Origin of the sequence: Paenibacillus alginolyticus DSM 5050 = NBRC 15375 (assembly GCF_000422905.1) — a bacterium.
Taxonomy (GTDB): Bacteria; Bacillota; Bacilli; order Paenibacillales; family NBRC-103111; genus Paenibacillus_E; species Paenibacillus_E alginolyticus.
The window spans coordinates 57,672-115,342 of sequence record NZ_AUGY01000014.1 but is presented as its reverse complement, the minus strand read 5'-3'; the positions used below and the strand labels follow the sequence as shown (position 1 = coordinate 115,342).

At 43.5% G+C, this 57,671-nt stretch carries 60 protein-coding genes (2 of these 60 cut by a window edge); 44 read left to right on the top strand and 16 right to left on the bottom strand.

Annotated features, from left to right (window positions below):
* Window positions 1-500 carry the 3' portion of a GDSL-type esterase/lipase family protein gene (locus G519_RS0108135; protein WP_029194252.1) on the top strand. Its footprint begins 154 nt before the window's first position, so only the last 500 of its 654 coding nucleotides appear in the window; its start codon lies off the left edge, out of view; it ends in the stop codon at window positions 498-500.
* A gap of 1 nt (window position 501) precedes the next feature.
* Here the strand turns inward: G519_RS0108135 and trhA are convergent, their stop codons facing one another.
* Window positions 502-1,134 (bottom strand): PAQR family membrane homeostasis protein TrhA, encoded by a 633-nt coding sequence (trhA, locus tag G519_RS0108130; RefSeq protein WP_029194251.1) that lies wholly within the window; start codon window positions 1,132-1,134, stop codon window positions 502-504.
* A 59-nt stretch (window positions 1,135-1,193) separates the two neighbouring features.
* Between trhA and G519_RS0108125 the strand changes: the two genes are divergently transcribed.
* The 3 genes from G519_RS0108125 to G519_RS0108115 all read left to right on the top strand — a co-directional run bounded on the left by G519_RS0108125 (window position 1,194) and on the right by G519_RS0108115 (window position 3,738).
* Window positions 1,194-1,964: an SDR family NAD(P)-dependent oxidoreductase gene (locus G519_RS0108125; RefSeq protein WP_029194250.1), complete on the top strand. Its 771-nt coding sequence runs from the start codon at window positions 1,194-1,196 to the stop codon at window positions 1,962-1,964.
* Between the two features lie 66 nt (window positions 1,965-2,030).
* Window positions 2,031-2,879, top strand: coding sequence for a DegV family protein (locus tag G519_RS0108120; protein ID WP_029194249.1), 849 nt, complete (start codon window positions 2,031-2,033; stop codon window positions 2,877-2,879).
* Between the two features lie 16 nt (window positions 2,880-2,895).
* On the top strand, window positions 2,896-3,738 hold the full coding sequence (locus G519_RS0108115) for a DegV family protein (protein WP_036632347.1): 843 nt from the start codon (window positions 2,896-2,898) through the stop codon (window positions 3,736-3,738).
* A 250-nt stretch (window positions 3,739-3,988) separates the two neighbouring features.
* Here G519_RS0108115 and G519_RS0108105 read toward each other — a convergent pair whose 3' ends face one another.
* Window positions 3,989-6,151: a HelD family protein gene (locus G519_RS0108105; protein ID WP_029194247.1), complete on the bottom strand. Its 2,163-nt coding sequence runs from the start codon at window positions 6,149-6,151 to the stop codon at window positions 3,989-3,991.
* 176 nt (window positions 6,152-6,327) lie between these two features.
* Here G519_RS0108105 and G519_RS0108100 point away from each other — a divergent pair, with 176 nt between their 5' ends.
* The 4 genes from G519_RS0108100 to G519_RS0108085 all read left to right on the top strand — a co-directional run bounded on the left by G519_RS0108100 (window position 6,328) and on the right by G519_RS0108085 (window position 8,722).
* Window positions 6,328-6,807 carry a glutathione peroxidase gene (locus G519_RS0108100; protein WP_029194246.1) on the top strand — a complete coding sequence of 160 codons (480 nt, stop codon included), beginning with the start codon at window positions 6,328-6,330 and terminating at the stop codon, window positions 6,805-6,807.
* Window positions 6,808-7,065: 258 nt separating this feature from the next.
* Complete coding sequence (locus tag G519_RS0108095; protein WP_029194245.1) at window positions 7,066-7,431, top strand: His/Gly/Thr/Pro-type tRNA ligase C-terminal domain-containing protein; 366 nt, start codon at window positions 7,066-7,068, stop codon at window positions 7,429-7,431.
* A 19-nt stretch (window positions 7,432-7,450) separates the two neighbouring features.
* Window positions 7,451-8,140 (top strand): PIG-L deacetylase family protein, encoded by a 690-nt coding sequence (locus tag G519_RS0108090; protein ID WP_029194244.1) that lies wholly within the window; start codon window positions 7,451-7,453, stop codon window positions 8,138-8,140.
* Between the two features lie 45 nt (window positions 8,141-8,185).
* Entirely contained in the window at window positions 8,186-8,722 is a 537-nt protein-coding gene (locus G519_RS0108085; protein ID WP_029194243.1) for an MOSC domain-containing protein, read from the top strand.
* Window positions 8,723-9,687: 965 nt separating this feature from the next.
* Here G519_RS0108085 and G519_RS0108080 read toward each other — a convergent pair.
* On the bottom strand, window positions 9,688-11,397 hold the full coding sequence (locus G519_RS0108080) for a vWA domain-containing protein (RefSeq protein ID WP_029194242.1): 1,710 nt from the start codon (window positions 11,395-11,397) through the stop codon (window positions 9,688-9,690).
* 12 nt (window positions 11,398-11,409) lie between these two features.
* Entirely contained in the window at window positions 11,410-12,711 is a 1,302-nt protein-coding gene (locus G519_RS0108075) for an AAA family ATPase (RefSeq protein WP_029194241.1), read from the bottom strand.
* A gap of 162 nt (window positions 12,712-12,873) precedes the next feature.
* On the opposite strand from G519_RS0108075, the gene G519_RS0108070 reads away from it, so the two are divergent.
* Complete coding sequence (locus G519_RS0108070; protein WP_029194240.1) at window positions 12,874-13,200, top strand: DUF1904 family protein; 327 nt, start codon at window positions 12,874-12,876, stop codon at window positions 13,198-13,200.
* 42 nt (window positions 13,201-13,242) lie between these two features.
* The gene (locus tag G519_RS0108065; RefSeq protein WP_029194239.1) at window positions 13,243-13,740 is read left to right on the top strand and encodes a metallophosphoesterase family protein; all 498 of its coding nucleotides are present in this window, start codon (window positions 13,243-13,245) and stop codon (window positions 13,738-13,740) included.
* A gap of 23 nt (window positions 13,741-13,763) precedes the next feature.
* On the opposite strand, the gene G519_RS0108060 is transcribed toward G519_RS0108065, so the two are convergent.
* A complete protein-coding gene (locus tag G519_RS0108060; protein WP_051253244.1) occupies window positions 13,764-14,039 on the bottom strand; it encodes a MoaD/ThiS family protein in 276 nt (91 codons plus the stop codon).
* Window position 14,040: 1 nt separating this feature from the next.
* On the bottom strand, window positions 14,041-15,141 hold the full coding sequence (locus G519_RS0108055; RefSeq protein ID WP_029194237.1) for a WD40/YVTN/BNR-like repeat-containing protein: 1,101 nt from the start codon (window positions 15,139-15,141) through the stop codon (window positions 14,041-14,043).
* 196 nt (window positions 15,142-15,337) lie between these two features.
* On the opposite strand from G519_RS0108055, the gene G519_RS0108050 reads away from it, so the two are divergent.
* The 12 genes from G519_RS0108050 to G519_RS50045 all read left to right on the top strand — a co-directional run bounded on the left by G519_RS0108050 (window position 15,338) and on the right by G519_RS50045 (window position 26,421).
* Window positions 15,338-16,363, top strand: coding sequence for a YheC/YheD family endospore coat-associated protein (locus tag G519_RS0108050; protein WP_161632910.1), 1,026 nt, complete (start codon window positions 15,338-15,340; stop codon window positions 16,361-16,363).
* 155 nt (window positions 16,364-16,518) lie between these two features.
* On the top strand, window positions 16,519-17,193 hold the full coding sequence (locus tag G519_RS0108045; protein ID WP_029194235.1) for a response regulator transcription factor: 675 nt from the start codon (window positions 16,519-16,521) through the stop codon (window positions 17,191-17,193).
* Entirely contained in the window at window positions 17,190-18,608 is a 1,419-nt protein-coding gene (locus G519_RS0108040) for a HAMP domain-containing sensor histidine kinase (protein ID WP_029194234.1), read from the top strand. Before G519_RS0108045 ends, G519_RS0108040 begins: the two co-directional genes overlap by 4 nt.
* Before the next feature lie 90 nt (window positions 18,609-18,698).
* Window positions 18,699-19,217 (top strand): hypothetical protein, encoded by a 519-nt coding sequence (locus G519_RS0108035; RefSeq protein ID WP_029194233.1) that lies wholly within the window; start codon window positions 18,699-18,701, stop codon window positions 19,215-19,217.
* A 28-nt stretch (window positions 19,218-19,245) separates the two neighbouring features.
* Window positions 19,246-20,205 (top strand): alkaline phosphatase family protein, encoded by a 960-nt coding sequence (locus tag G519_RS0108030; RefSeq protein ID WP_244280057.1) that lies wholly within the window; start codon window positions 19,246-19,248, stop codon window positions 20,203-20,205.
* Between the two features lie 202 nt (window positions 20,206-20,407).
* On the top strand, window positions 20,408-21,328 hold the full coding sequence (locus G519_RS0108025) for a hypothetical protein (protein WP_029194231.1): 921 nt from the start codon (window positions 20,408-20,410) through the stop codon (window positions 21,326-21,328).
* Window positions 21,329-21,419: 91 nt separating this feature from the next.
* Complete coding sequence (locus tag G519_RS0108020) at window positions 21,420-22,157, top strand: ABC transporter ATP-binding protein (protein WP_029194230.1); 738 nt, start codon at window positions 21,420-21,422, stop codon at window positions 22,155-22,157.
* Complete coding sequence (locus tag G519_RS0108015; RefSeq protein ID WP_029194229.1) at window positions 22,150-22,896, top strand: ABC transporter permease subunit; 747 nt, start codon at window positions 22,150-22,152, stop codon at window positions 22,894-22,896. The genes G519_RS0108020 and G519_RS0108015 overlap by 8 nt, the downstream gene beginning before the upstream one ends.
* Window positions 22,897-22,913: 17 nt before the next feature.
* Window positions 22,914-24,392 carry a sensor histidine kinase gene (locus tag G519_RS0108010; protein ID WP_029194228.1) on the top strand — a complete coding sequence of 493 codons (1,479 nt, stop codon included), beginning with the start codon at window positions 22,914-22,916 and terminating at the stop codon, window positions 24,390-24,392.
* Window positions 24,389-25,075 carry a response regulator transcription factor gene (locus G519_RS0108005; protein ID WP_029194227.1) on the top strand — a complete coding sequence of 229 codons (687 nt, stop codon included), beginning with the start codon at window positions 24,389-24,391 and terminating at the stop codon, window positions 25,073-25,075. The genes G519_RS0108010 and G519_RS0108005 overlap by 4 nt, the downstream gene beginning before the upstream one ends.
* Window positions 25,076-25,109: 34 nt before the next feature.
* Complete coding sequence (locus tag G519_RS0108000; protein ID WP_244280059.1) at window positions 25,110-26,231, top strand: MGDG synthase family glycosyltransferase; 1,122 nt, start codon at window positions 25,110-25,112, stop codon at window positions 26,229-26,231.
* A gap of 19 nt (window positions 26,232-26,250) precedes the next feature.
* The gene (locus G519_RS50045) at window positions 26,251-26,421 is read left to right on the top strand and encodes a hypothetical protein (RefSeq protein ID WP_154669554.1); all 171 of its coding nucleotides are present in this window, start codon (window positions 26,251-26,253) and stop codon (window positions 26,419-26,421) included.
* A 75-nt stretch (window positions 26,422-26,496) separates the two neighbouring features.
* On the opposite strand, the gene G519_RS0107990 is transcribed toward G519_RS50045, so the two are convergent.
* Window positions 26,497-27,015, bottom strand: coding sequence for a C40 family peptidase (locus G519_RS0107990; RefSeq protein WP_051253243.1), 519 nt, complete (start codon window positions 27,013-27,015; stop codon window positions 26,497-26,499).
* 260 nt (window positions 27,016-27,275) lie between these two features.
* On the opposite strand from G519_RS0107990, the gene G519_RS0107985 reads away from it, so the two are divergent.
* Entirely contained in the window at window positions 27,276-27,878 is a 603-nt protein-coding gene (locus tag G519_RS0107985; protein ID WP_029194224.1) for a DedA family protein, read from the top strand.
* Between the two features lie 63 nt (window positions 27,879-27,941).
* Here the strand turns inward: G519_RS0107985 and G519_RS0107980 are convergent, their stop codons facing one another.
* Both G519_RS0107980 and G519_RS0107975 read right to left on the bottom strand, forming a co-directional pair.
* A complete protein-coding gene (locus G519_RS0107980; protein ID WP_127527918.1) occupies window positions 27,942-28,709 on the bottom strand; it encodes a YheC/YheD family protein in 768 nt (255 codons plus the stop codon).
* Between the two features lie 10 nt (window positions 28,710-28,719).
* Window positions 28,720-29,829, bottom strand: coding sequence for a glycosyltransferase family 4 protein (locus G519_RS0107975; RefSeq protein ID WP_029194222.1), 1,110 nt, complete (start codon window positions 29,827-29,829; stop codon window positions 28,720-28,722).
* 200 nt (window positions 29,830-30,029) lie between these two features.
* Here G519_RS0107975 and G519_RS0107965 point away from each other — a divergent pair, with 200 nt between their 5' ends.
* From G519_RS0107965 to G519_RS0107950, 4 genes are read left to right on the top strand one after another with little or no spacing between them, the layout of a single operon-like run.
* Complete coding sequence (locus tag G519_RS0107965) at window positions 30,030-32,285, top strand: type IA DNA topoisomerase (protein ID WP_029194220.1); 2,256 nt, start codon at window positions 30,030-30,032, stop codon at window positions 32,283-32,285.
* A gap of 14 nt (window positions 32,286-32,299) precedes the next feature.
* On the top strand, window positions 32,300-32,992 hold the full coding sequence (locus G519_RS0107960) for a uracil-DNA glycosylase (RefSeq protein WP_029194219.1): 693 nt from the start codon (window positions 32,300-32,302) through the stop codon (window positions 32,990-32,992).
* Window positions 32,992-33,297, top strand: coding sequence for a YciI family protein (locus G519_RS0107955; protein WP_029194218.1), 306 nt, complete (start codon window positions 32,992-32,994; stop codon window positions 33,295-33,297). Before G519_RS0107960 ends, G519_RS0107955 begins: the two co-directional genes overlap by 1 nt.
* Before the next feature lie 53 nt (window positions 33,298-33,350).
* Window positions 33,351-35,045, top strand: coding sequence for a M3 family oligoendopeptidase (locus tag G519_RS0107950; protein WP_029194217.1), 1,695 nt, complete (start codon window positions 33,351-33,353; stop codon window positions 35,043-35,045).
* On the opposite strand, the gene G519_RS0107945 is transcribed toward G519_RS0107950, so the two are convergent.
* Window positions 35,042-35,974, bottom strand: coding sequence for a zinc dependent phospholipase C family protein (locus tag G519_RS0107945; RefSeq protein ID WP_029194216.1), 933 nt, complete (start codon window positions 35,972-35,974; stop codon window positions 35,042-35,044). The two genes, G519_RS0107950 and G519_RS0107945, sit on opposite strands and share 4 nt — an antisense overlap.
* A gap of 205 nt (window positions 35,975-36,179) precedes the next feature.
* Between G519_RS0107945 and G519_RS47310 the strand changes: the two genes are divergently transcribed.
* Window positions 36,180-38,369, top strand: coding sequence for a PAS domain S-box protein (locus G519_RS47310; protein WP_051253242.1), 2,190 nt, complete (start codon window positions 36,180-36,182; stop codon window positions 38,367-38,369).
* 58 nt (window positions 38,370-38,427) lie between these two features.
* Here the strand turns inward: G519_RS47310 and G519_RS0107935 are convergent, their stop codons facing one another.
* Window positions 38,428-38,658 (bottom strand): hypothetical protein, encoded by a 231-nt coding sequence (locus tag G519_RS0107935; RefSeq protein WP_036632344.1) that lies wholly within the window; start codon window positions 38,656-38,658, stop codon window positions 38,428-38,430.
* Between the two features lie 167 nt (window positions 38,659-38,825).
* On the opposite strand from G519_RS0107935, the gene G519_RS0107930 reads away from it, so the two are divergent.
* From G519_RS0107930 to G519_RS0107910, 5 genes are all read left to right on the top strand, one after another.
* Window positions 38,826-39,899, top strand: coding sequence for a DUF3900 domain-containing protein (locus G519_RS0107930; protein ID WP_029194214.1), 1,074 nt, complete (start codon window positions 38,826-38,828; stop codon window positions 39,897-39,899).
* Window positions 39,900-40,007: 108 nt separating this feature from the next.
* Window positions 40,008-40,664: a deoxynucleoside kinase gene (locus tag G519_RS0107925; protein ID WP_029194213.1), complete on the top strand. Its 657-nt coding sequence runs from the start codon at window positions 40,008-40,010 to the stop codon at window positions 40,662-40,664.
* 255 nt (window positions 40,665-40,919) lie between these two features.
* Window positions 40,920-41,069, top strand: coding sequence for a hypothetical protein (locus G519_RS50040; RefSeq protein WP_154669553.1), 150 nt, complete (start codon window positions 40,920-40,922; stop codon window positions 41,067-41,069).
* Between the two features lie 123 nt (window positions 41,070-41,192).
* On the top strand, window positions 41,193-42,377 hold the full coding sequence (locus tag G519_RS0107915; protein ID WP_064743402.1) for an FAD-dependent oxidoreductase: 1,185 nt from the start codon (window positions 41,193-41,195) through the stop codon (window positions 42,375-42,377).
* A gap of 123 nt (window positions 42,378-42,500) precedes the next feature.
* Window positions 42,501-42,809, top strand: coding sequence for a DUF4870 domain-containing protein (locus tag G519_RS0107910; RefSeq protein WP_036632342.1), 309 nt, complete (start codon window positions 42,501-42,503; stop codon window positions 42,807-42,809).
* 437 nt (window positions 42,810-43,246) lie between these two features.
* Here the strand turns inward: G519_RS0107910 and G519_RS0107905 are convergent, their stop codons facing one another.
* A complete protein-coding gene (locus G519_RS0107905) occupies window positions 43,247-43,999 on the bottom strand; it encodes an MBL fold metallo-hydrolase (protein WP_029194210.1) in 753 nt (250 codons plus the stop codon).
* A 248-nt stretch (window positions 44,000-44,247) separates the two neighbouring features.
* On the opposite strand from G519_RS0107905, the gene G519_RS0107900 reads away from it, so the two are divergent.
* The 5 genes from G519_RS0107900 to cyoD all read left to right on the top strand — a co-directional run bounded on the left by G519_RS0107900 (window position 44,248) and on the right by cyoD (window position 48,677).
* Complete coding sequence (locus G519_RS0107900) at window positions 44,248-44,508, top strand: hypothetical protein (protein WP_029194209.1); 261 nt, start codon at window positions 44,248-44,250, stop codon at window positions 44,506-44,508.
* A gap of 238 nt (window positions 44,509-44,746) precedes the next feature.
* Complete coding sequence (cyoA, locus tag G519_RS42220; protein WP_051253241.1) at window positions 44,747-45,721, top strand: ubiquinol oxidase subunit II; 975 nt, start codon at window positions 44,747-44,749, stop codon at window positions 45,719-45,721.
* Between the two features lie 34 nt (window positions 45,722-45,755).
* Window positions 45,756-47,729, top strand: coding sequence for a cbb3-type cytochrome c oxidase subunit I (locus tag G519_RS0107890; RefSeq protein WP_029194208.1), 1,974 nt, complete (start codon window positions 45,756-45,758; stop codon window positions 47,727-47,729).
* A complete protein-coding gene (gene cyoC / locus G519_RS0107885; RefSeq protein WP_029194207.1) occupies window positions 47,729-48,346 on the top strand; it encodes a cytochrome o ubiquinol oxidase subunit III in 618 nt (205 codons plus the stop codon). Before G519_RS0107890 ends, cyoC begins: the two co-directional genes overlap by 1 nt.
* Before the next feature lies 1 nt (window position 48,347).
* On the top strand, window positions 48,348-48,677 hold the full coding sequence (gene cyoD / locus G519_RS0107880; protein ID WP_029194206.1) for a cytochrome o ubiquinol oxidase subunit IV: 330 nt from the start codon (window positions 48,348-48,350) through the stop codon (window positions 48,675-48,677).
* Between the two features lie 164 nt (window positions 48,678-48,841).
* Here cyoD and G519_RS52935 read toward each other — a convergent pair whose 3' ends face one another.
* A complete protein-coding gene (locus tag G519_RS52935; protein WP_268618802.1) occupies window positions 48,842-48,973 on the bottom strand; it encodes a hypothetical protein in 132 nt (43 codons plus the stop codon).
* Between the two features lie 177 nt (window positions 48,974-49,150).
* Here G519_RS52935 and G519_RS42215 point away from each other — a divergent pair, with 177 nt between their 5' ends.
* Complete coding sequence (locus G519_RS42215; protein WP_051253240.1) at window positions 49,151-50,629, top strand: L,D-transpeptidase; 1,479 nt, start codon at window positions 49,151-49,153, stop codon at window positions 50,627-50,629.
* Window positions 50,630-50,734: 105 nt separating this feature from the next.
* On the opposite strand, the gene G519_RS0107865 is transcribed toward G519_RS42215, so the two are convergent.
* Entirely contained in the window at window positions 50,735-51,850 is a 1,116-nt protein-coding gene (locus tag G519_RS0107865; protein WP_029194205.1) for an aminopeptidase, read from the bottom strand.
* A 161-nt stretch (window positions 51,851-52,011) separates the two neighbouring features.
* Between G519_RS0107865 and G519_RS0107860 the strand changes: the two genes are divergently transcribed.
* The 3 genes from G519_RS0107860 (at window position 52,012) to G519_RS50035 (ending at window position 54,191) form a co-directional block, all read left to right on the top strand.
* A complete protein-coding gene (locus G519_RS0107860; protein ID WP_029194204.1) occupies window positions 52,012-52,554 on the top strand; it encodes a hypothetical protein in 543 nt (180 codons plus the stop codon).
* A complete protein-coding gene (locus G519_RS0107855; RefSeq protein WP_051253247.1) occupies window positions 52,544-53,710 on the top strand; it encodes an MFS transporter in 1,167 nt (388 codons plus the stop codon). The genes G519_RS0107860 and G519_RS0107855 overlap by 11 nt, the downstream gene beginning before the upstream one ends.
* Window positions 53,711-54,050: 340 nt before the next feature.
* Window positions 54,051-54,191 carry a hypothetical protein gene (locus tag G519_RS50035; protein WP_154669552.1) on the top strand — a complete coding sequence of 47 codons (141 nt, stop codon included), beginning with the start codon at window positions 54,051-54,053 and terminating at the stop codon, window positions 54,189-54,191.
* Between the two features lie 441 nt (window positions 54,192-54,632).
* Here G519_RS50035 and udk read toward each other — a convergent pair whose 3' ends face one another.
* On the bottom strand, window positions 54,633-55,268 hold the full coding sequence (gene udk / locus G519_RS0107845; protein ID WP_029194202.1) for a uridine kinase: 636 nt from the start codon (window positions 55,266-55,268) through the stop codon (window positions 54,633-54,635).
* A gap of 111 nt (window positions 55,269-55,379) precedes the next feature.
* Entirely contained in the window at window positions 55,380-55,697 is a 318-nt protein-coding gene (locus G519_RS0107840) for a hypothetical protein (protein WP_029194201.1), read from the bottom strand.
* Window positions 55,698-56,007: 310 nt separating this feature from the next.
* Here G519_RS0107840 and G519_RS0107830 point away from each other — a divergent pair, with 310 nt between their 5' ends.
* Together G519_RS0107830 and G519_RS42210 are read left to right on the top strand one after the other, a co-directional pair.
* The gene (locus G519_RS0107830) at window positions 56,008-56,388 is read left to right on the top strand and encodes a hypothetical protein (protein WP_029194199.1); all 381 of its coding nucleotides are present in this window, start codon (window positions 56,008-56,010) and stop codon (window positions 56,386-56,388) included.
* A gap of 9 nt (window positions 56,389-56,397) precedes the next feature.
* Window positions 56,398-57,671, top strand: the 5' portion of a protein-coding gene (locus G519_RS42210) for a sensor histidine kinase (RefSeq protein WP_051253239.1). It continues 262 nt past the right edge of the window; only the first 1,274 of its 1,536 coding nucleotides appear in the window; its start codon is at window positions 56,398-56,400; its stop codon lies beyond the right edge, outside the window.

The window sequence follows — 57,671 nt, the reverse complement described above, 5'->3', positions numbered from 1 at the left end:
CTACAACTAGTCAATTGCTTCAAGCAATTGAGTTAGATCCAGAGCTCCAAAAGGATATAAGAGAAGCGAATCTTATCACGATCACAGCTGGCGGCAATGACTTAATCCAGGCGGCAATTCCTTTCTTTTATCAGGGAGATCCGGCTTACTTAAAATCTGCTCTTCAAACGTATGAATCCAACTATAAGAAATTGATAGGAGAGATTGAGGCGCTGCGGCAAGGGGTTGGGGAGCCTTTCTTGATCGTTTTAGTCGGGCTCTACAATCCTCTGCCGCAGGTGCCGGATGCCGCTTATTGGGTACAGCGTTTTAATTTATTTCTTCGCAAATTAGAGCAGCCGCACATTCTTGTAGTTCAAGTGTATGATGCTTTCGTAGGGCAAGACAGCCGTTATTTGTCAGAGGATGCCATCCACCCCAATGAAATTGGTTATGAAGAACTGGCTCGACAAGTTGAGAATGCGGTTTCTCTCCAACAGCTCCAGCAATTGATCCAATAGTTTAAGCCGGGATCACATACCCGAATATAGAGAAGAAATGACAGGCGCTACCAGCGAGCACGAAAACGTGCCATATGGCATGGTGATAAGGGATGCGCCGCCATACATAAAAGATGGAACCGAACGTATAAAATAGTCCGCCTACGACGAGCCACACGATTCCGCCTAACGGAAGGTTCAAGTACAATGGTTTAAAGGCGAAAATAATTAGCCAACCCATGAGTATGTAACAAAGAGTTGAAACCAAGACGAATCGTTTCACGTAGAATATTTTCAAGACGATTCCGACAAGCGCTAAGCCCCAAATCACGGCAAAGTAGGTCCAACCTAAAGGTCCTCGCAAGGTGACGAGTAAATATGGGGTATAACTGCCTGCAATTAACAAGTAAATGGCTGAATGATCGAGAAGCTCGAATACATCCTTCAAACGCGGATGGCTCACTTTGTGAAGCAGCGTGGAACAGGTATAAAGTATGACTAATGCTGCGCCAAAAATGCTGAAGCTGACAATGTGCCAAATAGTACCATGTAAGGAAGCCTGCACAATAAGCAGGACAAGCGCTGCGATGCTTAACAACACGCCTACGCCGTGGCTGATGGCGTTAGCTTTCTCTTCCCGAATGGAATAGTCCATAGATAACCCTTCTTTCATTCTTAAATATTCTACTACCTAATAGATTGGACGATGATCAGATGTTTTTACCTTCATTTCAATTACAAAATAAAATTGCCTTAGTCACCGGAGCAGGAAGAGGCATTGGCAGAGCGTTGGCTATAGGCCTTGCTGAGGCGGGGGCTGACGTAGCTCTTTTCGCGCGTACAGCAAGTGATATTGAGGAAGTAGCCCATGAAATTCGTGCCTTAGGGCGTAAGGCATATCCATTTTCGGTGGATGTTACGAATAGAGAGCAGATCGAGGAAGCTGTCCAACAAATCATTGAACAGACGGGTCGACTAGATATTTTAGTGAACAATGCAGGCATGAATATTCGCAGTCAAGCGCTGGCTGTTACGGATGAAGAGTGGGACACCATCATGCAGACGAATCTTAAATCTGCGTTCTTGTGCTCGCAAATCGTAGCTCGTCATATGCAGCAAAAGGAATATGGAAGAATTATCAATATCGCTTCTGTTGCTGGACAGGTTGCCCTTCGAACAGGCGTTGTATACGCAGCTACCAAAGCTGCAATGATTCAAATGACGAAAGTGCTGGCACTTGAATGGGGTAAATATGGGATCAATGTGAATAGTATCGGACCGTGGTATTTCAAAACGCCTTTGACAGAGAAAATCCTTGCGAATCCAGATTACCTGGCCGAAATTATTGCGAGAACACCTCTAAGACGCGTGGGTGAGCTAGAGGAGTTGGTAGGTCCCGCTGTATTTTTCGCTTCGGATGCGGCGAATTATGTGACAGGACAGACCCTTTTCGTTGATGGTGGAATGACTATTTACGGATTCTAATTAGTGTTGTTGCGAGTTCAAGTTAGATAGAAAGATAGACAGCATAGATAAGGTGGTATGACCGCAATGTCCCGGGTTCGTATTTTTACAGATAGCACAAGTGACTTAAGCGAAGAGCTTTATCGAAGCTTTCAAATCGAGGTTGTCCCGCTTTATGTTATTTTTGAGGACAATTCCTATAAGGATGGCATTACAATAAAACCGGATCGACTCTATGAATTAGTAGAGCACACCGGTAAGCTGCCTAAGACAGCGGCTCCATCTCTACTTGATTTCGAACGAGCGTTTGAACCCATTATTCAAAATGGAGAAGACATTGTCTTTATTGGTCTTTCCTCAGAGCTCTCATCTACGATTCAGAATGCAACTATTGCTGCTGCGAGTTTTCCTGATGGTAGGGTTACTGTTATCGATTCTAGAAATCTATCAACTGGGATAGGACTACTAGTTTTAAAAGCTGCGCAAGCGGCAATGGATGGTCGGAGCAGCGCGGAAATAAAATCATTAATTGAGCCTTTAATCCCCCGGATAAAAGTTGAATTCATCATTGACACTTTGGAATATTTGCATAAAGGCGGTAGATGTTCAAGTGTTCAACATTTTATAGGGAGTCTGTTGAAAATTAGACCGATCGTTAAAGTCATTAACGGGGCTATGACATCGACGGATAAAGTGAGAGGTAAACGGGAAAAAGCGCTCCATCAGCTTCTGGATAATGCTTTAGCGCAAAAGGATGATATGGACACGGAATTTCTGTTTATCACTCACTCTTCGGCAGCAGAAGAAGCCGTTTACATCAAACAACAAATCGAGCAACAAACGAATGTGAAACATGTTTATATCACTGAAACGGGCTGCGTTGTTGCCAGTCACTGCGGACCGCATACCCTAGGTATTGTTTTCGCCAAAAAATAAGAAATGAGTGGACACCATGACGACAATCAAGATTATCACAGATAGCAGTTGCGACCTTCCCGAAATGATCATAGATGAGATAGGGATTGCTATTGTTCCATTATCCGTACATTTTGGAGAGGAATGCATGCCGCCTGACATGGTGCTTGCTGATTTTTATGCGAGAATGAAAAAGGAGAGCGTCCTGCCAAAGACGTCAAGTCCGGCTCCGCAGCTATTCCTTGCTGAATATCAGAAGACCCAGGTTGATCAAGATATTCTTGTTATCAGTCTTTCATCGGCACTAAGCAGTACCTACCATCATGCAGTCATGGCTAAAGAGATGCTTCTAGAAGAAGGTTTTGCAGGTCGTATCGAGATCATTGATTCGAAAACAACCTCACTAGGACTTGGCGTTCTCGTCTATAAGGCAGCCAAAATGGCGGAAGCGAATGTTCCATTTGAAAAAATCGTTGAAGTGATAAAGCAGGCTGTAAAGACTTCCGGTACTTTCTTCTTTTTAGACACTCTTGAAAATGTAATCAAAGGTGGAAGGCTCGACCGCGTGCGGGGAGCTGTTGCCTCTGTGCTGAATATTAAGCTGCTAATGAAAGGCAGTGAAGAAGGTACCATAGAGGTAATTGAGAAAATCCGCGGCACCCAGCAAGCCTTGAAACGGTTAATCGCCAAAATAGGCGAAACTCAACATGATTTCGATAAAGATGTGATTGCCGTCGCGCATTGCAATTGTGAGGATAGAGCGCGTGAAGTCTTGAACCAACTACTGGATAAATATCCATTCCGTAAGGTGCTGTTCTCTAACATGGGCACGGTTATTGGTACCTATGCTGGTGAAGGCGGCGTGCTGATCGCTTACTAACATATGAGCAGAGATATGACAAAAGACGTGACAAAAGACGTGACAAAAGACGTGACAAAAGACGTGACAAAAGACGTGACAAAAGACGTGACAAAAGACACCTATTTACTCGATCCTTATGATCGGTGAACAGGTGTCTTTATATGTTTTTGGAAGCTATGGATTTACTTCACTTTTAGCCGACCATGCCCCTCACGGGGCACTATGGCATTAGTTTCATAAGTTGTACAAACTACAACTCAACTTGAAGCTATCCGGGAAAATGGGTTTCCACAATCTCTGTATCTTCCGTTGAGACCAGTGGAGACAGCTCACCTGGAGCCATCAGCCATAATTCATGAAGCGCGCGCGTGCAGCCTACATACAGCAGCTTGGCATCCATAAAAGTGGCTTCATAATGTCCGGCAGTAACATCCATGAGCAGCACAGCATCAAATTCAAGTCCCTTGGTCAAAAAGACTGGCAGGACTGAGATGCCACCGCGATACACTCGCTGCTTGGAGGTTATGAGATTCGTTTCGATGCCAGCATCTGTCAACGCATCATGCAGCTCCTGTGCTTGCTTCTCCGTACGGGTAACAACAGCGATTGTGCTCGAACTCCCTTGCTTCAAGGTTACGATGGCACGCTGCAATAGCGGCAATCGGCCTTTGATGTCCGTCTGTAGAACGCGGACTTTGTTGCCGCTGCGGAACACAGGAACAGCAAGGAGCGGGTTCTCGACGCCTCGTTTCAGAACCTGATTGGCAAACTGGATGATTTCCATCGTAGAACGATAACTTCTTTCCAGTTCGAAATATCCGGTTTCATCTGTCTGAAACAAGCTGGAAAATTCCTTCCAGTCAGTGATGCCTTGATAAGCATGAATTCCCTGTGATAAATCGCCTAGTATCGTGAATGAGCTATTTCTTGTGTAAGAATCAAGGACAGCCACTTGGAAAGGTGAAAAGTCCTGTGCTTCATCGATCACGACATGGTCGAATAACCGATCAGAAGGTATGCCAAAAAGGCGTGTATGAATATAAAGGAGTGGAGCGAGATCCTCGAGCTGCACTTCTTTTTTCTTGAAAAGCTTCAGCGAAGCGGTGACAATAGGTTCTGGAATTTGGTTGAGTAGGTCAATGGGCAAGCTGTCCGGACGACCTTTGTCTGAGAAGAGCATTTTGTAGAAGCTGAATGCCGAGTGATCAGGCCATCCTGTCAGATACGTGCGCAGGCGCTGAGCAGCTTTCTTTTTCAACTCTTTCTTCCGACTTTGCTCCCAAATCTTGTCGAGCTGAATTTCCATCCAGCGTTTGATCCGAGCAATGACACGCTCGCGCCGTTTGACAAGCGGATAATGCTTATTCTCTACGAAGAACCATTCGCGAATGGAAGCAATCGGGAGCTTGACGCCCTCCCACGGGATGAAATCTGAGGTTGGTACATAAGACTCCTCGAACCTTGTGAGACAGTCATCCAGGTATTGTTTAAAAGCAATGGACCCTTTAAAACGTCCTGGCGCTTGATCATCGACCGGCGGTCTTTTGCTGCCAAGCGAGAACCAAGTTTGAAGAACGAGTGCCTGATCCGCTAGCTTCACTTCTTGGTCGAGAACATCAAGTGCCCAATCTGTGAAAGTGCTTTGCTGGATATTTCCGACACCAAGTTCAGGCAGCACACCGGAGATGTAGTCGAGGAACATAGAGTTCGGTGCAAAAATGATCATCCGTTCTGCACGAACCTGTTCACGGTATTGATAGAGTAAGAAAGCAAGTCGATGCAGGGCGACAGTCGTTTTACCGCTTCCTGCGACCCCTTGGATAATCAGAGCTGTATTCTTCGCTGCGCGGATAATGCGATCTTGCTCGGCTTGGATGGTAGATACAATGTCGCGCAGCTTATTGTCCTTATTTTCGCCAAGTCGGTAAAGTAAGAACTCATCGCCAACGCCCAGTGAGTCTTCATTGCGGTCGTAAGTATCAACGACACGCTGAAGAATTTGTTTACGAACGACAAGGTTGCGCTTGAGATAAACGAGGCCATCGATAAGGCCATCTGGGGAGTCATAAGAAGCAGCGTCCAGTCCACCCGTGAAGGAATAGAAAAGGCTAGCGACGGGTGCCCGCCAGTCAATGACAAGCAATTGGCCTGTTCGCTCGTCCTCGACGCCTGATTTGCCAATATAAAGGGGAAGGGCGGAAGCCGATCCAGTCTCTTGGAAGTCTAGGCGGCCGAAATACGGCTCATCAACGGCTTTAGCTAAATTGTGCCTGCCATTCTCGCGTGCAGCCTCCAACGCTTGCTCCGTTAAATCCGGACCGTAATAAACAGGAGTCGACCTAAGCCGCTCAAGCTGTTTGTCAATTTCCGCATTCGTTCGTTCAAGTTGTTGTAATTCTTCTTGATAGGCACTTTGAGTCTTTGTGTCCAAGATCAGTTACCTCCTAAGATCAGATGTTGTCTATTGAATGAAATAAACAGGTAAACAATATATCACACCTGTCAGTATATGGGAAGCTAAACTGTCAAGCTTGTGATTTGGGCTCACCTAAGAAAGAATGTTATAATGGACGAGAACTTATTATAATTTAAAAGGAGTGCGGGGCTATGTCCATCTATAATATTGACGTTCAAACGATCTCAGGCGAAACGAAGTCACTTTCCGAATATAAAGGAAAAGTACTGCTCATTGTCAATACAGCAAGTGCATGTGGGCTTACACCGCATTATAAAGGACTCCAAAGCTTATATGAGCAGTATCAAGATCAAGGCTTGGTTGTTCTAGGATTCCCTTGTAATCAGTTTGGCGGTCAAGAACCTGGCACGAATGAAGAAATTCAAAGCTTCTGCGAGATCAATTACAAAGTAACATTCCCGCTATTTGATAAAATTGATGTGAAGGGTGAACATGCTCATCCGCTATATACTTATTTGTTAAACCATACACCTGAACCGTATCGTACAGGAGAAATCGAATGGAATTTCGTTAAATTCCTGGTTGATGCAAGCGGTATTGTTGTTAAACAGTACAGCGCTAGTACGGATCCAGAGACGATCGCTCCAGATATCGAAGCCATTTTAGCATAGAACAATAAAAAAGCTGTTGCAACTACGACAGCGGCTCGCTATAATCATAATAATCATGAAGTTGAAGGAGACGAATCATATGAAAAATACAGCTTGGTTCGTACAAATTCATTATTTTTATAGGCGTTAGCACACACCTGTACATATCAGGGTGGGCTAACGCATTTCGCGTTGGCCTCCCTGCGGGATAGCAATTCGCGCAGGACCATAGGTCCGGCGCGTTTTTTTATCTCGTAAAGAATGGGAAGGGTGGATGGTATGCGAAACGTGGAAGGAACAAATGTAGGTTGGAGTTCAGAAGATTCGTATGGAAAGCAGCTAGAAGAACAAGCTATGGTCATCCTTCTTGACCCTAAAGCTTCTGAAGCTGCATGTCGAATGACAAATGAGCTGAAACTAGCTGGTATAGGCTTAAAGATGGTTGATGAGAAGTTGGATGTGGGTGAGCAGCTAATGACTGCGAAAAAGCTTGGAATTCGTTTTATCATCTGTATTAGCTCGGATAATAGTTCGACAGACCAAGTGAAGTTAATGGATATGCTAGATCTGCATGAGAAAGTGATGCCGATGGATCAAGCCATTTATTGCATCGAAAAGATATATCCGCCACCAGCTTTTACATAATAAAGGATGGAGTGAAGAGATGAAGCACCAATATGGATTTATTTATGCACATCCGGATGATGAGACTTTTCTTAGCGCGTGCATCATACGCAAACTTGCCGATCAAGGGGAAAATCCAGTTTTGTTGTTGGCAACACGAGGTGATGCGGGAAGGCAAGGTTTAGAGCGGGCAACTGATCGATCAGAACTGGCTAAACTGCGAGAGAAAGAGATGGATGAAGCCGCCAAAGTGCTGGGCTTATCTCATGTGGAGCATTTGGGTTGGCCGGATGGTCAGCTCGCGGAGATTGACTTCAATGCTCTAGTTGAAGGTGTTATCGCTTTTATTCAGCAGTATGAGGTTGAGGTTCTATTCACATTTCCGGAGGATGGGGGCAATGGTCACCCCGATCATATCACCATCTCCAAGGCGACAACGGCGGCAGTATTGAGCGGGAAGTGTCCGAGTGTACGTAAGTTATATTATGCAGCAGCGGTTTCATTACGAGCTAAAGGACACAAGCCTTCGATAGAACTAGATACAGAGGCTGGTTGGCCGATAAAGGCAGCAGCCTTGCGGGCTCATGCAACTCAGCATGTGGCTATTGCCAAATACTTCGGTGACCTTGATGTTTTTCCGGAAGATCGTCGATGGGAAGCTTTTGTGCTAGGCTGGCAGGATGGTACGATGTGGCCAGAGCAGGACCTGACGAACGTACTGGAAGATTAAGGTCGTAAAGTGTTATAATAGGGGACAAGGCAGGTGAACGGCTACATGGCAATTATAGCTAAAATTGAAGCAGTGCTTATCGCGGATGACGCTTCAACATTTGTAACGAGAGAAATTGACGGTGTTGAACTAAGTTTTGGGGGCATTGAAGGCGATCGTCACTACGGGTTATTCGCCAAGGCGGACTCGCGGCAGCCGATGTATAAGAAAGGCCAAGAGATTATGAATCGTCGTCAACTCAGTATTGTATCCGTTGAGGAACTGCAAGGTATTGCGCAAAGACTGGGTGTGGAAACTATTAAACCTGAGTGGTTGGGTGCAAATATTGTAGTTAGCGGTGCACCTGAATTAACCAAGCTACCTATGGGAATCCGAATGATCCTGCCAAGTGGCGGCGGACTTGTGTGCGAGGGTGAGAACGAGCCTTGTGCAGGTCCTGGTAAACAGATCGCTAATTATTATGGAGACAGAAGTCTAACGCAACAATTTATCAAACATGCACAGCAAAGCAGAGGGATTGTCGCTTACGTGGAACGCCCAGGCGAGATAAAACCAGGTGACTTGGTCCAGATTCAAATTTAGCAAAAATTTTTTTAAGGTACCCCCAGAAGTGTGCGTCTCTTCTCGAAATCTATATTAGAGAGCTTTATCATAGATTGATCAGGAAGGTGTGGAGAGATGTCACTTTGCAACTGTGAAACATGTGGACAAGTTTATATTTCGAAATTTGGGAAGCATTGTAAATCTTGCTCCCAGCTTCATTTGAACGATTCACACAAAGTGAAGGATTTCGTTCGGGCCCATCCACGTGCCACACTTATTGAGGTTTATCACCAAACGGGTGTATCTTTAAAAACGATAAAAGAACTTATTAGAGTTTGAATACATAGGAAATGAAAAGAGGCTGACTCAAAAGGTTAATAACCTAGCGAGCAGCCTCTATTTTGTTTCGATACGGAGCGAAAACTAACAGCATCCCTCCCGTTAATTTGGCGTTAATTGCTCTAAACGGTCAGCTAACTGGAAAACCTCCCTCTAAATTAGGGAGGGAATCGCTATTCAGAGAGAAACCTCTCAGAAATAACGGGGGATTTTCCATGTAAACTAGTTTTTATGAAAAAATACCCAAATTAACGGTAGGTTTTGCATGTAGTGCAACAGTGAAATCAGAGGCAGCCTAAAGATGAACGCCTTATGGGACAGACCCTTTTTATGTGGGATTATTTGGCTGCTTAGAAAAAGTAGCGATAGGTGGCTTCCGAAGGGAAATAAGTGATTGACGTTCCGTCTCGTTAGCCAAATAGTGACTTTCGAGCAAAATAAGGCATTGGCGTTCCGGGTTATAAGCCAAATAGTGACTTTTAAGCAAAATAAGGCATTGACGTTTCGCTCATGAAGCTTCAGGGTTGAGGAATTGAAAATCCGTACCCAGATCCTCCCTCCGGGCTTCTTTTACTGGTTCGAGACGAAGTGACGGAGACAAATAAGAAAAAGCCTTCAGTTCCCAAGTGGGATTGAAGGCTTTTTACGCTATTTTGAATTGGTCACTACCGCTTAGCAAACACATCCAGCAGAAGTTCATCCTTCACAGGATCTTGAACATCCCAGGCTGTAGCGAATCTAACTTGATGAGAAACGCCGACAATTTCGTACTTCTGTACGAGATGTTGGCGGGCTGAGCCGATTATGAGCGAATGCAGCCGCAACTGTTTCTTCTGACCAAAAGCGCTAAGCTTCTGAAGGGTTGCTTTGGAGATTTGGCCGACACCATCGGTCACCATCACGAAGTCGGCATCGTGAAACTGCCGCTCGTGCTGTACGATGTCCATGCCTCTGCTTAGCGGCGCGTCGAAGTTCGTGCCGCCGCCGAAAGCAAGCTGAGCCAGCCCATAGAAGCGGTCCCAATCCGGCCGCTTATACGATAACACATGCTCGATGAGCTCGCCCTTCGCCCCGAACAGGAGTAGGACGAAGTCCCGCCGCTCTAAGAGTGAGAAGGAGGCGAAGGTTGCCGTAAACAGCTGCGCAAGCTGCAGCTTGCTGCCTCGCATGGAGTGGGAGGTATCGAGCATGCAGATAACAGGACCTTTCTGCGGCTCTTCAATCGAGCCGGTGTAGTTGTAGGTCATAAGCTTATTTTCCATCCATTTGACGAGAAAATAAGGCTCGAAATCTTCATCAGCGAGCAAGCTGGCCTCGCTCGGAAGCAGATGCGCGATGTCGCCTGACTGGCGTAAATCATCGTAGGCTTCCGGGACATAAGGCGAGCGCAGCTTTTTACGCTGCACACGAAGGTGATGGATGTTCCGTCCCACCTCCTGCAGGAAAGAAACCAGATCCTTGCTGCGCTTCAGCTTCTCAATCCACTGCACGTAGTGCTCGAACGTTTGCCGCCGCAATTTCCCCAGCTCGCTGCCCCAGCGCCGGTTGGCGAGCCTCTGACTCGCTTGCACGAGCTCGTGCACATTGAAGCTGTCCGCCTCTTCGAGGGACAGCGTCTCCTTCAAAGCTTGACCGAGCCAATCGCCAAGCTCGGCCTCGATCTCCCGTATGGCCGCGAGGTCGCGCGTGCTCATGCGGTCCAGCTGCCGCTCGCGGCGCTCGAGTTCCTCTTCCGCCTTGCGCAGCTTTGCCTTGAGCTTGTCGCGCTTCATGAACTCGGTTCGCATCTCGCTTTGCAGCTCTGCGATGCGACGCTTCAGCGCACGTATCTCCTCCGCGACGAGCGGCCGCGAATCGACAGCTTCCTGCTTGTCTTCGACGGCGCGCTTCCCTTGCTGCAGCGTATAGCCGACGAGCCGCAGCTTCTCGATCTGCTTCTCGGAGAGTCGTTCACTGACGCTCTTTTCCTCTTGTCCGCTCATCTGCTGCTTCTTCTCGAAGCCGAAGCCGCTTATTTGTTGTTCCTTTTGTCTGCGTTTGACTTCCTTTTCATAAGATTCGGTAAGCCACATCAGCGCTTTAAGCGCTGTTTTGAAAGAGGCATTCACTTGCCCGATAGTTCGAGGATGAATGGACACATAGAAGTACTGCTTACGCAACGTTAAGACCATCCAGCGGTAAAAGGGAGTTTCCTCAATGGTACCATCCACTTCAGGCTTCGTTAAATAGAAGCACATAAAGAAATCAGCAAAAAGCTCAAGCGTAAACCATGGGGCTTGCCTTACGGCCTCGCGCATCCATTCTTGGGCGACGCGTGATGAGTGTACGTAGCCCTCGAACACATACCTGTCAACCCGAGTGCAGCGTATGATCATGTAAGTATCCTCTTATAAGGTATAGTCGTATACGATTCCTGGGATTTCCCGATCAAACAATGTGCGATATAAGCCTTGGATGGATTGTAAAATACGTTCGCCCTGAATGCGTAAGTGCGTGAATTTAACGGCATACTGCTCAGGGTGCTGCAGTAAGATGGATTGAGAAGCAATCCATTCCGGCAGTTTCTTTTCTTTCTCCTGCCAGGAGACAAGTCTGCCGCGCAAGCTTCTTGCTGTTTCTTCCAGCTCCGTACGACAATCTTCCAAGGTAACTTTCATTCGCTCAGCTGAATCCTTATTTAAAGCGCCGCCGATTTCTTTTTTAAATTGAAAAGCATGCAGATCATCTTCTTTCTCCAACCATTTCTTAACCGTCAAGTTATATTGAAGCAGAGGGAGTTCTTGTTCCATTTCTCGTTTGAGCATGTCCTGAAATAAGGTGTCGAAGATGGCTTTAAGCTCTACCAAATCTTCAGGGAAATCCCACAGCATATGCGGGGTTAATACGGTATCCCACACATTGACAGTGCTGCGCCCATGGATAGCTGCTGAAATCTTCCACGAATGACCAATCTTGTGGTAGCGTCGATCCGAAAGTACATATTCTTTCTCTTCAAGAGCTGTCTTCAATTGAAAAAGCATGTAAACCAGCGCATCGGGCAATTGAACTTCGGCCGCTTGTGATTTCAACTGTTTCACCAATTCCGTTGACAAAAGGGTAGGCAGAGGTGTGTTTGGTGCCTGGAACATGAGTTCAAAGCTGGAAATTTGCTTGACATATTCGACTTCAAATCGGAACAAGAAACGGTCGTACAGCGCAGCTAATTGTTCATTATCTTCGGGTAATTCATTCGATGCTGCCATTAGGAATAAAAGTGGAGACTGCTGCTTCTGCCGTCCATTGAAGAAAACACGTTCATTCAAGACAGATAGAAGGGCATTCAGTATGGCGCTGTTCGCTTTGAATATTTCATCTAGGAAGGCGAAGCGAGCGCTTGGTAAGTAGCCGTCTGTGAGCCTTACATACTCATCATTTTTTAGCTTTTGTAAGGAGACAGGCCCAAATAATTCATCCGGTGTTGTGAAGCGGGTTAGTAGATAATCATAATAAGGCTCGTTACCGAATAATTCGGCAGCAGCGCGTGCTAATTGAGATTTCGCTGAACCGGGAGGTCCGACCAGTAAGACATGTTCCCCGCTCATGATAGCGAGCAGCAAGACACGGATGAGCTCTTCCCGTTCCATGAACCGTTTTTCGAGATGACCCATAGCTTCTCTTAATTTGTTCTGTATGACGATGGGTTCTTTCACATTGTTGTCCCCCTTGGCGTAATCAAAGCTCGTATGTTTACATTGTATCAAACTGCCCGTCAAACATCGAATATGCTACAATATAAGCTGTAGTGTCTACGTGACATAAACGCTGCGCAGGCAGCTTTCAGTCTTTCATGAAAATAAAAAGGAGCGCTTCCTATGCCCCATATGATCGTTAGAGGAATTAGTGTTCCTCAAATTCAATCCATTAGTACAGCGTTAATTGAAGAACTAGCTCAAGTATGCTCGTGTGGAACTGACAACTTTATGCTGGAATGTCTTCCTACAGTTTCCATATTTGAAGGGAAGGAAGTCAATACTTATCCTTTTATAGAAGTAGGATGGTTCGAGAGAGGGCAAGAAACACGTGATGAATATGCTAGAGTCCTGACCAAACACGTTCTTTCGCTTGGCATTCCTGAGGTGGAGATCGCCTTTCGCGTATACCGGGAGGACAGTTATTATTGGAATGGGAAGTTAATTTGAACGAAACCTATGGCTAACTGATTTAATGAAGGAGTGGTCCCTATGCGGATTGGTGTGATATCGGATACTCATTTATCGCCTCGGGTGCAGAAACTGCCTGATGCGTTAATTGCAGGTTTACAAGGTGTTGATCTGATTATTCATGCGGGAGATTGGGTGAGCGAGCACGTTGTTGAATTCGTGGAACAAATCGCACCCTGTGAAGCAGTGGCAGGCAATAATGACGGTTCAGAGATCGTTGAACGATTCGGCCTGAAGAAAATACTCACAGTCGGCGGCTACCGAATTGGTCTTATCCACGGAGATGGCTTTCGCAAAACGACAGAGGAAAGAGCCCGAGAGGCGTTCCAGACTGAGCGGCCGGATATCGTCATCTTCGGACATTCCCATGTGCCTTACCAGCAAATGATTAACGGTATTCTCATGTTTAACCCAGGCTCGCCTACGGATAAAAGAAGGCAGCCGCAGTATTCCTACGGCATTATCGAGCTCGGTGATAGCATTCATGCGAAGCATTTCTATTATGACAGTAAGGCTTAACCACTGATATTGCATAATCCTGCTTAACCGCCGGACACGGCTTGGAAAACGATAAGCTGATCACCTGGCTGCAGCGTGATTTCTAAGTCTTCCAGCCAAGCGATATTCGTGTCATTGTAATAAAGCAGGACATGCTTGCGGACTTGCCCGGTTTCGGTCCAAAGATGAACGCGCAGCAGGGGATAGCTCGATATAAGTTGATTGAGTGCTTCCTGCAGCGTAAGCGCATCCAATTGAAATTTGACGTTTCCTCCTGTGCAATCACGCAGCAAAGAAGGGACGCTGACGGTAATAAGCATGCTAGTCCTCCAAAATCATTGGCTTCACAGTGAGAATTCGTGATAATTGTCCAGGCAGACGTTCCCAGCTTTCTCCACGATCCAGTGAACAGTAAATTTCACCTGAGGTTGTTCCAAAATAAATCCCATAAGGCTCGAGTGCGTCCACTGCCATCGCATCTCGCAGTACGCTGACATGGCGTTCTTCATCTGGGAGCACATCCCCAATGGGCTTCCAGGTGTTTTCGCCGCGTGCCATTCTGTAGACAATTAACTTGCCGTCACGCATTGAGCGTTGTTCACTGCTTTCCAGCGGGATAAGAAATAAATCGCCTGTTGCTGAAATCGCAATCGGGAAACCAAACGGGGCATCCCCGTCACGAAGTGTAAGGCCCTCCTCGATAGGAAGCCAGCTGTCACCGCCATCCATGGATTTGAACACCCCGCTATGCTCCTGCATATAGAGAATATCGGAGTTTTCCGGGTCGAGCACCATCTTGTGCACACAGAATCCGACACGCTCGTCCGGTTGACCTGTTGGTATTCGGTTCAATCCGTTGTTACAAGGCTTCCAGCTAATCCCCCCGTCAAGTGTACGGAAAACACCAACCGCGGATATTCCGATCCACATGCGCTGCGAATTTCTTGGATCAATGAGGATGGTGTGCAAGCACATACCGCCTGCTCCTGGAAACCATTCCGGACGTGTGGGGTGCTTCGTTAAACCATCTAACTCTTGCCACGATTGACCGCTGTCTCGGCTAACGAATAATCCCGCTTCTTCGACACCCGCAAAAAGAGTTTCGGGCTGAGACGCTAAACCAGGCACCAGCTGCCAAATACGGTTTAGTGAGAAGCCGCTTTCCTCGGAGTACCTAGGACTATCCGCAATTTGTTCCCACGTTTCTCCGCCATTGCTAGATACACGTATGGTCGCCCCATAAGCAGCATGCGAGGTTCCTGCATACAACTTATTAGCTGATCGTGTATCTCCAAGAACACTATAAGCCTCCCATCCAGGTAAAAAAGGTCCTTGGATGGACCAGTTCCGTCTCTCAGTCGTTGAGGAATAAATGAAAATGCCTTTATTGGTGCCTACGAGCAGTTGAACGCGCTTTGACATACGTGCCCTCCTTTAATCGAACTACTAGGATAAATTCGACAGATGGCAAATAATTCCTTCTCCAAAATGGTGCCATTTCCTACGTTTGCTTAGGTGTACACCGTGTTTGCAAGAGTAAGAGGGACATACATTATCATAGGTCTATTATTCGAATGGCGGTGATTCGATGCGTGCTACGGTAGGTGTCCTTTTGGACTTGGAAACTTATTTGGGTATTGCAAGAGGAAAAACAGGTAATGAATGCTTAGCCCTGTATAATAAGGCAGGAAAGATGCATGGATTAAGGCCTTTTTATATGTGTTTACAGCGTATAAAAGGTAAATCTGCTGTGGGCTATTACTATGAAAATAATGCGTACAGGCTGGTTAGGCGTTCTATTCCACGTGTGACACATAACCGAGCCATTAGCTTAACTCCTTACTTAAGAAAAAAATTAAAAGAGCTTGCCCAATCGAGCTTTGTTTTCAACAGGCGAAATCGCTATGACAAACAACGCATACATCAACTTTTATACACGAATCAATCGCTGCGTAAGTATCTTCCTGATTCTATTAAATATTCGCGTGAAAAATTAGAAGGCTTCATGAAGAAGTACGATTCACTTTTCATAAAGCCAACAAACAGCAGTGTGGGTGACGGGATTATTAAAGTAACCAAGCAGAATAGTGGGGATTGGCATCTGTACTGGATGAAAGGCAAACCCAGGCTAGTTTCCAAGAAGCAAGTGATTTCATTCATTGCGAAGAAAGTGGGTAAACAAAACTACATGATTCAGGAAGCAATTCAATTAGCAACTTTCAATGAAAGGCCTTATGATTTACGTATATCGGTGCAGCGCGGAGGCAGCGGGCAATGGCAAGTTACCGGAATGATTGGGAAGGTTGCTGCTTCAGGCCGTCATGTGACTAATGTGGCAAAGGGAGGGAAAGTTAAACGTTGTGAACAGCTTTTTGAATCCAGCAGTTTTGATTCTGTCCAAATGAAGCAAGAGTTACAACAAGTATCTCTGGCCATTTCCCAATATATTGGTTTAAAATTGCCTAATATGGCTGACATTGGATTAGATGTAGGCGTTGATGAGGATGGTGAGATTAAATTGATCGAAGTAAACGGCAGGGATCAGCGCTACACCTTTAAAAAAGCAGGCTTAGACACGACTTTTTATCGTACTTATGAAACACCTATGCGATATGCAAAGTTTCTATTGAATCAATTAATGTAATGGTATGATTAATTTGCCCCAGTCTTCTGGGGCTTTTGAATAAGAATACATCCTGTTTTTCAAACTAAGTAGAGACTGAATACAGGGGAATTTCTCACTATTTTCTAATCTACTTAGATTATACTTAGCGTAATTATGAGGCAAGGGAGTTAGCGATGAAACGGATATTACTCATAGAAGACGAAAAAAACCTGGTTCGATTTATTCAACTTGAACTGGAACATGAAGCATTCGAAGTACAGACTGCTTACGATGGAAAAACCGGATTAGAATTAGCCCTACAGGATCATTGGGACTTGATATTGCTAGATATTATGCTGCCAGTGCTGAATGGAATTGAGGTTTGTCGCCGAATTCGTGCAGCAAAGAAGACGCCAATCCTCATGTTGACAGCCAGAGACAGCGTTGTTGATCGTGTATCAGGCTTAGATAGCGGCGCCGATGATTATATGCCCAAACCCTTTGCCATTGAAGAATTATTGGCTAGGATAAGGGCTATTTTCCGTCGTATCGAACTTGATGGAAATGACCCGCATGCGATGCTTTCTTTTCAAAATATTCAAATTGATATGGATGCCCGTATGGTTTATAAAGACAAGCAAATCGTTGAGCTTACGAAGCGCGAGTTCGATTTATTAGTGATGTTCATGAAAAACCGTAATCTCGTGCTGACTCGTGATATGCTTTTGGATCATGTATGGGGGTATGATTCGTTAGTGGAAACGAATGTTGTCGATGTTTATGTCAGGTACTTGAGGAACAAGTTAGATCAAGCTGGTGAAAATAGCTGCATTCAAACGGTTCGTGGAATCGGATACGTGATGCGATGATGGGACGATTCACTTGTTTCATTCGACAACTCCCCATCAAATGGAAGCTCATGTTAGGGGCAACAACACTGATCTTCCTTTTATTTGCAACCTATAATTTCTCGCAATATCTAGTTCTCAAACAATGGATGATGAATCAAGAGAAAGACAAAATTCAAGTAAGCATGTCGCAGCTTCAAGACTATTTAAATGAAAAATCAAATACGCTGGATGCCGTGCTGATAGCAGAAGTTCGACCCTACATAGAAAAACTGATCGGAAAAAACCAATTAGTACGTATTATTGGGCAGAATGGGGAGCCACTCCTGACTGTATCGAATCATTTTGATGAAAATTGGGTTGCACCTAGAGCAGTGTCAGAACCGGAACTGTATGATATCACCCCCCAAGAAGATCATATTCTTATTTATAGGAGTCCTTTCAAAACTGAAAAGTTTGTTGGAACTTTAGAGTTCGCAAGTAATCTAGAGACGTTCGATCATTTTAGTCAGACGTTATTCTGGGTTATGCTGATCGGTGGGGTGTTGGCTGTTTTCATTAGTGCAATTAGCGGCTTAGCTATTGCGAGGCAATTGATGCGTCCTATTCGGGCATTGGCAGCTACCATTCGAAGTGTGAAGGAGAAAGGGCTGACAGAGCGTGTTAACAACATAGAAAATGGGGATGAATTGTCCAGCTTAGCGCAGTTGTTTAATGAATTGATGAATCAACTGGAAGTCTCCTTTCGCCAACAAAAGCAATTTGTAGAGGATGCCTCTCATGAGCTGCGGACACCCATAACAATATTGGAAGGCCACTTGTCCCTCTTAAATCGCTGGGGTAAATCAGATCCTGAAGTCTTAAATGAATCCTTGCAAGCTTCTCTCCAAGAGACTAGGCGCTTGAAAGGGATCGTCGAAGAACTTCTGACTCTAACAAGAGTAGAAACTCACCTCGTTACAGAAATTAGTGAGCCCATTCCAATAGAACCCGTTATTCTAGAGACACTCAAAAGATTTGAGGCCCTCAATCCCGATTTTGAATTTCAAGTCAATACGGTAAAAATAAGTAATGTCCTGATAGCGATAAGCGCGCTGCACATGGAGCAGATTCTCCTGATTGTTCTAGATAATGCGGTTAAATACACCTTGCAAGATAAAAGGATTAGTATAGAGGGACTACGTTTGACAAATGAAGTGCAAATTACAATAGAAGATCATGGAATAGGGATTCCACAAGTTGAATTGCCTTATGTGTTTGACCGGTTCTATCGTGTTGATAAAGCAAGAAATCGCGAGATAGCGGGTACAGGGCTGGGGTTGTCCATTGCCAAGCAATTTGTACACAAATATCAAGGGGAAATAACCATACGAAGCAAGGAAAACGAAGGGACCAAAGTGATAATTAATTTACCTATTAACCAGATTATTAACTAATACCTTTCTCATTTTGTTTTCAGCTTCATCATGTAAAATCATTTCAAATGGTTTCGTTCGAGCATTCAAATTAATTAAAGGATGATGACAATGAGTAGATTTCGGGGGAAAGACCGTATATGGGTGATTCTTAGTCTGGGAATTACACTGATAATCGTACTTTTTGGTTTATGGACGATGTTCCATACACCATCTGTTCAGTGGCATGATCGCTCTTTCAAAGGTTTATTTAAAAATTATGGCTCTCAAGCCAGAATTCTGTTATTTGCTGTTTTGGCATACTATGTGCTTAAAACAATTATACAGAGACGATGGGTAGATCAATTGCTTATACTGAAAAAGAGTGCTATTGCCCTTTTGAAAGTAACTCGGAAATTCCATACGCCTATCGCTATTCTTGCAATCGGCGTCATTTTTTTGCATATCGTTGGTGCTTTCATATACGGTATCAAGCTTGATTTTGCCAACATAAGTGGACTTCTCGCAGGACTAGCCTTGTTGCCTGTTCCAATTGCAGGGGTATTTCGAGCCCGAGGACTTGATCGGAAATGGCATTTGCGATTAGGGTTAATCTTTGCTGTTTTATTTTTAATTCATGCATTCCTTTGATAAGCTGGGGATAAAGGGAGGACATCAATTGAAAAAAACATTCATGGCGGTATCGTTACTCATGCTAATGATGACGGGTTGTTCCAGTCCGGATCAAAGTCATGTAGCGACATCAACACAAGCACCAACTCAAACAGCGACTCCCGTAGCATCGCCAAGTCCGACCTTATCACCTTCACCAAGTCCGTTGAACACGTCTTCAAGTCCACCGAAAGTGCCTAACCCGGCAGTTTCCGAAGGGGCTAAACCCGACCATGTTGTGATTGTGGTAGAAGAGAATCATTCCTATGAGAAATTGATTGGCAATGCGTCAGCCACTTATATCAATGCCTTGGCTGGGCAAGGGGCATTCTTCACGCATTCCTATGCGGCAGCACATCCCAGTCAGCCTAATTACTTCGTCCTATTTTCAGGCTCCGATCAAGGTGTTAAAGATGATTCTTGCGGTCATCAATTTAAGACGGCTAATTTGGCTAGCGAACTGGTTAAGGCAGGTTATACGTTTGCAGGCTACTCGGAGGATTTACCTGCGGCTGGTTCAACCGTTTGTACGAATCACCAATATGGCCGAAAACACAGTCCATGGGTGAGTTTCTCCAATGTTGCCAAAGAGAGCAATCAACCTTTTGACCAATTTCCAAAAGACTTCAGCAAACTGCCAACGGTATCTTTCGTCATCCCTAATCAGGATAATGACATGCATGACGGGACCATTCAAGCTGCAGATGATTGGCTGAAAAAACACATTGGTCCTTATGTAACCTGGGCTCAAAGCCATAACAGCATGCTCATTCTAACGTGGGATGAAGATGACTTTTCCAAAGACAATCATATCCCTACAATCTTTGTAGGACCTATGGTCAAACCAGCAAAATATGATCAGCATATTACGCATTTGAATGTATTACGTACGTTAGAAGAGATGTATAAACTGCCTTATTTGGGTGGTACATCTGAAGTTCCTGCTATTCAAGGCGTTTGGAAATAAGAATAAAATCAAATAACTCACCGCTTATTGGTGAACTGTATTGAAGCTCGTTTAGCTGCTAAACGAGCTTTTATTTTGTGGACAGAGAGTTAAGAAAGATTTAAGAATTGCTTCACAAGCACTTCACTTTTGTTGACTATGATGTAGATGTAAGCCCATATCAAAGGGAGAGAGTTTGAGATCCCTATATTAGGAGGAAAAAATGAAAAAGAAATGGTTAGTGTTAGGTAGTGCTGTTGGAATCAGCAGCATCGTCATGGTGACGACCGGGTTTAGTGCATTGGCGAGTACATCTGGGTATGATGCCTATAAATCTGCTCTGAAAAACACCAAAACGGTTCAGAATGTAGCAGTACAAGCGTCAGCAGCCTTACAAGATAACGGTAATGTGCTTGCAAGCGCAAATGGAAACTTCAAAGTGAGTCTGGATACGAAAACGGCAAGCGGAAGCGCAGATGTGTCAGCGAATGGTACCCAACAATCGCTCAGCTTCTATAAGCAAAATAATCAAACCGTACTTAAATCAAACGCTAGCGATGTTTATTTTGTGAATCAAGAAAATGAAAAGAAGCACAAAACCGAGAAGAAGCTGAATGAAACTGACATTCCTCAGCAAGTTGAGACTGTTATTGACGCTTTGGTTGGTAATTTGAAGGACTACGTGGCCGTTGATACGAAAGCTGACGGGTCGAAAGAGATCGCCATTCAACTTGATAACGCTCAGATTCCTACTGTAGTCAATGCTCTGGCGCCGATTGCCATTAAAGAAGCAACCAAAGCAGAGAAAGACGGAGAGACAAATGACGACGCAGTAAAAGCAAATGAGCTGCCGTTCAAAGAAGATTTCTTGAAAAACGCTGCTCCACAGCTGACGCAAGATATCAAAATCGAGAAAGTATCCGTTAAGGCAACCGTCAATGCTAATAATTATATCTCTCATCAAGAAGCAGATTTAACGGTCTCTGGTAAAGACGATAGTGGAACGGTGCACCAAGTTACCCTTCACCTTCAAGCGGATCTGTCCGGTTATAACAGCACAACACCTGAAACCATAGATCTTACAGGTAAAACCGTACAAACGTTGAAACATGATCACCAAGGTAAACATGGCGATAACGAATAAGAATTAGCATTAGTAAAACTATTTGATAATAGCAGATAGGCTTCCCTGTCCAAGCCTATCTGCTTTATCTCATAAGAAAAGGGGAATCTTAGTGAACACCATATTAGAGACGGCGCATTTGAGTAAAGTATATGGCAATGACCGGGGAATTCGAGATATAAGTATCCAGCTGCATGAAGGAGATGTATATGGATTGCTTGGGCCAAATGGCGCAGGAAAAACAACGTTTTTAAAGCTAATAACGGGTTTAATCCGCCCAGATAAAGGGACGATTTCATTATTTAATGCCAATCTTATTGAACAATTCGAACAAGGTATGCAGCACGTAGGCAGCATGATTGAATCGGCAGATTTTCATGATTTTCTTACTGCATGGCAGTATTTAGAACTTGTCGCCCGCTTCTATCCGAGTGTCACGCCAAAGCGAATCGAAGAAGTCTTGGATCTTGTAGGCTTATTCAAAGTTCGTAAGGAGAAAATCAAAGGCTATTCAACAGGTATGAAACAAAAACTCGCACTTGCTGCGGCCATTCTACCGGAACCTAAGTTTGTCATCTTGGATGAGCCTACGAATGGGCTGGATATCGAAGGCACGGTTATGTTTCGAAAGTTGATAAAGCAGTTGTCCGAAGAGAAGGGGACGTCGTTCTTGATCTCGAGCCATATGATTCATGAGCTAGAGCAGCTGTGTAATCGGGTGGGGATTGTTGTTGAAGGACAATTAAAAAAAGAAGGGTATGTATCCGAACTGCTGCAAAGTAATCAATCCTTAGAGCAATTCTATATTGACGAACTTCAGCTTTCAAAGGAGGACCAAGATTGTGCATAGATGGCGCGCCGGTTACTTAAATGAACTTTACTTGCTATTGTATCGAAAGAAAGTTGTTATGTTCGCTATCTTTTCAGCGATTCTTCCTGTCCTGCTTGCCATTTCGCTGGGTGCTTTACAACCAATTCTCGGTCTTATTGCCGTTAGCCAGTCCTTTCCGATTGAGATGTTAACGATTTACACAAGTATCTGGATCCCACTGTTCATCTTCACGGTTACAGGCGATTTATTTCCCAATGAAGTGGCGTCTAGAACGTTGAAGCTTGCTTTGCTTCGTCCGAATTCACGCTTTCAGGTTTTTGGAACAAAAGTCGCTGCTCTTGGTACGGGTATTGCAGGAATACTGATTGTACTCGGCATCGTAACCTTTATCTGCAACCTATTTGCTGGGACGTCAGCTAATTTCACGGATTCATTCCATATGTTTAAAGCTTACATCGCTGCATTTGTCTCCATGTTTGCTTTATCAGCCTTGTTTATATTCGTTTCTCAGTTTTTCAAAAGTGCCAGCAGCTTCATGGTCTTTTCACTCGTGTTGTATGCGGCTGCCAAAATTGCTCCATTCTTGATGAGCCCCATTGCTGCGTTTTCACCAGCCTCCTATACGGATTGGCATATGCTCTGGCTCAGTCAAACTGTTTCCGCGGGCAAGCTTTTAACTACGACTCTGTTCCTAATTTCCAGCTGCATGTTGTTTTTGGCTCTTGGATACTATAAATTTGATAGAAAAGAAGTATAAAAACGGGGAATCTACTCATGTCCATTCGTCTTAAATTATTGATCTCCTATGCGGCGATGCTGCTAATTCCACTAGTGATGATGATTATTACAGCTGTTCTACTAGTCGTTGTTTTTAAAGGCGATTTCCAAAGTATCCGAGATCAATATGGATCAGGTATTGGACTATTTGAGAATCAGAATGTGGAACATACGTTTAAAGATTTGAAACGTTCCTCGGAGAAAAATCCGTCCATCCTAGCCGATTCAGCCTACTTAGCGGATATTGATCAAGAGCTTCAGTTAAGTAATTCAAAGCTGGTTGTACGTAAGGATAATACGCTAGTCTATGTTTCTCCAACCTTACAAGGATCTGATGTGCTCCTGCAGTTGCCTGCGTTCAAACATCCTGGACATCCAGAACGGGGAGATGCCACGAAGTATGGGAAAGAGCTGCTGGAAGTAAACTCATTTGATTTTTATTACAATGGACAACAACCAGGTAGTGTTTTCATTGTTACGTCGGTTAATCCGATCGTCAATTTCACGCAGAAATTTTTCCCAACTCTCTTTATCACTCTGCTTATTATTTTGATTCTCACGCATACTTTGTTAACTTATTTTGTCTCAAAAAGTATCATTACCCCTCTTCGGAAGTTAAAGAATGCTATGAAAAGGATTCAATCAGGTGATCTTGATTTTCAAGTACAGATCACAAGTAAGGATGAAATTGGGCAACTCAGCATAGCCTTTGAACAAATGAGAAAACAATTGCGGGAATCCATTCATACGCAAATTCAATATGAAGAAAATCGTAAAGAGCTTATCTCTAACATTTCACACGATATTCGTACTCCTCTTACAGCGATTAGAGGCTATGTAGATGGTTTAGGAGACGGAATAGCCGATACCCCTGACAAAAAACAAAAATACATCGAAATCATTTCGTCCAAAGCCGAAGAGATGGATCATTTAATAGATGAATTATTTCTCTATTCCAAATTGGATTTGAAGCGGGTGCCCTTCAATTTTGAAGTTGTTGATTTCGCCTCTTTTTTGGAGGATTGGTCTGATGAACTTGAATTTGAACTTGGCAAACAAGGCGTTCATTATAAGTCTGATATCGCGTTAAAAGAGCAGATTCAGGTCTCGATCGATCGGGACAAAATGAAACGCGTTTTCTCCAACATCATGGACAATAGCTTAAAATATATGAATAAACCGGAAAAACATATTGGACTGCATGCAAAGATTGCCGGTGAACATGTTATTATAGAAATTACAGATAATGGAGTAGGCATGGATGCTGAGGCGCTTCCGCATATTTTTGATCGCTTTTACCGAGCAGATCCATCCAGAAACAGTAATAACGGGGGGAGTGGCCTAGGGTTAGCGATTTCGAAGCAAATGATCGAAGGTCATGGCGGAACCATTGAGGCGCGCAGTATGAAAGGTGAAGGGACTTGTATGACGATCAAATTGCCGCGTAGAAGGCACAAAGACGGTGATAACGAATGAAACGATTATTAATTGTAGAAGATGAAAAGCTTATTGCTGAACTCGAACGTGATTATTTGGAAGTGAGTGGCTTTAAAGTTGATATCGCGATGGATGGCGAGCAGGGTCTGAAGCTGGGACTTAGCGGAGAATATGATTTAATCATTCTTGATGTCATGCTCCCTCTGTTGAACGGATTCGAAGTATGCAAGCAAATTCGCGAGAAACATCAAATTCCAATCCTGATGGTTACTGCCAAAAAAGAGGACATCGATGTGATAAGAGGCCTTGGTCTTGGAGCAGATGACTATATTACCAAGCCGTTTAAACCAGGAGAACTGGTTGCAAGAGTCAAAGCCCATTTGGCTCGCTATGAGCGATTAATTGGCACCAAAGAAAATAGTGAAGAAATTCGCATTCACGGTCTTTTAATCGATTACGGTTCCCGCCGCGTTTTCGTTCATGAGCAAGAAATTAGCCTTACGACGAAGGAATTTGATTTACTCTATTTTCTGGCAATGAATCCGAATCGTGTTTATAGCAAAGATCACCTTTTTGAACGCATATGGGGAATGGATGCGATGGGAGATTCACAGACCGTTACAGTCCATATCCGTAAATTACGAGAGAAAATTGAATTAGATGCATCCAGCGCTCAATATATTGAAACGGTATGGGGTGCAGGTTATCGTTTTCGACTATAGATATATGCGATGAAAGGTGGGTTTTTCCTTGAGCATGAATGTCAATCCACGTGTATTGATACTTACAGCTAGCTATGGTAACGGACATCTACAAGCTTCAAAAGCTCTGCAGCAGCAGTTCTTGAGGCAAGGCGTAGATCAAGTGAAAATCGTTAATTTGATGCAAGAAGGCCATCCTTTTATTAATTTGATTACTACCTCGTTAGTTAACAAAAGCACAAAAAGTTCTCGGATCGGGCTCGATTATTATGGCTGGAGCTATTATTTAACCCGTGAGACCAAACGGACCGCCTTATTCCAGAGATCCATGACCTATCTTGGCAAAAAAAAGCTGAGAGAACTTATTCATCAAGAGCGTCCTGATTTTGTTGTCAACACTTTTCCATTTGGCGCATCGCCGGAAGTGTGCAGTTCGATGGGCATAACCAATTTTACTGTACTTACGGATTATGCTTTACATGCCACATGGTTACATCCGAATGTTAATAAATATTATGTGGCTACGGAAGAATTAAAGCAGCAGATCATTTTCAAAGGATTCAGCAAGGATCGAATTGAGGTTAGCGGAATTCCATTGAGACAAGAGTTCGTAAATCTGAGAAATACCGATGCTCCAAATCAAAAAAAGAAGATCATTCTTATCATGGCCTCTGACAGCGGTGTTTCCAGTTATATAGAGGAAATGTTGAATCATTTAGCCTTGCTGGACAATTGTCAATTGGTCGTTATTTGCGGTCGAAATGAAAGGTTAAAAGGTAAACTTGAAGATCAATTTGCTGGTTTTTCGGGAATAACGATTCTTGGATTTGTTGACAATGTGCATGAATGGATGTCTCAAGCAACTTGTATTGTCACGAAAGCAGGGGGATTAACCTTGACAGAGGCCATTGTTCTACGACTGCCTATCTTTATTTACAGACCCTATGCCGGTCAAGAAAAAGAAAATGCCTTGTATCTGTCCAGCCGCGGGATGGCATCCGTATCTACGAATATGAAGGAATTTACCAGTAAAATCACTCAATTAATCCATCATCCAAGCTTGCATGAAGAAATAAAAGAACGCATGATAGCTCTGCAACGGAGTCAAGCAGCTGCTCACATCGTGAATGATATGATACTAAGCATGAATCATCAACCCGTTTCGCTATCCATATAAGATGAGAGGACTGATCCGGATGAAGGAAAGTCTAGATGATTTTTTACAAACGATCTATGAACTTGAAGAAAAAGTAGTCCATCTGATTCACCAATCGAATTTATCTGCTGTAGAGAAGAAATTTATCTTAGACCATATTCTTATCATTCCCGGAAAAAGTGGAGATCATGAAGAAAGTAAAGTCATTTAATGCATAAAAAACTCCTTCAGATGGATATCTGGAAGGAGTTTTTTGCAGGTATAAGTGAACAAAATGAAATTCGGCTTAATGAATCACGCGGCGAGCCGTTTTATAATTTTTGCTCCACCAACCGGAATTCATATCTGAAATCGTTACGCCAGGCTTGCCATACGTATGAAGAACCTTACCATTACCCAAATAAATACCGACGTGGTGAATCGGTGAATAGAAGAAGACAAGGTCTCCGGGTTGCAGCTGATTTCTAGGCACAAATGTACCTACCTGTGATTGCTGCTTGGATGAACGGGGCAAATTAATGCCATTCTTCCCATATACATATTGCGTAAAAGACGAGCAGTCAAATGAACTTGTATTGCCTTTCTGTGCTCCGAACTTGTACCTCACGCCAAGGTACTGTTTACCGGTAGAAATAACGCTATTTGCTTTCCCAGCCATCGATGTTGATGCTGCTGTTATAGAAGCTGCGCTCGCAGCATGTGCGGATTGCGGCGCCGCTATTAGATTAACGGATGCAAATAAGGATACACTAAGTGTAATTCCTAATAGCGATTTAGTAAGGCGGTTCTTTTTCATGTTATTCATGATTGGATGTCCTCCTTCAGGATCGTGTTTTGGGCTTCCACCTGGAATAACCTTAACACATCCAGAATGACCTATAGATTACCAATGATGGGGGAATACTAGGTCAAATCAGGCTTAAAGAAGGTTTATTAGAAAACCATGAGAATTCAATGAGCACAAAAACCTTGACAAGTTAGATAAAGGTATGTCTACTTCTCATTTTACTCTCATGCTCTTCTCACATTCCTATGGTACGATCATTTCAAGGAAGGTGAACAAAAATGAATCATCATGCTATGATCAATTTAATCACCCATTATGGCTATCCGGGTATATTTTTGTTACTTTTCATCGGCATTGTTGGCATACCGCTTCCGATTGAGATTATTCTGCTTGGAGCAGGCTACATAGCCTTAAAAGCTAATCTTCATATAGGCGGCATCATCGGCTTTGCTTGGCTTGGTGCTTGCGCAGGCATGACACTAAATTACCTGCTTGGACAAAGTATTGGGTTGAAGCGTATCAGCAAGGTAACAAAGTGGATTAAGCTTTCTGAGACCAAATTAGAGAAGTGGGCCGAACATTTTAAAAAGCATGGTGCCATTTTACTTTTAGTTGGCTATTATGTAGCCGGGCTAAGACATGCTGCTCCTTTCATTGCAGGGGCAACGAGAATGCGATTCGCCAAATTCTTGAGCATCTCGTACATTGGCGCATTGGCTTGGATTTTGGTCATTGTTCTTCTTGGTCAAAAGCTTGGAAAAGCGTGGCACCACATTTATGCGCAATTCCATCATCCATTATGGATTGTTGTCGCGGCTATTATTATTGGTCTCGGCTTGTTAACTAAGATGATGGTTCGCCAACGGCGACTAACCTCATAAAGAGTAAAAACCTCCAGTCCCAAAGTGGGATTGGAGGTTTTTATTGACTTCAGGAATATCGAATTATTTACGTTTTACGGGTAAGAATCGGCCGTTTGCTCTTGAATAACGCAGAACTTTAAAGAACATTTTTTTATCTTTTAATTGGTTGAATATAAAGGGGTCAGGCGCTGTGTTTACTTCTAGGACCCATGGTTTTAGATTTTTATCGATACCAATATCAACACCAATTTCTTTAAATTTCGGGTAAACCTTCTGGTATTGCATAGCGATTCGATATCCTAAATGTCGCAGGCTTTTGATATAAGCATCTTTTTTCTGATTCTTTAAGTAGGGATCAAATAATAATTCTAATGGCAGCGGCTTGCCGCTATTATGAAAGTTCGTTACAATTTTTGCTGGATGAGCAACTCGGCCAATGTAACCGGTAGCTTCCCAAATTTTATTAGGGCTTTTTTGAACCATTATGCGTGTATCGAAAATTCTCTTTTGATGAGTTAAGAGATGAATGCCTTGCTGAACCAAATAGGATCTATTTAACTTGGCTTTGTTTAGCGCACTGAATAACCCTAAAAAAGTTCGGTAGGTTCTAACTACTTTTCCGGACTGAAATCGATAATGCTCATTTTTCTCTACACGAATAACGCCCTGTCCGAAAGAGCCGTTGATTGGTTTGACATAAACCATTTTATGTTTATTTAGCATGGCAAGCAGGTTCTCTTGACTGTAGATTCTTGTTTCGGGAACAAATTTGCTAAGTTCTTTGTTTAATAAAAGAACTTTCGTCTTGACCCATTTGCTGCCTAATGTAGTAGCTCGACTCATTGACATAACAGCACCTCTATATGGTAGTTTTCGTCGAATAAATCTTTTCTAACTTGCTTGCTGTGGCCCGCCAACTAAATTTTCTCGCTACATCTAGTCGAGCTTGATTGGCCAGTCTTTTAGCCTTAGAAGGGTCTTTGGCTAGTTTAATAATTTCTCTGGCAAAAGCTTCTGGGCTTCGATAATTCGTCACTAATAGTCCATTATGTTCATGCCGAATAATTTCAGGAATCCCGCCATTTCTGGAGGCGATCGCTGGAATGCCGGATGCCATCGCTTCTACATTCACTAAGCCAAACGCTTCATGACCTTGAGACGGGCAGACGAAACAGTCCCCGGATTGATAGAAACGCGGCATTTGACTGCGTGAAACGTAACCTTTGAATTTCACTGGAATTCGAAGCGAGGAAGCTAATTGTTTCAAGTATTGCTTGTAGTGTGGTTTACCAGTTCCACCGGCAATGTGAAGCGTCGCGGAAGGGATGGATTTTCTAACGATTTGAGTAGCTTTCATTAAGACGGGAATTCCTTTCCTCGGAATCAACCTACCTGCAAATAGAATGACAAATGGACGGCGCCCGCCAGTTGAATACTTTTTCTCTTTTCGTGGACGGAATTGAGAAAGATCAACGCCCAGATGTACGTAACGAACCTTATGGCTGATTTTTGGAAAGTTTCGTTTCAGGTGATTTTGCAGCGAAAGGCTGTTGCCAATAATGCGATTAGCCCGGCTGAGATCGCTCGCAGCTTGCCTTTTGGATGTCATTGGAGGAGATATAAATGTCGTTGAATGCAAAAAAACAGAGATTGGCGTATGTGGGAATACTTTTCGCACGGCATGCACAAATCTAGGGCGATTATCGATTTGAATCCTGTCGTAATGATGCCCCTTGACAGTCTTAAGTACATTAGATAAATAAGCTTGTTTATTGGCGCCGGGTACTCGAAGAATCGTGATATGACCTAAATTGCTTTTCTTTGGGTAGTTGGCGCGATGGCGACTTATAATGGTTACTGTATGCTTGGTGGATATTTTCTTGGCAATTTGGTATATACAATGTTCCACGGAGCCTCCGACAGGAGGAGGGACGGGAATTTGTTCAGGAGCAATAATCAGAATATGCATAATAAAAACCTTCACCTCTTGGCATCATTTGCTGTTTCCAGTTATCATATTCAATGGAAACGGATGGACTTGGAGTACAGTCTACTTACTAAAATAAAATTTTTCGATCGTTACCATATTGCAGCCATTTATAAAGTGGGATACACTGAGGCGACGGATTCTGATCTACCTAGAAAGTTCAATTAAGGAGCGATACTCTCTTGAAGACATTAATTATTGCGGAAAAACCCGATATGGGACGTAATATAGCCGCCGCAATAGAGCCTAAAGCCAAAAACTTAAGGTCCTATCTAGAGGGTGAACAGTATATCATCACCTGGGCGATTGGACACTTAATTGAGTTGGCTGAACCTGATCAATATGATGATAAATATAAAAAATGGAATATAAATCACCTGCCGATTATTCCTGATGAATTTAAGCTGATTCCAAACCCACGTACTTACAATCAGCTTAAGGTAATTGCTGAGCTTGCGAAGAAATGCGACACACTTGTCAATGCGTGCGATGCGGGGAGAGAAGGGCAGCACATCTTCTCGCTTATTCAGCGGCATCTTAAACTGAATCAGCCTGTTAAGCGACTCTGGATTTCCGATTTAACCTCGGAGACGATTCGAAATGGCTTCGCGACATTAAAGGACGGCGCTGAATACGAGAATTTAACGCGCGCCGCGCGCTCTCGTAGTGAAGCGGATTGGCTAATCGGCATGAATGGCTCACGTGCATTCACAACGAAGCATAACGTCCTGCTTTCCGTTGGCCGCGTCCAAACGCCCGTACTTGCGCTTATTTATGACCGGCAGAAACAGATTGAAGCCTTCTCCTCGCTCAAATTTTACGAGCTGGAGGGGCATTTTACACAAGGCGAGACGACATATAGAGGCATGTGGCAGGGAGAGCGCTTGACGGACGGACCGAAGGTCGAGGCGCTTGCTGCCAAGGTCAAAGGGAAACCGGCACGTATTATTTCCTATGAAGTGAAAGAGACGAAGGAATACCCGTTCAAATTGTATGACTTGACGCTGCTGCAGCGTGAGGCGAATGGGAAATATGCCTTCTCAGCCAAGAAGACGCTGGATACGGCTCAGGCACTCTACGAGAAGCATAAGGTCATCTCCTATCCTAGAACCAACTCCAACTATGTGACGGAGCAAAATATTCCGGAAATGCACAAATCCTTATCCGCTTTGCAAGGAACGGCTTACCATGAGCTGGTGCAAGGGGCAAACCGGAATCTGGTGCACAAAAATAACAAGTTTATTTGCAATCCGAGCAAAGTTGAAGATCACCATGCCATTCTTCCGACGAATCGGAAAGCAACGGGACTGAGTCCGGATGAACAGAAATTGTACGATTTGATTGTACGACGCTTCTTATCTCAGTTTTACCCTCCAGCGGAGTATAAGGTTCATACGGTTATGACCGAGGTAGAACAAGAAATGTTTAAGACCACGGTTAAAGAACTGCTCCAATTAGGCTGGAAGGTCATCTATGCCGATCAGAAAAAAGAAAAGGCGAAGAGTTCGAAGGGTAAAGAGAAGGAAGAGGAAGAAGACGAAGAAGTTGAAGTAAATGAGCCTTTCTCCATCGACCCACAAGGGAACGTCCTTTGCCATGATGCGATCGTGAAGGAAAAAGATACACAGCCGCCTAAGCATTTTAACGAGGGAACGCTGCTCAAAGCCATGGAAAGCGCCGGCAAGCAGATTGAGGATGAGGAGCTCCGCGATGCGATGAAGGATTCGGGACTCGGCACTCCAGCTACTCGAGCAGCGACCATCGAGCGTCTCAAGAAGGTTGGCTACATTGACATGCAGGGCAAGAAAATCGTCCTGACTCAGAAAGGGCGAACGGTTGTTGAATTAATCCGCGGCGCGGGCATTGAGCTGCTGACTTCGCCTGAGATGACAGGGCAATGGGAGCGCAGGCTGAATGAAATCTCCCGAGGTACGGCCTCGGACGAGCAGTTTATGCATAATGTCAAAAGATTCGCAACCCTGATCGTTGATAAGGTTCGCGTGCAGGCTAGAGCTTCCAAAACAGCTTTCGAAGGCGAAACGCCTCCGGCTAGCGCACCCAAACGAAGTTCATCTCGATCGACTTCGACATCAACTACTGGTGGGGCTAAGACGGCAGCTGCAGCTAAGAAAGCAGCTCCTGCTAAGCAAACAGATGGGGCTAGCACGTTTCTAGCGACTTGTCCAAGACCAGGGTGCGGAGGTTCCCTTTTCATGGGACGTAAAGGCTACGGCTGTTCGCACTATAAGGAAGGCTGCAAATTCGTTATCTGGAAAGAAAGCTTTGGGCGGAATCTAACAGACGCTCAAGTTCAGGCGCTCGTAAACAAAGGGAAAACGACGAAGCTGAAGCTCGTACTTGCGGACGGATCAGCGGCAGATGGACGAATCGTGCTGAAAAATATCGATACGGGAGAGCTCGGTACGGAGACGGAGTGATCGGAGGGGAAATGATGAGCCATTTAACGAACGACTGGGCTACTTTGTTGGGGTCAGAGTTTGAAGAGCCCTATTTCAATGCTTTGCAACAATTTCTCGATGAGGAATACACGACACAAACCATTTTTCCAGAACAAAGTGAAATTTATCGCGCACTTCATTTAACTTCCTATGCAAATACCAAAGTTGTCATTTTGGGACAAGATCCCTATCACGGTAGAGGCCAAGCCCATGGCCTCAGTTTTTCCGTTAAACCGGGTATACTGACGCCGCCATCTTTGCAAAATATGTATAAAGAGTTACAGTCTGACCTTGGCTGCTATATTCCTGATAACGGCTACCTGAAGGCTTGGGCGGAACAAGGCGTGCTGCTGTTGAACACGGTTCTAACGGTTAGATCGGACATGCCGAATTCACATAAGGGAAAAGGGTGGGAACGTTTTACAGACAAAATTATAACGACATTAAGTGATCGGGAGAAGCCGATCATTTTTGTGCTGTGGGGGAGTCATGCGCAAGCCAAGCAACGTCTCATAGATACAACGAGGCATGTTATCATAAAATCAGTGCATCCTAGTCCGCTATCCTCGTATCGCGGATTTTTTGGCAGTAAACCTTTTTCGCAAGCTAATGCCTATCTTAGAGATTTTGGGAGCTCGGAAATTGATTGGCAAATACCAAATTTATTGGCAAAGGAGCGGGAGTAATGAGCGACAATAAAGAATTTATTTATGTCTTACGTTTAAAACCTGCTTTTCTAGACCGCAGCATTTGGACAGAAAAAGAAGATAAAATTGTTGAAGAGCATTTTCAATACCTTTTACAGTTGAAAGAGGAGGGAGAACTCATTTTAGCAGGAAGAACGCAAACGTTTGACGAAAAAACATTTGGCATTGTTATCCTTAGAGTGGATAATGAGTTAGAAGCTACACTGATCATGGAACAAGACCCTGCTGTTGCAAATCAACTTATGACCAGTGAATTATTTCCATACAGTATAGCTGTTATGTAACTTAATATTTAGGCTGCCAGTATCTCTGGCGAAAAATCAAAGGAGTGAATCCAATGAAATTTCAAGAATTTAAGTACGAAAGACCCGACTTTAGCGCTTTTGAAAGTAAATTTAAGGAGCTTTTAGAGGCGTTTAAACGAGCAGCTTCATTTGGCGATCAAGACCAAGCGATGGAAGCAATCGTTAGCTTGCGAAGTGAATTGGAGTCTATGGAATCTATTGCACGGATTCGTCACAGTGTGGATACCAACGATGAATTTTACAAGGCGGAACAAGAGTATTTCGATGAAATTGAGCCTTTATATCAAGGGCTGATTACTGAGTTTTATAAAGCACTCATTGAGTCTTCCTATCGATCAGAGCTAGAAGTTAAATGGGGGAAGCAGCTGTTCACGATTGCCACTTTATCGTTGAAAACGTTTTCGCCGGAAATAGTTGAAGATCTCGTTCAAGAAAATAAACTGGCTAGTGAATATTCGAAGCTGCTCGCTTCTGCCAAGCTTACTTATGCAGGGGAAGAACGAAATTTATCCCAACTCGTGCCTTTTCAATTATCAACAGACCGAAAAGTCCGTAAAGAAGCGAATGATGTGAAATATAGCTTTTTTATTGAGAATGAAGCGAAATTGGATGAACTGTATGACCAATTAGTGAAGATTCGTGCTTTGATCGCTAAGAAGCTAGGATACAGCAATTTTGTTGAACTTGCGTATGCTCGTTTGAACCGTTCTGATTATAACGCCAAAGACGTGGAAGTATTTAGGAATCAAGTTCTTGAACACATTGTTCCGGTGGCTACCAAGCTGAAGGAACGGCAGAAAGCTAGAATTGGCGTAGACTCTCTGTACTATTACGACGACAAGTTTGGTTTCGCCTCTGGGAATGCGACGCCGAAAGGCGATGCGGACTGGATTGTGGAACAAGCTCGTAAGATGTATGCAGAGTTATCCCCGGAAACAGATGAGTTCTTTACTTTTATGATCGATAACGGTTTGATGGATCTAGTGGCTAAGAAGGGGAAACGCGTTGGTGGTTATTGCTCTTATATTAGTACATACAAAGCGCCATACATTTTCTCTAACTTTAATGGGACTTCGGGAGACATTGATGTCTTAACGCATGAAGTAGGTCATGCTTTCCAGGGCTATAGCAGCCGAGAGTTTCAAGTACCTGAATACATATTCCCAACCTTGGAAGCCTGTGAAATCCACTCCATGAGCATGGAGTTTCTCGCTTGGCCTTGGATGTCGTTGTTCTTCGAGGAAGATACAGATAAGTATAAATTCAAGCATCTGAGTGAATCGCTTTTATTCATTCCATACGGTGTTGCCGTAGATGAATTTCAACATCGGATCTATGAGCAGCCGGAACTGACTCCGGTAGAGCGTAAGCTAGTTTGGCGCGAGGTAGAGCGCAAGTATTTGCCTCATCGTGTTTACGATGATAACGACTACTTGGATAGAGGGGGCTTCTGGCAGCAGCAAGCCCACATTTACAAAAGCCCGTTTTATTACATTGATTACACACTTGCGCAAGTGTGTGCGTTTCAATTTTGGAAACGAGCTAATGAAAATCCGGAGTTAGCTTGGGAGGATTACTTAAGACTTTGTCAACAAGGCGGAAGCTTGAATTTCACTGAGCTTGTCCAAGTCGCGAAGCTAATCTCACCTTTCCAAGATGGCTGTGTGGCTTCGGTTATTGGTCATATTGATTCTTGGCTTGATCAGGTTGATGATGCTAAGCTTTAGATCATAGGCTGGACATGAGTGATTTGCAGTCCGCTGTCACAATCTTTACCGGTTTCATAGGAGAGATTGCCAAGAACTTCTTCAAAGGCCTGGTAATCAGCCGAAGTACCTCGTTGTAAGGCTTGAATGGCTGCCTGTAGGACAATTTGTCCATCGGCCATCGCGATATCCCATAAGTCCCAAATGCTGTATGTGTACGTTTCCTCTAATGATGTAGGACAATTCCAAGCCGTCCTGGCTTCGTTTAAATAATCAAGCGGAGCCGGATGCTTGGTATACACCAAAGGCGAAATTTGACCGAAGGTAAATAAACGTTTGATTCCTTTCGGATCGTGGAACAATCGTTGAGCTCGGATCATTTCCATGTAAGCATCGTTCCAATCCTTCTCAGTAATCTTCAATGCTAAGTCAGGATAGTGATTGGCAGCAGCATGTACAAGCGCAGGAACTATGCCGAGGGGCAGGGCTTCACCCACATATATTTCTTTCCATACAGGGGTATTCCATGTCTGTAGTCCAAGCTTGCGGCGAACAATGAGCGTGTCCATAATAATTTCAAATCGTTGGTGATCCCATTTCTTGAACCCTGATTTGTAAAAAACGTAAGGATGCATATTGCGATCGAGAATATGGTGTGTAAGGAATCCAAGTGCATAAACAACTGCAGGATTATACAAGCCTCTGCCTTGCATATGGGAAAGTAGATCCTTGAGGAACGGGCCGCATGCTTTCGTATGCATAAGACTACCTAATTCACCCAGTTTCTTATCTTTTTTCCAAGGTAAGAAGTTATGGTAGAACAAGAAATCGGGTCCTTGGCAGCCAAGTGAAAAAACATGCCGCAACTGCTTATCACTCAGCATATTGGCATGCCCCAATTGATTCATTAATTCTTGGCCGAAAATCAGATGCGTCCAGACGTTTGGCAAAAGGGCTTCCTCCTTATTTGTGATGCACCAAGATGATACATAGAGAACCATTATATTTTATCATATTAAGGAATATCAAGGGCACATTTCATGAACAATTTGATCAGCCAAGGGTTACGATGGAAGGAATAATCAACAAAATCGTCGAATTCAAACACTTGGTGATGGAAACCATCCATGTATGTTTAAGATGGGGGATAAATGAATGGATATGCTTTCGAGAACGGAACCGTCATTTGCCACGGTATTTGAATTCACAACAATTGGCATGGCGATTATTTCGCTCAATGGACAGTGGATGAAAATGAATAACAGCCTAAGTGCGATTACAGGATATTCTGAAGAAGAATTATTATATACGGATATAACTACGATCTTTTTGCCCGAAGAGAGCGACAAACTGCTTGGACTTTTAAAGCAATTGTTGTCTGGGGATTTGCGCTCATTTCAGATTGAACAAAGAATGAAGTCAAAAGAAGGAAAAATCTTGAAGGTAGAATGCGGAATTTCACTAATAAGAAACTCGGACAATGAACCTCTGTATTATATGGCCCAGATGAAAGATCTCTCGAAAAAATCCGAGATGGAACTTAAGCTAGCGGAGAGTGAGCAGCGGTATAATTCATTAATTGAGCATAATCCTGCGGGGATCTTAACAAGTGATTTGAATGGTTTGATTATAAGTGTGAATCCTGCTATGGAACGGATTTTGGGTTATACGAAGCAGGATATGGTGGGACGGTCCATCCATCAGTTCTGGGAGCAAGAGGATCTAGCAGCATTCCCGACCAAAAGTGCACTCTTGCAAATGGATAATTATATGCTGAGGGTTACGCATAAGAGCGGCGAAAAGATCGAATTAGGCTTAAAAAATGTACCGATTATCGTGAATGGGATAACCGAAGGCGTGTATATTATCGCAAGAGATATCACCCAGCATAATAAAGACCGTGAGTCCTTGAGAGTTGCACAACAGGACCTGCATGACACCGTTCGCAGACAGCAAGGAATGACCATGAAGTTCAGACAAATGCGAGGGAAATTCATTCATACGTTATGTGACGGTGAACTTCTATATAGACTCGGCTATAAGCCATCGCATATCCTTGGCAACGGCTTATATGAGATATGGCCCTTCTATATGGCTGCCAATATCGATAAGTATTACCGCAGGGCTTGGAGCGGGGAAGCGAATGTCATGTATGAAGCCACATTCCGGGGGATTACGTATTTAACATCTTTACGTCCTATTTTTGAAAATGGCCGCGTAATTGAAGTGATCGGTTCATGTGTGGACATTACGGAACGTAAACACATGGAAACCGAGCTTAGAGAAACGAAGGAGCTGCTGGAATCTTTTATTAATAATACGACCGATGCCATCTGCGTCCTTGATCAACGGTTTAAGGTTATTTCAGTCAATTCCGCGTATGAGAAAGTATTTGGTTGGAATCAGGATGAGCTTCAAAATAAACCTTTGCCGATATATCCGGATTTCTTGGAAGAGCATCATAAAGAAATTCGTGACTTATTGAAAGCTGGCAACCAAATTTCTGGGTTAGAGACGGTTCGAATTCGTAAAGATGGACAGCTCATTCATGTCAGTGTGACCAAAACACCAATCAAGAATGAGAAGGGCAAGATTATTGGGTTCGCCGGTATTACGCGAGATATTACAGAACGGAAACGAACGGAGGAACTGCTCCGCAAGTCCGATAAGCTCTCCGTCGCAGGCCAGTTAGCCGCAGGGCTTGCCCATGAAATCAGGAATCCGCTCACGTCACTCCGAGGCTTCCTACAACTGCTGCAGAATGATATGAAGGGAAAACAGCACTATTTTGACATCATGCTGTCTGAGCTGGATCGGATTAATTTCATCGTGAGCGAATTCCTCGTCATTGCGAAACCGGAAGCGATACAATACAAGAAAAGTGACTTGATAAATATATTACAAACCGTGATTGCGCTGCTTGATACGCAGGCTAATCTTTGCAATGTGCAGCTTTTGCTCGAGTTTGAGTCGGATATTCCGGAGTTCATTTGTTCCGAGATGCATCTGAAGCAATTGTTTATTAATTTGGTCAAAAATGCGATTGAAGCGATTACGAAGGATGGACACATTAAAATTACCGTTTCCATGCAGGGAAGCGAGATGATACGAGTGAGGACTCAGGATAATGGCTGCGGCATCCCAGAGGAGCGGGTCAAGCAATTAGGTGAACCTTTCTATACAACGAAGGAAAAGGGTACAGGACTCGGTCTAATGATGTGTTTCAAGATCGTTGAAGCTCACAGAGGCACAATGTCGATTCAGAGCCGAATTGGAGAAGGAACCATTATTGATGTATTTTTGCCGACGCAGTCGATAGGTAAAGATAGTAGTGAATTTGAATAGCAGGAATGTAAAAACCGCCAGACCTGTCAAGTGACAGGAACGGGCGGTTTATTCATTTCTAAAACCGGATACTAAATTCATTCGTCTCTCTTGAATACCATTTTGTCATAGAGGAGTCATGTTCAGAATGAATTTGTACTTCATCAGGTGTATATTTTACGATAAAACCCGAATTTACCTGATAATAAACGCCTAAAGAATCTAACGACCAAACATAAACAGGTGTTTTTGTAAGAGCGGCAATGAAAATTTCTGTATCTGTTTCCAGTAGTTTGGTTCCGTAAATCATCTTCACACCTCTGTCTTATTATTTTGAAAAAGCAGCGCTTATTAGTAGTGACAGCATGAACTTACAAACAATCACAAACTGTGCCTATTTTTTTGTGGTGTTTCGGTTTTATACCAAGTACAATCAAAGTTGTGCAATTTTGAATACGATTGTCAGGGAGAAGCAGCATGAAATTCGCAGTTCAATATATATCATTTTTTGTGATTCAAGGGGAAGGCGCTGACGCGGCATCTGCTAAAAATTATCGTCATTATCAGACTTTGGATGAGTACGATTATGAAGATAGTGCCTTACAGCAATTCTTAGACGGTGAGTTCGCACGGATTGCTAAACGCAAAGTAGAGCGAAACCCGAGAGCAGAGCAGGTGCCAACGAAGATAGGTCGTTTCATTACCGAGCCAGGCTTCGAATTGGAAAGTAATCCGAATTATAATCTATTCGCGCGTCTGCGCTATGCAGAGAACAAACAGGACTTTCTTAACGTCGGTGACGAGCTCTTGAATGCTTATCTGAATACAAGCGCGGTCAGGGGCGGAGCCTTTTTAGTCGCTAGTGCGAAGCTCAATCAATATTTCGATGATCCATTTGTATTTATCCTAAAATGTGATTTTGAGCCAAAAATTGCACGGATTACCGACGAAAAGAGCTTATTGAATCAAGTGGAAATGGCGATTAATGCTAAAAACATGAAATCGATCCAATATCCGTTTATGCCTGAGGAGGGTATGTTAGAACCAGCGGAGCTCAAAATTCATCAGTCCTCACATGCTCGTTATTTTGAGGATTTCCTAAAATATGTAGAATATGAGCAGTCCATGCCGGAAATTTTGCATCATCAAGTCCTAGGTCTCGTTCAGGAGCAGTTGGAGCGAGATTATGAGCATAAACCGGAGGAACGTGAGCAGGAAGAGAAGGATTTGGAAATCTGGGCAGCCAGTGAAAAGCGTGAGCTGCAGGAGAAGTGGACACCAACTCAGGTTATGGATGCTGCTAATTATTTGGCCCAGCAGAATCCGGATTTGGAAATGCGTATCAAGCTAGATCATATTAGTGTCAAGGCGCAGCTTGCCGATTATGGACGCAAGGTTCACATTGCCAGACAAGGTGAACGGTATGTCATCTTGATTGAAGGTGATTATTTACACTTTGAAAAAGGCGTTTCACCAGTTGAATTGCTTAGACCAGACGATCTTCATGCTGTTATTGAGAGGATAATAAGAGAAGAAGAAAACGATAGATAAAGGTAAAAAAATAGGGTTCCCACCGCTATGAATTCCTTGTATAATAGGGAAGCTTTGCAAGAATTGACAGGTGGTAAATTAGGACTGGTAAGAAGGAGAAAGGGGTCAATGGCAGTGATCGTGGTTGGGGGAATGATTGGTCTAGGTAAAACATCGGTATCGACTTTACTTGGACAAGAATTAAATTCAAATGTGTATTATGAAAGTGTCGATGATAATCCGATACTACCGTTATTTTACACGGCATCTCCGGAAGAAATCGATAAGAAGAGATATCCGTTTTTACTTCAATTGCACTTCTTGAATACAAGATTTAAGGCCATTAAACAAGCGTTAGTACATAATCGAAATGTACTGGATAGAAGTATTTATGAGGATTGGTATTTTGCTAAAGTGAATCGGGAGTTAGGCCGTATTTCACAGTTGGAATTTGATGTTTACGAGGGGCTGGCAGATAATATGATGTCAGAGCTCGCCGAGCTTCCTAAGAAATCGCCTGACCTCATGGTTTATCTAAAAGCTTCATTCGAAACGGTTATGCACCGCATCGGACTGCGGGGACGCAGCTTCGAGCAAGATCAATCTTTGGTTGATTATTATCGGCTGCTTTGGTCTGGCTATGATGACTGGGTGATGAATCATTATCATGCCTCTGAAGTGTTGATTGTAGATATGGATCGTGTTGATGTTGTGAATCGTTCAGAAGATGCGATCGAATTAGTAGAGCAGGTACGTGCCAAGCTTTCCGATTTAGCTATTGTTTAGTATGGAACTGTCGAAAGACCCCCTCAACCCGAGGGGGTTTTTCGAATTATGTAGGAGTTTAATCGTGTTTAAAAATTAAAATGTTTTATATGCTTCAATTTACTTAGATTTGGTTATAAAGTCCTGTGAAATTACATATACTATATCGAAATATGACAGTATTTATCTCAATTTGTTGTATCTCGAGTAAAATTGTTGTATGATACATTATGTATCAAGAAAGAGGCGTGAAATCTTCAAATGGAAGAGTAGGTGATGAGTTTGTTATTTATCGTATGTTACAAAGGGAAGCCTATGTGCCCGCCACTTTCTAAATTGGCAGCAACTGAGAAAATGATGAAGTTAAGCCGATTTTTCTCGAATCTTGAGATCGTTGAGGTTAAACAACAATTAGTTGCAACATAACAGAATATAAACTTCATACTCTCAAAATAACCCACCTCCTTAACCCTTGGTTCTAGGAGGTTTTTGTCTTCCCTGGATTATGTTACAGTAGATGGAAATGGTTCGTCGGTTATGGAGGGCAGCATGAACAATATCATACCTTCTTCAAGGAAAGCAATTATCATTGGAGCTGGCATTGGTGGATTAACGACAGCTCTTTTCTTACAAAGGCAAGGTTGGGAAGTTGTTATCTATGAGAAAAAAAGAGAGCTATCCGAATTCGGAGCCGGAATTGTATTAGCTGCGAACGCCATGCATATCTTATCGGAGCTTGGCATGGCTGAGCAGGTGAGGGAAGCAGGCGCTCAAGTTGGCATGGCTGAAATTCGCTCTTGGGATGGTAAACCGATTACTTCAGTTCCCGTTTCGAAGCAAGCCGCTAAATATGGAACGTATAGCTACCTAATTCATCGCGCTAAGCTCCAAAAGATTTTATTTCAACAACTAAATGAATTTTCAACTGTCTATTTGAATAAAAAGCTGATAGCCTTTGATCAGGATCCGCACCATGTAATTGTCCATTTTGATGATGGAACTGAAGATACCGGACATATATTAATCGGAGCAGATGGCATACATTCACAAGTGGCTCATCTCTTATTTGGCTTAAAACAGCTGCGATATTCAGGTTTTAAAGCTTTCCGAGGTATTACTTCGTTCTTGGATAAGCGATATATGCCTGAGATCGGTGGTGGATTTGAGGCATGGGGCAGAGGACGTCGGTTCGGATTTTCCCAGCTTGGTGAGGGACAAGTTTTTTGGTTCGCTGCTATCAACGCAGACTCAGGGACAGTTGTGGATTGTAAGAAGGACTACGTTCTTCAGCAATTTGAGGGCTGGCATAATCCAATTGAACGGGCCATCCAGTCGACCGATGAGATGGCGATTTTAACGCATGACATTCATGATCGTATACCACTTGAAAGATGGAGCCAAGGGAGAGTAACACTGCTTGGTGATGCAGCTCATCCCATGCTGCCTAATCTGGGTCAAGGAGGCGCTCAGACGATGGAGGATGCTCTTGTTGTAGCTAGATGCCTAGAGGGAATTTCCATACTTTCATTAAGAAGCGTTACAGCCGCGCTTCAGTCTTATGAACGTAACCGAATAGCACGAACCAATCAAGTTGTGCGTCAATCCAGACGAATGGCTCGCATCGTGCAAATGAGTAATCCAGCTGCTATCATGCTGCGCAATCAAGTGCTTAGAGTTGTTCCTGATGAAGTCCAAATGAAGCAGTTGGATTGGCTTCTGGGTTATCGCGTGTAGTCAGTATTGGGAGATGCTTGTCGGAAAATTATTTTTCGAAATGTGTGAAATTCAATAGAATAGATGGAAAACACCGAATATAATGGAATAGTATACTTTGAGAAAAAGAAAGAGGTGCTGTCCATGTATGATTCTTCGGATATTCAAAGTAATAAGGGAATGGCCATCATTGCATACATCTTGTTTTTTATCCCGCTCATCGCTGCAAAGGACTCCAAATTTGCATGGTATCACGCAAACCAAGGGCTTACCTTATTAGTTTCTGCTGTCATCGTGAATGTAGTTTTGGGTATCATTCCGTTTATCGGTTGGATTCTATTGCCTTTAGCCAATTTAGCAGTCTTTGTTTTAGCTATTCTAGGTATTGTTGCTGCGGCTCAAGGCCAAGTAAAACCACTTCCGTTTATCGGAGGCTACACGTTATTGAAGTAGCGGGACATACATATGAGAAGCAGGTTGCCTGATTGGGCAGCCTGCTTTTTTTGGGGGCTTGGGGTTAAGCGTAGCTTAACCCTTATTTAATCATAATAAGAAAGAATAAGTTTTGGGCTGGAGCGAACTTTAATAAGAAGACGTGACTGTGGGTTTGGTAAACACTGCAATTGTACATGCATTTTTTTCTTTAAATAGCTCGTTTTCGTAAATTCCTGCAATCGTGCAGGCTTTTTCAGTCTTTTTTAATTTCAGGACGGAAAAGCTAAAAATTCCTGCACATTAGCAGGCTTTATCACTTCTGAAACGATTTTAACAAAATACCTGCAATTTCGCAGTTATTGTACAACATCCATTTCTCCTTAAGCACAAAAAATAGGTTTATAAACTAAAGAACAAGGCACAGCTGAGTTTTTTTCGTTTTTAACGATTAAGATTTAGATTGAAGCTGCTAATTCCGCAATACGTTGATTTACATTGTCTGTATACAACCCACCGTGATAGCAAATAACAGTTTCAATGTCGTATTTAACGAACTTGTTAATGGATTGCATCGCTAACTCATAGTTCACGGAGTATTCCGGGATGGGTCCAAGAAGTTGACCATTTGAAACGACCAAGGCATCAGCTGCAATCAATGTCTTGCTCTGTTTGTGATATAGACTGACATGTCCCGGAGTATGACCAGGGGTATGTATGATGATAATCCCGCCACAGTTGGGTAACTCGAATCCATCTTCGAGAATGCCATTGACCGGTCCTTTTGGCGGATTCTCCAAAGCTGATCGAAAAGCTTTTCGCCATTCAGGTGAAATATCCGCAGGTAAACGAGCGACCGCTTGTTCGATCGATTCTGGCGTGATTTTGATCAACATTTTCTCACCTTGAATATAAGGCTTCTCTATTTCACTGGCCAGGATATCAAGCTTATGCGGAGATTTGCTTATGATATCAGGTAAACTTCCTATATGATCTATATCTTGATGGGTAATAATAATCTTCTTTAAATGACCGAATGGAACATTATGTTCCTCCATGGCACTCTGTATAAGCGGCAATATACCAGGATATCCGGTGTCCACCAGAATGGCGCCTCCTTCATCGGAAAAAAGGGTTGGGTGTATGACATCGATACGCCCCATGACAGGTACTGACAGTTCAAGCATGTAAATTCCGTTCGCAATCTGCATTCGAATCCCTCCAAAGAGAAATGATAGTGAAAGAACAGTGTTATCATACCCAGAAGGGAGTGTCATTGTCAAACAAAATATTTATTATACCATAAATAAAACAAAAAGTCAAGATAATTTATTTGTGAACAAGTCGTATTTAATTTTGTCCAAATTTTGATAATCGTGTGAATAAAATATGAACAAATCTTGGATTTGTGATATACTATGTTTATAAAGCACTTACATTGGGGTTTGGAGTGATAATTATGGCAAATAGAGCCGTTTTGATCAGTAGTAATGAGCGCAGTGAGCGCGATGTAATGCCATTAGTCAAGATGATGACATTTGCGGCATGGACGTTGCTTGGCATAGGATTACTATTAAGCTTGTTGAATATGGAGCATTTTAGTGATCGTAATGCCTCTTTGATGGTTGGTATTGGTTTCATGGTTGGCAGTGTGCACATCTATGTTATTCGGACCGCTATTCATTTGGTGCATTCACGTGCAGCTTCAAAGACGGAATGATTTCAACGTATTATGAGCAGTTAATAAGCCTTTCAAGTGACAACTTGAAGGGCTTTTTCATTTTCATGCGTTTTCATACATTTTCATAATAGTCAACAAACGTTCTGTGACATTTGTTTTACAGTAAAACGTCGATCCTTTGACGTATTTGTTAAGTTGTGTTTGCGACTGTGTACTTTTATCAGCGAGATGATATCTTGATAATAGATCAGATTTGTTGATAGGGAGGTTAAGTAGGATGAAGAAGAGAACACTCGTACAAGCTATGCTGCTCTTCATGATGGTCGCCATCATTGTTTTATTGGCAGGCTGCAGTAATCAAGCTATGGTACTGAATCCCAAAGGACCTGTGGGTGCAGAACAGAAAGATTTAATTGTGATTTCCACTATATTATGTACCGTAATCCTTGTTCCTGTGCTTGCGTTAACCGCATGGATCGTATGGCGGTATCGTGATAAAGAAGGCAATAAAGCATCGTATAAGCCGAATTGGGCGCACAGTACTACCTTAGAAATCGTTTGGTGGTCAATTCCCATCATTATTATTGTAGCCTTGGCCGTCATAACTATTCGTTATACACACGCACTAGAGCCTTCTAAGCCGTTGAAATCCAATAAACCGCCCGTCACCATTCAAGTGACATCGCTGGATTGGAAATGGTTGTTTACGTATCCGGAACAGGGCATAGCAACAGTTAACTATTTGCAAATTCCTGAGGATACACCGATTAAGTTTGAGCTGACCTCAGACGCTCCGATGAACTCGTTCTGGGTGCCGCAGTTGGGCGGGCAAATCTATACGATGTCAGGTATGAAGATGACACTGTATTTGCAAGCCGATGAGATCGGGCATTACTTTGGAACGGGAGCGAATTTCAGCGGTGCGCATTTCGCGGACATGACGTTTGATGTGAATGCGACATCTCAGAGCGATTTCGATGCTTTCGTTGCCAAAACGAAAAAGGTTCCGACAAAACTTACGATGGAAAGCTATGAAACACTAGCAAAGCCTGGTAAGTCCGAAGTGCAGTACTTCTCCTCGGTGCCAGATGGACTTTTCGATAAGATTGTAACGAAATATACGAATGGTCAATCCATTCACAGTGGTCATGGCGGTACAGAATCCGTGAAAGAGACGAGTAAGCCTCAAGCAACGGACAAAAATGCCCCTATGAACCATAATGATCACAGTCAAATGAAAATGACAAAATGATCGATCAAAGCTTTTGAGAAAGGAAGATCAGCTCATGTTGGATAAAATAAAGCAATTCGCATCTGAGTTTTTCGTAACGGGCGATCCACTCATTCTGGGTGCTCAGGTTAGTATCGGACTCTCAATGATCGCTATGATTTTTGTGCTGTCCTATTTCAGAAAGTGGGGCTGGCTTTGGCGTGAATGGTTAACAAGTGTTGACCATAAACGAATCGGGATCATGTACATTATTTGTTCGATCATGATGCTGTTCCGCGGCGGTGTGGATGCGCTTCTCATGCGTTTACAGTTAGCGATGCCAAACAGCGAATTTCTACAAGCAGAGCACTATAATCAAATCTTCACAACGCATGGCGTGATCATGATTTTATTCATGGCTATGCCATTGATGTTCGGTTTGTTTAATATTGTAGTCCCTCTGCAAATAGGAGCTCGAGACGTTGCTTATCCGTTCTTGAACTCACTTAGCTTCTGGATGTTCTTCTGGGGCGCTATGCTATTCAACGTATCGTTCGTTATCGGCGGATCACCGGATGCAGGATGGCTTAGCTATCCACCGCTTTCGGAAATGTCTCACAGTCCGGGTGTTGGCCAGAACTTCTATATCTGGGGGATTCAAATTTCCGGTATCGGTAGTTTGGCAACAGGGATTAACTTTATCGTGACCATTTTGAAAATGCGTGCACCTGGCATGAAGTTGATGAAGATGCCGATGTTTACATGGTCCGTATTTTCAAGCTGTATTATGATTATCTTTGCTTTCCCAATCCTTACAGTGACGTTGGCCTTATTGTTCCTTGACCGTTTCCTTGGCGCCCATTTCTTCACGTTGGATGGCGGCGGGAATCCGATGATGTACATCAATTTGATCTGGATGTGGGGTCACCCTGAAGTGTACATTATTGTTGTTCCGGCATTTGGGATTTTCTCGGAAATTGTTTCTACATTCTCGAAAAAGAAATTATTCGGTTATAAATCGATGGTATTCGCCATGCTGATCATTAGCTTATTGTCCTTCTTCACATGGGCGCATCATTTCTTTACGATGGGCTCCGGCGCGGATGTTAACGTCTTTTTCGCCATTAGTACGATGTTAATTGCGATACCGACTGGAGCCAAAGTGTTTAACTGGTTATTCACCATGTTCCGCGGTAAAATTCGTTTTACGACGCCTATGATGTGGACGATTGCGTTCATTCCATGTTTCGTAGTTGGCGGCATGACAGGGGTACTGTTGTCTGTTGCGCCAGCCGATTTTCAATTCCATAATAGTTACTTCCTAATTGCACATTTTCATCAAGTTATTATTGGTGGCGTAGCCTTCGGATTCTTCGCTGGACTTTACTACTGGTGGCCGAAAATGTTTGGTTTTAAACTGAACGAACACCTAGGTAAATGGGCTTTCTGGCTTTGGAACATTGGGTTCTATGTATGTTTCATGCCGCAGTACTTCTTAGGCTTAGATGGTATGACTCGCCGTACGTATACGTACGATTTTGATATGGGCTGGGGACCGCTGAATCTCGTGTCAACAGTTGGTGGTTTCCTTATGGGTATCGGGTTCATTTTCCAAGTATGGCAAATTGCCCACTCGATTAAATTCAGAGAACCGGATGTATCCGGGGATCCTTGGGATGGCCGTACGTTAGAATGGTCGATTCCTTCGCCAGCTCCTATTTATAACTTTGCCGTATTGCCAGAAGTAAGCGAGGCAGATGCATGGTGGGAACAAAAGCAGAAGCAAGGCTCATCAGCTAAGCAACCAGCCAAGATCGTATATGAACCGATTCACATGCCTAAGAATTCTTCCATTCCATTCATCATGTCTGCTTTATGGTTTTTCGCTGGATTTGGTTTTGTATTTAATTGGATGTGGTTGACGATTCCAGCCTTAATTGGTGTCGCGATCAGTATGATTGCACGTTCGTTTAGCTATGATACGGATTATTATATTCCTGCTGATGAAGTGAAACGTACGGAAGCCGCATTGAAAGGGGCGAAAGTATAATGGCACATGCAGCTACGCAAGGTGGGCATCACGCCCACGAACACGATCATGAACATGATCACGAGTCGCTCAAAACGTTCGGATTCTGGATATTTCTAATCACGGACTGTATCTTATTTGGATCTTTATTTGCCACATATATGGTTCTTCATCAAAATACAAACGGGGGACCAACCCCGGAAGAATTGTTCAAGATGCCAGGGATCATAGCGGAAACCTTTATCTTGCTTACTAGCAGCTTCACGAGCGGTCTAGCCGTGCTTGGCATGCATAAAGGGAATATGAAGCAGTTAATCGGATGGCTCGCCGTAACTGTGCTTCTGGGAGCGTCATTCGTCGGACTCGAGCTTAATGAATTCATTAACATGGTTAATCATGAGGGTGCAACGATTAGTACGAGCGCGTTTTTATCAGCATTCTTTGCACTAGTAGGAACACACGGCTTGCACGTTTCGGTTGGTTTGATCTGGATGGTCGGCTTAATGCTGCAATTGAAACGACGCGGCATCACGGCAGTAACCAAACGGAAAGTGGCTGTCATTTCCTTGTACTGGCATTTCCTTGACGTTGTTTGGATCTTCGTATTTACAGTTGTCTATTTGATGGGGGTGATGTAAGATGAGTCAACCGCATACAGGTTCACATGAAAACAATGACAATCATGGTTCATTGAAATCTTATATCCTTGGCTTTGCGCTCTCGATCATTCTAACCATCATTCCACTCGTTGCCGTTATGAACCATATGTTGACCAAAACGGGCACAATCGTCTTGATCCTCATCATGGCTGTACTGCAATTCGGTGTTCAATTGTTCTTCTTCATGCATGTGAAAGAGGGCGAGAACGCACGCTGGAACATCATGGCGCTGATCTTTGGCCTTGTTATTCTACTGACGATCGTGGCCGGCTCGATTTGGATTATGACTTACAATCAAGTGGCGCATTAAGATTCGATAAAAGGAAAGACGTATTTACCACGTTTGGCGTGGTGAATACGTCTTTTTTGCGTTTTAATAAGGCTGATGAAGTGCCTCGGATAGGAGGCAGTCTGGGAACTTAGGAGAAGCTAGCTGAGACGATGAAATTCATCGCTAAAGTATTCGATGTCCCTCTAGCATGTCGGCTTGTTACGTTCCTTTGCTTCTCGTTTCTCTTGTTGTACTGCTTTTTCTCCGAATTGATCTAAGCGAGAAGGGCTGCCTGCGGGTCCATTGTTCTTGGGCTTACTATTTCTTCCACTCATGATTTATCACCTCCGTCGATACAGCTTTTGCTAAATGATTATCGTTCATTCAGTAAGATAAAGGTAATAAATAGTTGTTTTTCTAACTTTCGCGTGATACATTATGTATCAGAGTTACTAATTGTATCATTCAACTAGAATGGACAAGCTAATCTATATTGAACGGAGAGGAGCCGAATGATTCGCAGAAGCCAACGATTTCGTAACCATCTCGACGATAATCTGATTCATCTGCATAAGAACTTGTTCATCAGCCCTTCTGATCCACAATATTATGAGAAAGTGATCCGATATATTGACGCTAATTCTCCGGAAGCTCATTATAAGATCGGACAAAAATTCCAATTAAAAGGAAATTTGAAAAGGGCTATTTTTCATTACAAAGAGGTTCTTCGAACGTATCCATCGCCGTTCTATTCGGCTGCTAATCGAGCCATTCATGAATTGGATCAACAACAAGCGGCACATGCAGCTAGTATGCAGAAGGCTTTCCCGGAGGCAGAGAAACGGCTGTTACCGCTATTTATGAAAACAATGCTAATCGTGCTCTTAGTACTTAATTTGATGTTAGTCTTTTTGTTTGTTGGAGATGCCCCCATCTATAAAGCGATTTCGAAAATGAAAGTCTGGGGCGTCGGAAGTGACGTTACCTATGAGACGATGGATGTTCCATTTATTATGTATCTGGATCCTGACACCAAGAACGTAGATATTGAAACAGCTCTTCATAAGCAGGCTTTGGAATTAGCCAAGGAGATGCCTAATTCCAGCATTCTTATTTATGGCATAGTTTCACAAGATAACGTGAACAAAGGGAAAACGATGCTTCTTACGAATGAAGAGCTGACGAAGAGCGCCATTGTTATTGCGCAATATCATCCCGCGACGGATCGTACAGTGAGAATTCGCTTTCTGAATTCGGAATTTGAAAAGCACCAACCGCTTAATGCGATTGGTGCTAATTTAGTTCGTACAGCTTTGGAATCGTACCGCAAAGATTATGGAAAGGCTCCCGATAATTTGAATGCTCTCCTGCAAGATTATCCGAATAACTATTTGAGCTTCATTCCATTAGAAGCGGTTACAAGTTCCAATGAAATTTCCACGGAGTTTAACGGGCTAGGTGGGTGGGTCTACAATTACGGCGCGGCTGATGTCGAGCAAATGTTTTATGCGAACGCAGCTGGCGTAAGTAGAGTTCCCTATGAACCTGTGCACATAGAAATCAATAAAGCTGAACATCAATTGAAATTGGTTAGCGGCAGCTATTTATTATGGGAAAAAGATATTGGTCTTGGCGCCAATGGCAGCACTCCCCAGGGAGATTTTCGGGTAATAGATCGTGTGCTGCAGCCCAAAGGGAAGCATGCACAGGTCTATGGAGTGGCCGGCCTGGGACTTGGTGCGATCGCGCTTCATGGAACTTTCGATGAAACCTCAATCGGCACGGATCAATCATTAGGCTGCATACGATTAACGAATCCGGATGTGCAGCAATTATTTCAGTTTGTTCCTAAGGGCACAGAGGTACAAATAAATCCCGCCAAATGGGCCGCAGTCCATAATGAACAAGTGAAGGACACAATATTGCTCATTCCCAAAAAGCTGCCATCCCTTGATCAATCGCCTGAGCAGGTATTTCATTGGCTAGGTTAAACAGGTTTTGTTAATGGCATTACCTATATTTCTTGCGAACCTTATGAAAAAAGCAGCCTAGCTTACCGAAGATTAGTCGGAAGCAAGAGCTGCTTTTTAAATTAACTACATTAAATTTTCTGGGTTGAGTTTTTCCAATTCAGGGATGACGAAGCGTCCGTCTTTGCGAATGAGTACATCGTCAAAGTAGATTTCGCCGCCACCATATTCGGGACGTTGGATAAGCACCATATCCCAGTGAACGGAGGAACGGTTCGTATTATCCGCTGTCTCATAAGCTTGACCTGGAGTGAAGTGAATGCTGCCATCAATTTTCTCATCGAATAAAATATCTTTCATTGGATGTTGAATGTACGGATTCACACCAATGGCGAATTCGCCGATATATCGAGCGCCATCATCGGTATCCAGGATATCGTTCAATTTCTTGGTGTCATTGCTTGTAGCTTCAATAATTCGGCCGTTTTCGAATCGTAATACGATGTTTTCAAAGGATGTGCCAGAATATATCGTAGGTGTGTTATAGCTGATTACACCATTAACGGAGTCCTTCACAGGTGCTGTGTATACTTCACCATCAGGAATGTTTCTCCGACCAGAGCAAGGGACGGCGCCAATATTTTTGATGGAGAAGCTGACATCGGTCCCTTTGGCAACGAGGCGAACACGGTCTGTACGGTTCATCAGGTCAACAAGCGATTCCATGGCGACAGCCATTTTGCTGTAATCGAGATTACATACATTGAAGTAGAAATCTTCAAAAGCCTCAGTGCTTTTGCCGGCCAATTGAGCCATAGACGGATTCGGATAACGCATAACGCACCATTTCGTATTATTAATGCGTTCATCGAAGAGAGGACGCTGAAAGTATTTCAGATAGAGTCTCATTTGCTCATCGGGTACATCGGAAGTTTCCGTAATATTATCACCACTGCGGACGGCCACATAGGCATCCATCTGCTTCATCCGCGCAAGCTCAAATTCGGACCACTGGGTAAATAGCTCTTGTGTGCCGGACATTTGTAAGCTTCTCATGATTGCTGGATCGCGCATTTCGATGAAAGGTTTACCGCCTACGGCATACACTTCTTCAATGAAGCATTTGGCGAGTTCGGGGTCTTTGACTCCAATCATTTCAAACAGTATGTTCTCACCAGGTTTAAGGCTAACGGAATAACGGATGATATTGCGGGCAAATGTTTGAAGTCTTGGATCTCTCATTCTATAGGTCTCCCTTAATTGAATATAGGTGCTTACAAATTATATCGCAACAGGCGTTCTTAAGCCAATAATAACGATGATTTCGTGGAACTTAGTAGGGTATGCTACAATATATAACAAGGAAAAACAGCCAACTGCAATTACAACTAGAGGAGGACGCAATGGCAAGAGATCAGATTAAAGTACCTTTCGGGTACGAACCACCTGCAGAGACTCATAAAGGAACCGTCTTATTATTTGAAACGTTTGAGGACTGGACGGAGATAGAACTGCACGCATTTACCAGATGGGCGGAGGAAAGAAAGTTCGTTCGAGCTGTCTTTTATCCCCAGCATGAGGAAACGCTTCGGAGAATGGACATACGTAGTCAGCAGCCCTATTATGCCCGTGTGAAGCATTTGGAAAGCCTCCTGGAACAAGTGGATTCCACCCTTCAATTGGATTTGGATAAGTGGGAAGGGAAGCGTAAGAAATACACACCTTTAGATACATCTTTGACATTTTTGACGGATAAAACGCCCGGCCCCCATTTCGTGTGCATGAGTGATCGCTATGCGAATCTATTCGTTACCTATCCTTCCTTCAAGGAATGGATAAAAAAAGTAAGACTCGTCATCATCAACCAATTCTATGTCCCTCTCCATGGTAAGCTGAATGAATACGCGGAGAGATGGGAAGTAGTGGATTTTGGAAATGGCTCTTAAAGAACGGATCTCGAACAACAAATTAATCATATTAATTATGGTCGTTATCGTGGCAGGGATGAGTCAAGGTATGCTCCTGCCGCTGCTAACGATCCTTTTGGATCGTTCTGGCGTCTCAACGGAAGCCAATGGTCTGAATGCTGCAGCCCTTTATATAGGTATTTTCTCCACGATGTTCTTCATAGAAAAGCCCGTACGAAGATACGGATATAAACCAGTCATCAAGGTCGGAATGGGACTGGTCATCCTGGCAACTTGTTTGTTCCCGTTATGGCAGCAGATTGGGTTCTGGTTTGTACTTCGTTTGCTTGTGGGGATAGGGGATAGCGCCCTTCATTATGCAACGCAGTTATGGATCGTTACTTCAAGCCCTAAAGAGCGTAGAGGACGAAATATCTCTTTATACGGCATGGCTTATGGCGTTGGTTTTAGCTTAGGACCTATAGGCATTACCTTACTTAAAGCAGGTAGTTGGGTCCCTTTTTTGACGACCAGCTGTTTCTTCTTAGTCGTTCTGACGCTTGTATTGCAATTGACCAATGAGAAGCCAGAACAATTGGACAAAGTGGAAGCGGTGCACAAGCGGGCTTCAAAAGTATTGGCTATAGCATGGTTTCCTCTCATTACCTCCTTACTCTATGGCTATATGGAAGCTTCGATGAACAGCAACTTTCCGATTTATGGACTGCGTGCAGGTCTCTCGGAATCTAATATTGGTGTTCTACTACCCATCATGGGGGTAGGGAGTCTCATCATGCAGCTGCCGCTAGGGATTTGGAGTGATCGTGTAGGACGGAGAAGTATTCTTATTGTGAGCGGCCTTATTGGCTCCATTGCATTCCTATGTATTCCGTTCGCGGGCTCGAATCTTTGGTTGATTGGACTCTGTTTCGGCGTTGCCGGGGGCATGGTGGGCTCGTTTTTCTCACTTGGTTTGGCCTATGCGGCAGACATACTGCCCAGACATCTAGTGCCTACTGCGAACGTACTTGCATCAATCCAGTATAGCCTAGGTAGTATTGCCGGCCCGTTAATGGGAGGACTAGCCATACGCTATATTAGCACGGCCAGTATTTTTTACTTGATAAGTCTTATCTATGTCTTATTTGCCCTATCTGGGTTTACTTTTCGAAGGCAATCTGAAAAAGGACACTGAACCTTAAACAAGGCTGGTGTCCTTTTTCATTATCCGCAGTGAGAGGTCGAAAATGCACTTTTCAGACGCTTGCGGCCTGAGAAGGCAGAAAAAGGCTGTCTCGGGGGCTCGAATGGAGCTAAAGTGGTGAGAGACGTCTGAAAAGGGCCTTTCAGCTGCTTAGTGAAGGGGGAGTTAGCTCGTTTAGCGGCCTGAGAAGGCAGAAAAGGCTGTCTCGGGGAATCGAATGGAGCTAAAGTGGCACGAGACGTCTGAAAAGGACCTCTCAACTGCAGAGAGAAGGCGAGTTAGCTCGTTTTGCAGCCTGAGAAGGCAGAAAAGGCTGTCTCGGGGGGCTCGAATGGAGCTAAAGTGGCGCGAGACGTCTAAAAGGACCTCACAACTGCTGAGAGAAGGCGAGTTAGCTGGTTTTGCGTCCTTAGAAGGCAGAAAAGGCTGTCTCGGGGGTTCGAATGGAGCTAAAGTTGCGCGAGACGTCTGAAAAGGACCTCTCAACTGCTGAGAGAAGGCGAGTTAGCTCGTTTTGCAGCCTGAGAAGGCAGAAAAGGCAGTCTCGGGGGCTCGCATGGAGCTAAAGTGGCGCGAGACGTCTGAAAAGGACCTCACAACTGCTGAGAGAAGGCGAGTTAGCTGGTATTGCGTCCTTAGAAGGCAGAAAAGGCTGTCTCGGGGGTTCGAATGGAGCTAAAGTTGCGCGAGACGTCTGAAAAGGACCTCTCAACTGCTGTTTTGCTTATATGATACTGCATCATTATTGATAAAAGAGAAGTATGAAGAATTTTCCCCTAGCCCAGCGCAGAAAATAATATGCAAAAAACCTCCTCATGCTTGAGGAGGTTTTCGTTCGGGTTCGATAGTTAAATATTCTTTGAATATTAAGGAGGCTTGGCAAAGTGCCACACCCTTTACATTTATCCCTCATTTAGCCTATTTCATAGCTTGCAGCTTGATCCAACATATACCGTTCTGTCAAAATAGTGAGCATAGAAATTCCGATTTGATTTTCTCCGCCCTCAGGAATAATAATGTCAGCATATTTCTTAGATGGCTCAATGAATGCGTCATGCATTGGCTTAACGGTCGTCAAATACTGATCAAAGACAGATTGCAGCGTGCGTCCCCGTTCATTAATATCTCGGGACAGCCTGCGTAGAATGCGGACGTCAGGGTCTGTATCAACGAACACCTTGATGTTCAAAGCGCCGCGCAGCTCTTCATCTGTTAAGACATGAATGCCTTCAAGCAGCACAATCGGCTTTACCTCGATACGGATCGTCTCTTCTGAGCGAGCGTGCTGTGAGAAATCATAGACCGGAATGTTCACGGCATTGCCGCTTTTCAATTCATTTAAATGCTTGAGAAGCAAGGCGTTCTCGAAGGCGCGGGGATGATCATAATTAATACGTTCCCGTTCTTCTAAAGTAAGACCACTATGATGAAGATAATAATTATCTTGTGAAATTAATGTCACGTTCGTGGATCCTAGCTTGGTGATGATGGATCGAGCTACTGTAGTTTTTCCTGAACCGGTACCACCGGCAATCCCAATAACAAGCATGAAATGTAGTGCCTCCCCAAATAACTTGAAAACCTTCCTTCGTAGTTTAACATAATGTTCGTATAAAAAGAAAAAGCGATCGAATTTCGATCACCTTTTGCCTAGATAGCCTTATCGAATTTGCTTAGGGGTATGGAACTTCTCTTGATTGGCCTCGAGATCCTGTGAAGCTTGCGTCAATTGTTCCATGGTTTGCTGGATCTGCTGCCCATACTCATCATTATTAAAAGCTCGAAGCTGCTCATGTGCTTCGTATACTTGCTGCTTAGCCTCTGTAAGAGCTGCATTTGCAGATTGTATAGAGCGAGGGTTGGCTTGTGAAATGGCTACTTGCAGTTGATGCTCAGCGTCTTGAGCTTGGAGTATCGCATGATCTGCTACGTCAATGGCGTGCTGAAGCGGCTGTTGATGCTGATGAGTTTCGGTCATAGGGAAGTGCCTCCTAAGGATAATGGTTGTTGGTTACAGAAGAACAGCGACTTTACTACATTGCTCCAAAGCTGGGGAAATCATTCTTCGATTGGGAAATGAAATTATTTCCTGGGGAAGCGCAAAATGTGAGCGTACTTATGATAATTCGACACAAAAAGTCAGAAAATTTCGAATACAAAATCAATTGGTTAAAAAGGCGATTGTTTCCAAAATAAAAGTGGACAAACCGCTTGAATATTCATAAGCTAGAGAAGATAGCTTTTTTTGACATGATTAGACAATTAGGGTCTAAATAGGGGATGAAACGATGAGGAAATGGAAAGGTTTTTGCATAATTGCAGCTGTTACACTAAGTATTTCCGGGTGTGGATCATCCAAAACCAATACAACACCAGCAAATTCGTTCACGCCTACCTTAGAGGCAAGTACCACTGTTAATGGAGATTCAGCAACCCTTCGAATTACAACGGACCTTAAGCTTTCCAAAGAGCATTATGACCAACAGCGCAAGCAAGGGGAAGGGCACGTGCATGTTTCCTTGGATAAAGCAGAAAAAGAAATCATGACGACCACTGAAAAAAATTATGAGCATTTAAGCAAAGGTCCTCATGAATTAAAAGTTTCCTTACATAATAACGATCACACGCCTTACGATGTAAGCAAGACGATCACGTTTGAAGTGAAGTAGGAGCATCCCATGCCTTTTCTTAAAAAGAGATTGAGCTTACAGAAAAGAATTGTTTTCGTCGTAACTGCTGTTACGGTCAGTATGCTCTCAACCATGTTGATCTTCGATACGATAAGTTTAAATCAATCCATTCGAGAAGCCTATGTGAGTCAAATAAGCGGCATGACAATTGCCATCAATGGACGCTATGAAGAATCTCGTTCCGTTACCGATGTGCAGCAAATATTTGATTATATTCAATACAAAAATACGCGTGTTCTCGAAATGAAGTTATACGATAAACAAGGCCTTGTTCTCGCGGCTTCCAAACGTTCTGAAGTTGGTAATCATATGCCTCTTTCTAGGGTAGTCGTTCCTAAGCAGGATCAAACCATTGTTGACCGTGTGCCTATGGCGGAAACGGATAAACCGGTTGTCCGTCTAACGGCACCTCTTCAGGAGGATGGCCTTGTTGTAGGTGCGGTAGAAGTTATTTTTGATTCCTCAGAGGAAGCCGCGCTGCTGACAAAGCGAACGAAACTTATTCTGATTGTGGGCTTAATTGTTGCTATTGTTATGTCAACATTGCTATGGCTTATTTTGCGAAGAATTGTGATTCGTCCGTTAAGTCGGCTTCGTGAAGCCGCGCTTATTGTGAAGCAAGGAGGCGACCTTCCTAAGCTGCAGTTCAAAGCTTCTCCTGAAATCGCTGAGGTGTCTGAAGCTTTTAATGACATGGTCAAAAATTTGGATGAGCGCTACCATGAGCTTCAACAGGTGCTAAATACGCTGCAGGTGACACAGGACCACCTTGTCCAATCGGAAAAAATGGGGGCTTTGGGTAATCTGGTTGCCGGGGTTTCACACGAAATCAATACGCCAATCGGGATCGGTGTAACCGCAGTTAGTTATTTGGATCAAAAGACGAAGGAATTTAAGAGCCTGTATGAGACAGGGAAAATGAAAAAGTCTGACCTTGAACAGTTCTTATCCATTACCCAGGAGACGAATGCCATGGTGCAGTCCAATTTGGAACGTGCTTCTTCCTTGGTGCGCAGTTTTAAACAAATTTCTGTTGATCAAAGTGTTGAAGTCAAGCGCACCTTTCATTTGAAGGAGTATTTAGAGGGCATCATCTCCAGCTTGAAGCCTACCCTTAAGAAAACAAGACTCCGAGTAGATGTATATTGCGATAACGAGCTGACGCTTTACACTTATCCAGGTGCTTTGTCTCAAATCATTACGAATTTAGTTATGAACTCTTTGAACCATGCTTATACGATAGAGGAAGAAGGCAGTTTAAC

Bases quoted from the DNA above. Each gene is read 5' to 3' on its own strand.
- trhA (WP_029194251.1), bottom strand. From the start codon at position 1,134: ATGGACTATTCCATTCGGGAAGAGAAAGCTAACGCCATCAGCCACGGC.
- G519_RS0108125 (WP_029194250.1), top strand. From the start codon at position 1,194: ATGTTTTTACCTTCATTTCAATTACAAAATAAAATTGCCTTAGTCACC.
- G519_RS0108120 (WP_029194249.1), top strand. From the start codon at position 2,031: ATGTCCCGGGTTCGTATTTTTACAGATAGCACAAGTGACTTAAGCGAA.
- G519_RS0108115 (WP_036632347.1), top strand. From the start codon at position 2,896: ATGACGACAATCAAGATTATCACAGATAGCAGTTGCGACCTTCCCGAA.
- G519_RS0108100 (WP_029194246.1), top strand. From the start codon at position 6,328: ATGTCCATCTATAATATTGACGTTCAAACGATCTCAGGCGAAACGAAG.
- G519_RS0108095 (WP_029194245.1), top strand. From the start codon at position 7,066: ATGCGAAACGTGGAAGGAACAAATGTAGGTTGGAGTTCAGAAGATTCG.
- G519_RS0108090 (WP_029194244.1), top strand. From the start codon at position 7,451: ATGAAGCACCAATATGGATTTATTTATGCACATCCGGATGATGAGACT.
- G519_RS0108085 (WP_029194243.1), top strand. From the start codon at position 8,186: ATGGCAATTATAGCTAAAATTGAAGCAGTGCTTATCGCGGATGACGCT.
- G519_RS0108080 (WP_029194242.1), bottom strand. From the start codon at position 11,397: ATGATCATACGCTGCACTCGGGTTGACAGGTATGTGTTCGAGGGCTAC.
- G519_RS0108070 (WP_029194240.1), top strand. From the start codon at position 12,874: ATGCCCCATATGATCGTTAGAGGAATTAGTGTTCCTCAAATTCAATCC.
- G519_RS0108065 (WP_029194239.1), top strand. From the start codon at position 13,243: ATGCGGATTGGTGTGATATCGGATACTCATTTATCGCCTCGGGTGCAG.
- G519_RS0108060 (WP_051253244.1), bottom strand. From the start codon at position 14,039: ATGCTTATTACCGTCAGCGTCCCTTCTTTGCTGCGTGATTGCACAGGA.
- G519_RS0108055 (WP_029194237.1), bottom strand. From the start codon at position 15,141: ATGTCAAAGCGCGTTCAACTGCTCGTAGGCACCAATAAAGGCATTTTC.
- G519_RS0108045 (WP_029194235.1), top strand. From the start codon at position 16,519: ATGAAACGGATATTACTCATAGAAGACGAAAAAAACCTGGTTCGATTT.
- G519_RS0108040 (WP_029194234.1), top strand. From the start codon at position 17,190: ATGATGGGACGATTCACTTGTTTCATTCGACAACTCCCCATCAAATGG.
- G519_RS0108035 (WP_029194233.1), top strand. From the start codon at position 18,699: ATGAGTAGATTTCGGGGGAAAGACCGTATATGGGTGATTCTTAGTCTG.
- G519_RS0108025 (WP_029194231.1), top strand. From the start codon at position 20,408: ATGAAAAAGAAATGGTTAGTGTTAGGTAGTGCTGTTGGAATCAGCAGC.
- G519_RS0108010 (WP_029194228.1), top strand. From the start codon at position 22,914: ATGTCCATTCGTCTTAAATTATTGATCTCCTATGCGGCGATGCTGCTA.
- G519_RS0108005 (WP_029194227.1), top strand. From the start codon at position 24,389: ATGAAACGATTATTAATTGTAGAAGATGAAAAGCTTATTGCTGAACTC.
- G519_RS0108000 (WP_244280059.1), top strand. From the start codon at position 25,110: ATGAATGTCAATCCACGTGTATTGATACTTACAGCTAGCTATGGTAAC.
- G519_RS50045 (WP_154669554.1), top strand. From the start codon at position 26,251: ATGAAGGAAAGTCTAGATGATTTTTTACAAACGATCTATGAACTTGAA.
- G519_RS0107990 (WP_051253243.1), bottom strand. From the start codon at position 27,015: ATGAATAACATGAAAAAGAACCGCCTTACTAAATCGCTATTAGGAATT.
- G519_RS0107985 (WP_029194224.1), top strand. From the start codon at position 27,276: ATGAATCATCATGCTATGATCAATTTAATCACCCATTATGGCTATCCG.
- G519_RS0107980 (WP_127527918.1), bottom strand. From the start codon at position 28,709: ATGTCAATGAGTCGAGCTACTACATTAGGCAGCAAATGGGTCAAGACG.
- G519_RS0107975 (WP_029194222.1), bottom strand. From the start codon at position 29,829: ATGCATATTCTGATTATTGCTCCTGAACAAATTCCCGTCCCTCCTCCT.
- G519_RS0107960 (WP_029194219.1), top strand. From the start codon at position 32,300: ATGAGCCATTTAACGAACGACTGGGCTACTTTGTTGGGGTCAGAGTTT.
- G519_RS0107955 (WP_029194218.1), top strand. From the start codon at position 32,992: ATGAGCGACAATAAAGAATTTATTTATGTCTTACGTTTAAAACCTGCT.
- G519_RS0107950 (WP_029194217.1), top strand. From the start codon at position 33,351: ATGAAATTTCAAGAATTTAAGTACGAAAGACCCGACTTTAGCGCTTTT.
- G519_RS47310 (WP_051253242.1), top strand. From the start codon at position 36,180: ATGGATATGCTTTCGAGAACGGAACCGTCATTTGCCACGGTATTTGAA.
- G519_RS0107935 (WP_036632344.1), bottom strand. From the start codon at position 38,658: ATGATTTACGGAACCAAACTACTGGAAACAGATACAGAAATTTTCATT.
- G519_RS0107930 (WP_029194214.1), top strand. From the start codon at position 38,826: ATGAAATTCGCAGTTCAATATATATCATTTTTTGTGATTCAAGGGGAA.
- G519_RS0107925 (WP_029194213.1), top strand. From the start codon at position 40,008: ATGGCAGTGATCGTGGTTGGGGGAATGATTGGTCTAGGTAAAACATCG.
- G519_RS50040 (WP_154669553.1), top strand. From the start codon at position 40,920: ATGAGTTTGTTATTTATCGTATGTTACAAAGGGAAGCCTATGTGCCCG.
- G519_RS0107915 (WP_064743402.1), top strand. From the start codon at position 41,193: ATGAACAATATCATACCTTCTTCAAGGAAAGCAATTATCATTGGAGCT.
- G519_RS0107910 (WP_036632342.1), top strand. From the start codon at position 42,501: ATGTATGATTCTTCGGATATTCAAAGTAATAAGGGAATGGCCATCATT.
- G519_RS0107905 (WP_029194210.1), bottom strand. From the start codon at position 43,999: ATGCAGATTGCGAACGGAATTTACATGCTTGAACTGTCAGTACCTGTC.
- G519_RS0107900 (WP_029194209.1), top strand. From the start codon at position 44,248: ATGGCAAATAGAGCCGTTTTGATCAGTAGTAATGAGCGCAGTGAGCGC.
- cyoA (WP_051253241.1), top strand. From the start codon at position 44,747: ATGAAGAAGAGAACACTCGTACAAGCTATGCTGCTCTTCATGATGGTC.
- G519_RS0107890 (WP_029194208.1), top strand. From the start codon at position 45,756: ATGTTGGATAAAATAAAGCAATTCGCATCTGAGTTTTTCGTAACGGGC.
- cyoC (WP_029194207.1), top strand. From the start codon at position 47,729: ATGGCACATGCAGCTACGCAAGGTGGGCATCACGCCCACGAACACGAT.
- cyoD (WP_029194206.1), top strand. From the start codon at position 48,348: ATGAGTCAACCGCATACAGGTTCACATGAAAACAATGACAATCATGGT.
- G519_RS52935 (WP_268618802.1), bottom strand. From the start codon at position 48,973: ATGAGTGGAAGAAATAGTAAGCCCAAGAACAATGGACCCGCAGGCAGC.
- G519_RS42215 (WP_051253240.1), top strand. From the start codon at position 49,151: ATGATTCGCAGAAGCCAACGATTTCGTAACCATCTCGACGATAATCTG.
- G519_RS0107865 (WP_029194205.1), bottom strand. From the start codon at position 51,850: ATGAGAGATCCAAGACTTCAAACATTTGCCCGCAATATCATCCGTTAT.
- G519_RS0107860 (WP_029194204.1), top strand. From the start codon at position 52,012: ATGGCAAGAGATCAGATTAAAGTACCTTTCGGGTACGAACCACCTGCA.
- G519_RS0107855 (WP_051253247.1), top strand. From the start codon at position 52,544: ATGGCTCTTAAAGAACGGATCTCGAACAACAAATTAATCATATTAATT.
- G519_RS50035 (WP_154669552.1), top strand. From the start codon at position 54,051: ATGGAGCTAAAGTGGCGCGAGACGTCTAAAAGGACCTCACAACTGCTG.
- udk (WP_029194202.1), bottom strand. From the start codon at position 55,268: ATGCTTGTTATTGGGATTGCCGGTGGTACCGGTTCAGGAAAAACTACA.
- G519_RS0107840 (WP_029194201.1), bottom strand. From the start codon at position 55,697: ATGACCGAAACTCATCAGCATCAACAGCCGCTTCAGCACGCCATTGAC.
- G519_RS0107830 (WP_029194199.1), top strand. From the start codon at position 56,008: ATGAGGAAATGGAAAGGTTTTTGCATAATTGCAGCTGTTACACTAAGT.